Here is a 55,248-nt window from a genome sequence, read left to right as displayed (position 1 = left end):
CGCCCTTGACGTGATACACACGATCGGGGACGCGCTCACGGACGAAGTGGGCCAGCTTCTCGTTCAGGTAGGCATCCTGCAGCAGCACAGGGCCGGCGGGACCGGCCGTGAGTGAGTACTCATCGCTGGGCGCGGGGATACCGGCGTCCGTGGTCGTGTTTGGCGGTTGGTCACTCAATTCCCTTTTCCCCCTACTCTTCTCCCACGACATGGTTGCAACCGCTCCGGCACCCAGGAGCAATCGCCAATACCGGCAGATGAAGATCTTTTATGTGACTGTGCATGAGTCGGGGTCGACGTAGAGCTCGCCGAGAATCGGACGGATATGGCTTGAGAGGCCAGTGGCGACGTCGCGCGGTGGGGGTCTGCTTCGGCGGTGACGCGCGCCGAGGTCTTCGCTCCCAGGCGTGCGTAGTGCCCGAGGCTGGCCAGGTGCTGACGCCGGACCAGGTCTACGACGGCCTCCCAGGAGGCGGGCAGCGCCGGCAGCCGATCCTGGAACACGCTGAAGATGGGCTCCAGCGTGACGTCGCGGTCGACGGTCCGATCCTCAGCTTCCTGAGCGATCGGTTCGAGCGTCCCGGTGATCGCGTCGCGGAGCAGGGTCGCCGCTTCGGTAGCCGGTTCCCAATGGCCCTCCTGGCGGAACTGGGTGATGACGGCCACGCTGGCCGGGTCGTCGGCGCGCGGCGGCCGAGTTCCTGGAATCGTCTAAGCGTCTCGCCGGATGACCCGGGCTCCGCTGAGTCGGTCGTACGGCGTGCGGCCGGACGGCAGGAACAGGGAGCCGGCCCAGCCGAACATGAGGGCGTAGGTGAGGACGGTCAGGACCACCAGATATCCCGGAGGCTGCTCCCCGGCGCCGGTGGCGAAGTGGAACGCGACGGTGTGCCCCAGCTCCCAGGGGATTGCGATCTTGACGGTGTTGCGCAGCAGCGCGCGGCCGAAGCCGACCGGCTGCCCGGAGCGCGCGTCGACGACCATCAACCCCCTGACCCGCTTTCCCGGGGTGGCCTGGAAGCGGCCGGACTCACGCCAGGCGGCCCACAGGGTCACCGGCATGACCAGGATGAGGAACGAGACGAGGTTCCACCCCCACGTGGGCAGCCGGAACCCCGTCGCGTAGAGGGTCACGCCGATGGGCACCAGGAGCACCGGAAGGATGAGGATCCACAGCCAGTCGATCAGCCAGGCGGTGATGCGGCGCCAGGCGAGCGTCCGAGCACCGGTGCCTCTCGATGAGGGGGATGGCATAGCCGTCCTTTCATGTACGGGAACGCTGTGCGAGGGTGCTCGGCACCGCAGCGGTCACGGAGTGGAGGCGACGGCGGCACGGGACCGTGCCGGAGGGGCTGGAGCTCTCTGGGGGTCGGTTGCCGGGGGCCTTCCGGAGGTCAGCTGTCGGGGTACTTGCCGAGCCACGCCTCGGTGACCTCGTGGCCCTCGGCCGACTTCGCCGCGAAGTCGTCGGCCAGCTCGATGGTGACCTCGCGGCCCTCCAGGCGGGCGAGCCACTCGGCGGGGAGCGCCGTCTCGCCGTGGATGGCTCCCAGCAGGTTGCCGCAGATGGCGCCGGTGGAGTCGCTGTCGCCGGAGTGGTTGACCGCGAGCAGCAACGCCTGCGGGAGGTCGCGTGCCTCGGGATACACCAGGGCGCAGTAGACCGCGATGGCCAGGGCCTCCTCCGCGATCCAGGCCTCGCCGAGCGACTCGACCTTCTCCGGGCCGGGATCGCCCTCCAGCGCCAGGGAGACGGCGGCGCGCAGCGCCCGGGTGGTCTCCTCATGGCGGGGGTAGGCCGCCAGCAGATCCGTTGTCCTCCGTACGGCCTCCGCGAGCGATCCGCCCTCCATGAGGAAGTGGACGATGGCGGCGAGGGCTCCGCCGGCGAGGTAACCGGTGGGGTGGCCGTGGGTGATCTGGGCGCATTCGGCCGCCAGCTCGAAGGCGTGCCGGGGGCTTGGCGCGCCCAGGCCGAAGGGGGCCGAGCGCATGACGGTCCCGCAGCCCTTGGAGCCGGGGTTGACCGGTCCGGGCGCACCGAGCGGCGCGAGGTCGCCTGCCAGCCCGTTGCGCAGTCCCGACAGGCAGGCGTTGCCGGGGGCCCGCTGGGCGTAGAGCCACTGCTGCTCGCGGAGCCAGCCGGTGCGGACCACGTCGTCGGCGGGGGGAGGGGAGGGGTGCTGCTGGGTGTCAAGCCAGCGCAGGTAGGCCCGCCGCATGGCGGCGACCTCGGGTCTGCGGATCAGGCCCTCCACGGTGAACAGCGTCATCTGCGTGTCATCGGTGATCAGGCCGACCTTGCCGCGCCAGTCGGTGACCAGCCCGGTCACTCCCGCAGGGCCGTACTGCCCGCGGATCCTCCGGATCGATTCGAACTCGATGGGGGCTCCCAGCGCGTCGCCGAGCGCGCCACCCAGCAGGCAGCCTCGCACGCGGCTGCGGTGGTCCGGAAGGTCATCGGTGGAACGGGGCACGGACATGATCCTCTGGCCTCCGCCGGGGGGATATCGGATGGTCTGTGCAAGCATACGATCATGATCATGTGATGCCCATCACGATCAGCGAGTCCGCTGTCCCGCACCTCTGCGCCGGCCGTGGCCAGTGATCCTCGTGAGGTGAAACCCCCGTGAAACCGGCGCTCTCTACCTTGGCCTCAATCAGCATCGACGCTGCCAGGGGGCGGCGTCCAAGTTGCCCGTGAGGTGAAGGTGACCGTCCATGTTCGGTTTCAACGAAATGTCGCCGGGGGCGTCGTGGGCCATGGCTCGCCGCCGCGCTGACCGCGCCCGCTCCGGTCGCTTCCTTCCTCGTCGGCCTCTCGCAGCCCGCGGTGGCCGACCCCGGACCGTCACCAGTGGTACCAGCGCCTGGTCACAGTGACGCGCCATGATCATCGACCGTAGCCGGCCGTCCATCGCGCCCAAAGGCCGCCTTGATGGCTGATCCGGACGATCACAGATTTCGTCGATGATCCGAGGCTTGTCCACGGTTAGAGCTTTTTCATCCCAGTTGCTCTGTGAGCGCTGACAAGGAGAGATATGAAGAAGATCAGATCAGCACTGCTGGCGCTGGTCGTGGTGATGGGGCTGGCAGGGGTGGCCGGTTCTCCGCAGTTCGCGGCCGACCCGATCGCGGCCGGCTCGATCGCGGCCGGCCCGATTACGGCTGACCCGATCGAGGACGACTCGATCGAGCCTCCCTGTAGGCCAACCCCCGAAAAGCCCTGTGACAGCCACTGGATGGGACACAACGACTAACGTTCTGCCGCGGGTGGCCGGGTGGCATGGACCGCCCCCGGCCCTCCGCGGCAGCCGTCGAGGCCCGCGGGGCGAAGGAGCGTGGTGACATCCCCGCACGATCAGCACGGCAGGGGCGGCCGGGTCAGCATGCCGTCCAGGACACGGAGCGCGTCCATCGCGCGGTCGTGCCAGACCGGCAGGCCGATCTCGGTGAACGCCTGGACGGCCTGGCCCAGCAACGACCTGGCCAGCTCGGGGTCGCCGCGCCCGGCGGCGACCTGGCCGGCGGCCAGCCTGGCGCGGGCGGCCAGGAACGGCTCGCCGACCTCGGTGGCGATGCGGAGAGCGGATCGCAGCTGATCGCCGGCGCCGTCGAGATCGCCGGCCAGCAGGCGGGCCTCGCCGATTCCGAGCAGCCCGTACGCCTCACCGATCCGGTCCCCGGCGGCCTGGGCCGCCGCGATCACCTGCCGGTAGGCGGTCTCGGCCTGCTCCGCGCGGCCCTGCCGCAGGTGCAGGGCGCCCATCCGGTTGAGAATCTGGGCGCCTCCCCGCAGGTCGCCCAGATCGTGGTAGACGGCCAGCGCCGTCTCCAGGAGCGGGGTCGCCGCGTCGGCACGGCCGTGCTCGATGTGGATCTGGGCGACGCTGCCGAGCACGTGGGCCTCGGCATGCCGGTCGCCGGCCTCGCGGAGCATCCTCAGCGCCCGCCGGTAACGGCGGAGCGCCGTCCCGGCCCGTCCCTCGACCCGCTCGATCAGTGCCGCGTTGCGCAGGGTCAGCGCCTGGCCGTGCCGGTCGTTCACCGCCTCGAAGAGCGGCAGCGCGGCGTCGAAGTGAGGCCGGGCGGCGGTGTAACGCTGCCGGAACAGCTCGAGCGTGCCCAGCGCGTAGCGCATCGCCGCCTCGCCACGCGGGTCGCCCGTCCGCAGGGCCGTGGCCAGCGCTGTCTCCGAGGTGTGCCGCCAGTCGTCGAAGTGGCCCTGCGCCTCGAACAGCGTGATCGCCGTCATCGCCAGGTCCCAGCAGGTCTCGCTCAGGTCGAGCCGGGCCGCCTGGTCCACGGCCGCCACCAGGCCGAGCCGTTCGCTGCGCAGCCAGCCGGCCGGGTCGGCGAGCAGCCGGCGAGAGGTGGCCGGTCCGCAGTCCCAGCGCGGTCCGCCGCCGTGCAGCACGGTGTAGTCGCCGCCGTACTGCCGCCGGTGTGCCCGCTCGGCGAGCGCGAGGTAGGCCCCGGTCAGCCGGGTCAGCGCCGCGTCGGTGGCACCGGGCGGTTCCTCGGCCGCGCTCCTCTCCCGGGCGTGCAGCCGTACCAGATCATGGACGCAGTAGCGAGGCTCGCCGATACCGTCCAGGCCCGCGTACCCGACGAGCTGCGCCTCCATCAACCCCTCCAGCACGTCCTCGGCGTCGTTCGGGTCGGTGTCGAGGAGCGCGGCGGCGACCCAGCCGGCGAAGTCCGGGGCCTCCAGCAGCCCGAGGCGGCGGAAGAGGGTGCGACAGGGCTCGGTCAGCCCGGAGTAGCCGAGGGCGAGGCTGGCCCTTACCGACAGGGCTCCGTGGGTGAGTTCGTCAAGCCGGTCATGCTCGGCGGCGAGCCGGGAGACCAGCCGGTCGACGGTCCAGTGCGGCCGTGCCGCCAGCCGCGCCCCGGCGATCCGGAGCGCCAGGGGCAGCCGTCCGCAGAGCTCCGCCAAGTGCTCGGCTGTGGCGCTGCCGGCGATCAGCTCGGTCCGACCGGTGATCTTGCTCAGCAGTTCGACGGCGGCGGGACTTTCGAGGACCCCGAGGAGGAGCCGGTGCGTGCCGGGCAGCGCGGTCAGCGCGCCTCGACTCGTGATTATCACCGCGCACCCGTCCCCCGCCGGAATGAGCGGACCGACCTGGGACTCGTCGGCCGCGTCGTCCAGCAGCACCAGGACGCGCCGGCCGGAGAGCCGGGCGCGGAAAACCTCGGCGCGTTCGTCCAGGCCGTCCGGGATGGCGGTGCCCGGCAGGCCGAGCGCGCGCAGGAACCGGCCGAGCGCGTGCGAGGGGTCGACCGGCTCGGCTCCCGCGCCACGCAGGTTCACATACAGCTGGCCGTCGGGGAATTCGTTCCGTGCCTCGTGGGCGGCCCGTATGGCCAGTGCGCTCTTGCCCACCCCCGGCATGCCGGAGACGGCGCAGATCACCGGTGCCGCGGTGGCGCGGTCACGCAGGATCGCGGTGAGCCGGCGTAGCTCGTCGTCGCGTCCGGTGAGATCGCCCGCCGCGGCGGGGAGCAGGAAGGGCGCGGGGTGCGGTGCGGCGGTCGTGGGCCTCCCCGACGCCGGCTCCGTTCCCAGGTGAGGGTCCAGGCCGATCTGAGCGTCCCCGCGCAGGATGGCCTGTTCCAGCGCGCGCAGCTGCGGCCCTGGTTCCAACCCCAGCTCCTCGGCCAAGACGGCGCGGGTCCGCCGATAGGTCCTCAGCGCCTCCGCACGCTGCCCGGCGCGGTGCGCCGCCACCATCAGCCGGGCGGCCACGGACTCCACCAGCGGGTCCTCGGCGACCATCGAGATCAGCTCGGGGATGATCTCGGCGTGCCTGCCCAGCGCCAGGTCGATGTCGATGCGCTCGGTCAGCACTCGCCGGCGGTCCTGCTCCAGCCGCTCCGCCGCCATCGCCAGCGAGGCCACGTCGTCCAGGCCGGCGAAGGCACGGCCGTGCCACAGCGCGAGCGCCTCTCTCAGCAGGGCGGCCGCCGTCTCCGGATCCCGCAGGTCCAGAGCGCGCCTGGCGCGCTCGGCCAGATCGGCGAAGTGCCAGGCGTCCACCTCCGCCGTCCGCGCCGACAGCGCGTAGCCCGAGCGGTCGTGCCGGATCCGCTCGGGGTCGTCCAGCTTTCTGCGTAGCCGATGCACGAGCACCTGCAGATTCTTGCCGGCGCGCGGTCCGAGCTGCTCTCCCCACATCGCGTCGATCAGTGTCTCGGACGCCACCACGCGCCCCCGCGCGCAGATGAGCAGCGCCAGCAACTGCTCCTGCCTCCGAGACGACAGCGGCACCGGACGCCCGTCGATGACGAGCGCGACATCGCCAAGTACCTGGAACCTCACAGAAGCCCCCGAACGGTGCGTAGATCTCCGGGGCCGGTGTGAACCGCACCGCTTCCGGAACCCTGCGGTTGCGCCTGGTCCCGGTGAGAATAGCTCGGATGATCACGTCACGGTAGGGAGCGGATGCCGGATCGGACCGGGCCGGCATCCGGTGAATCGCCTGCGGACCGGCTGGGGGAGCGCACGCCCTAGTCCGGGTGGTGCTGGCGTTGCAGGTAGGCGGCGGTCTCGGGGTTGGCCGGGAAGTAGGCCTCGATGGCCAGTTCGGCGACGGTGATGTCCAGCGGGGTGCCGAAGGTGGTCATCGTGCTGAAGAAGACGAGCTCCCGGTAGCCGCGGCGCAGCCGCAGGGGGATCACGATGTCCGCGGGACCCGGCCGCTCTATCTCGGGCTCCGGCTGGTCGCAGGGGTAGTCGTCCAGCTCGCGCCAGAGCGCGGCCAGGTCGGGGTCGGCGGTGAGGCTGATCTGCCGGTGCAGCCGGTGCAGCAGGTGGGCCCGCCACTCGCCCAGGTTGATGATCCGCTGGGCCATCCCCTTGGGGTGCAGGCTCAGCCGGAGCACGTTGACCGGCGGGACGAGCAGCTCCGGCGCGACGCCGCGCAGCAGTACGCCGGTGGCGGGGTTGCGGTCCATCAGGTTCCAGCGCTGGTCCACGACCACCGCCGGGTACGGCTCGTGCCCGCTCAGCACCTGGCCCAGCGCCTCCCGGACCGAGGTCATCTGCGGTGAGCTGAGCGGTGTCTCCCGGTAGAGCGGTGCGAACCCGCCCGCGAGCAGCAGGTGGTTGCGCTCGCGGAGCGGAAGGTCCAGCTCCTCGGCGAGATGCAGGATCATGTCCCGGCTCGGCCTGGACCGGCCGGTCTCCACGAAGCTCAGGTGCCGGGTGGAGATGTCGGCCTGGATGGCGAGGTCCATCTGGCTCATCCGCCGGCGCTCCCGCCACTGGCGCAGAAGTTCACCGACTGGCCGGGACGCGCTGGGGGGAGTCACAGATCACACGATAACCGGGCACCGTGTGGCGAAACCATTACCGGCCACATAATGAACACCGTGATGCCACCGGCTCTGGCCTGTCATGGCAGATACAAGCCAATAGCTCATTTTGCCCTCGCATTAATCGATGCATATCGCTGTTGATGGTGGAAAAAGCGAGGTATAGGGTGAGGGGCTGTGACGACGTTCCGGATCAGTGAGGCAGCGGCACTCCTCGGAGTCAGTGCCGACACCGTGCGCCGCTGGGTCGACGCCGGCCGGTTGCCCGCGTGGCGGGACGAGTACGGTCACCGCCTGGTCTCCGGCACCGAGCTGGCCGCGTTCGCGCGGTCCCAGTCGGGGCGCGACGACCACGCCGCCGGTGTGTCCTCGGCGCGCAACCGCTTCAGGGGGATCGTGACCGAGGTGATCAAGGACACCGTGATGGCCCAGGTGGAGATCGCCGCCGGGCCATTCCGGGTGGTGTCCCTGATGAGCCGGGAGTCGGCCGACGAGCTCGGGCTGGAACCGGGCGTCGTCGCGGTCGCGGTCGTGAAGTCGACCACCGTCGTCGTCGAGGTGCCGCAGGTCCCCTGACCGCCGGAGAGGACACCCGAGACTCCCCGGCCGCCGGAGAACACCGCCGAGCCTCGGCCGCCGGAGAAGTGCCCAGACCCCCCGATCGCTGGAGATTCAATTGAGACTGACCCGTATGGCGCCGGTACTGGTGGCCGTCCTGCTCACGCTGACCTCCTGCGGCTCCGGAAGCGAGGCCGGAGCCGGAGCCGGGAACGTGACGGTGTTCGCCGCCGCCTCCCTGACCGAGTCCTTCACCCGGCTCGGCAAGGACTTCGAGGCCGCCCACCCCGGTGTGGCCGTCACGTTCAACTTCGGCTCCAGCGCCACGCTGGCGCAGCAGATCACCCAGGGCGCGCCCGCCGACGTGTTCGCCGCGGCCAGCCCCGCCACCATGAAGACCGTCACCGACGCCTCCCTGGCGGGCGACCCCGTCGTCTTCGTCCGTAACAGGCTCCAGATCGCGGTCCCCAAGGGCAACCCGGCGGGGGTCCACACGCTGAAGGACCTGGCCGACCCGGGGATCAAGGTCGCCCTGTGCGCCGTCCAGGTCCCCTGCGGGGCCGCAGCCGCCAAGGCGCTGGACGCAGCGGGCCTGAAGGTCACCCCGGTCACCCTGGAACAGGACGTGAAGGCCACCCTGACCAAGGTCGAGCTCGGCGAGGTCGACGCCGCCCTGGTCTACCGGACCGACGTCCTGGCGGCCTCCGGGAAGGTCGAGGGCATCGCCTTCCCGGAGGCCGACCAGGCGGTCAACGACTACCCGATCGCGGTGCTGTCCAAGGCGCCCGCCGGAGACACGGCCAAGGACTTCGTCGATCTGGTCCTCTCCTCGCAGGGCCGAGAGGTGCTGGTCGCGGCCGGCTTCGAGGCCCCTTGACCAGAGGGGTGGCGGGGCGGATGCCGTGGGTGCTGGTGGCCCCCGCGGTCGTCGGGCTGGCGTTCCTGGTGCTGCCGCTGGCCGGTCTGCTGGTGCGGGCCCCGTGGCCCACGATGGGGGAGCGGCTGGCCGAGCCGCAGGTGCTCCAAGCCCTGCGGCTCTCCCTGGTCACCGCGACCCTCGCCACCCTGATCTGCCTGCTGCTCGGCGTGCCGCTGGCCTGGGTGCTGGCCCGGGGGAACATCCCGGGACGGCGGCTGGTCCGGGCGCTGGTGACGGTGCCGCTGGTACTGCCGCCGGTCGTCGGAGGCGTGGCGCTGCTGCTGGTCCTGGGCCGTAACGGGCTGGCCGGGCGGTGGATGCACGAGACGTTCGGCATCTCGCTCCCCTTCACCACCGCCGGGGTCGTGGTGGCCGAGGCGTTCGTGGCCATGCCGTTCCTGGTGATCAGCGTGGAGGGCGCGTTGAAGGCCGCCGACCTGCGGTTCGAGGAGGCCGCGGCGACCCTGGGCGCCTCCCGTTGGCGGGTGTTCACCCGGGTCACCCTGCCCCTGGTCGCGCCGGGCGTCTCGGCCGGAGCCGTCCTGTGCTGGGCGAGGGCGCTGGGCGAGTTCGGGGCCACCATCACCTTCGCCGGAAACTTCCCCGGCCGGACCCAGACCATGCCACTCGCGGTCTACCTGGCGCTGGAGACCGACCCGGAGGCCGCGATCGTGCTGAGCCTGGTGCTGCTCGCGGTCTCGGTGGCCGTGCTGGTCAGTCTCCGGGACCGGTGGGTCGGCACATCGTGATCAGCAGCAGACTGGTCGTCGAGCGGCCGAGGTTCCGCCTCGACGTCGAGCTGGACGTCGCGGGGGGAGAGACGGTCGCCCTGCTCGGCCCGAACGGCGCCGGTAAGACCACCGCGCTGCGCGTCCTCGCCGGGCTGCTGCCGCTCACCGGCGGCCACATCGACCTCGACGGCGAGCCGATCCACCGGCTGCCCGCCGAGCGCCGCCCGATCGGCATGGTGTTCCAGGACTACCTGCTGTTCCCGCACCTGTCCGCGCTGGACAACGTGGCCTTCGGGCCGCGCTGCCAGGGCATGCCGAAAAGGCAGGCCCGGCGCGTCGCCCGGGAGTGGCTGGAGCGGGTGGGCCTCGGCGAGCACGCCGCCGCGCGGCCCCGCGAGCTCTCCGGCGGCCAGGCCCAGCGCGTCGCCCTCGCCCGGGCGCTGGCCGTACGGCCCCGCCTCCTGCTGCTCGACGAGCCGCTGGCCGCCCTCGACGCCCACACCCGCCTGGACATCCGCGCCCGGCTCCGCCGCCACCTCGGCGACTTCGAGGGCGCCGCCGTCCTGGTCACCCACGACCCGCTGGACGCGATGGTCCTGGCCGACCGCCTCGTCGTGGTCGAGAACGGCCGGGTCGTCCAGCAGGGACCGCCCTCGGCCGTGGCCCGCCACCCCCGCACCGAATACGTCGCCCGCCTGGTCGGGCTGAACCTCTACCGGGGGGTCGCCGACGGGCACGCCGTACGGCTGGATGGCCTCACCCTCAACGCGGACGAGTCCAACGCGGGCGCGGTGTTCCTCGCCTTCCCCCCGTCCGCCGTGGCGCTCTACCGCAGCCGCCCCGACGGCTCCCCCCGCAACCTGTGGGAGGCGACGATCGCCGGGGTCGAACGGCACGGCGACCACGTGCGGGTGCTCCTCACCGGCCCGGTCGAGGCCGCCGCCGACGTCACCGCCGCCGCGGTCGCCGAGCTGGACCTCCGCCCGGGCGGCCAGGTCTGGGCGGCACTGAAGGCCACCGAGACCCACGCCTACCCCGCCTGAAGCCGGCGGCCGCTCCAGCCGGCATCGGTCTCCCTCACCACCGATCCGCCCCGTATGGCGTGGTCAGCGGCGGCGGCGGACCTTGGTGGTGAGGCGGTTGAGGATGCGCTCCCACTCGGTGCCGAAGGGGTTGTCCTGGACGAGGTAGGTCCAGGTGGCGGTGGGGCGTCTGAGGTCCGCGCCGTCGAGGTCGAGGCCGTCGGGGGTGATGGAGGCGGTCTCGAAGGTGGCGACCGAGCGGGACTCGATCTCGGCCAGCATGCGCTCGTAGGTGAGCTTGGCCTCCTTGTTGAACTCCTCGATCGGGCTGAGACGGCCGAGGGCACGTAGGTGGATGCCCTCACGCAGCTCGCCCAGGAAGGCCAGGTGGTCGGCCCAGCAGCGGTCGAGATGGAACAGGACGATCTGCCGGGCGGCCTCCTGGAGCACCTCCTCACCGACGGCCTCCGTCAGCTCGGCCCACCGCTCGGGAAGAGCCCCGGCGAGCGCGTCACCGGCCGAGTGGCCGCGCAGGACCTTCTCCCGCAGGCCGAGGACCATGCTCCGGTGGTCTTCCAGAAGGCGGGTGTAGCGCCAGGTGTTGCGGTGGATCTCCATGTTGACGCCCTCGGCGACGCGCTGGGCGTGACCCACGAGGGCGCGGTCGGGCACGCCCTTGGCGTACTCGTCGGCGACGTAGTGGGTGATCAGCTCGTCCTCGCCGCTCACGAAGAAGACCGACCCGCCGGGGTCGCCCTGACGGCCCGCGCGGCCGCGGAGCTGGCCGTCCAGGCGGCTGCTGGTGTGCCGGCCGGAGCCGATGACATACAGCCCGCCGAGCTCGTCCACCCCGTCGCCGAGCCGGATGTCGGTGCCGCGCCCGGCCATCTGGGTGGAGACGGTGATTGCGCCGCGCTCGCCGGCCCTGGCGATGATCGACGCCTCCTCGGCGTCGTTCTTGGCGTTGAGGACCACGCACTCCAGGCCGCGCCCGGCCAGCGTCAGGGAGAGCCGCTCGGACTCGGCCACGTTCATGGTGCCGATCAGGATCGGCCGCCCGGTCGCGTGCACCTCGACGATCTCGTCGACGAGCGCGTGGTCCCTGCCCATCGCGTACTCGAACAGCCGGTCGGGCTCGTCGGTCCGCACACACGGCCGGTTGGACGGGACCACGGCCACCTTGAGGTCGTAGAACTCGCGGAGCTGGTCGCCGACCGCGACCGCCGTGCCCGTCATGCCGCACTTCTCGGGATAGCGGGTGATCAGGCCCTGGACGGTGATCGAGTCGAGGATCTCCCCGGTCTCCGAGGGGGGCAGCGTCTCCTTGGCCTCGACGGCGGCCTGCAGGCCGTCCGGCCAGCGCTGCAGCAGCGCCACCCGGCCCCGGGAGGGGTTGATCAGGTGGACCTTGCCGTCGCGCACGATGTAGTCGACGTCCTTGGTCAGCAGGGCGTGCGCGTGCAGGGCGAGGTTGACCTCGGTCAGCGTGGCCGCGTCGTGATAGAGCTCCAAGCCCAGCGCCTGCTCGACGGTGTCGATGCCCTTGGCGGTCAGGTGGACGTTGCGGGCCTGGTCGTCGAGCTCGTAGTGGTAGCCCTTGACCAGCTGGCGGACCAGCGCGGCCATCTCCGGCACGGTGTCGCCCGGGTCGGTGGCCCCGGCCAGCACCAGCGGTACCCGGGCCTCGTCCACCAGCACCGAGTCGGCCTCGTCGACCAGCGCCACGTCCGGCTCCGGCACGACCAGGTCGGCCAGGTCGGTGCGGGTCCGGTCGCGGAGCACGTCGAAGCCGATCTCGCTGACCGACCCGTACGTGACGTCCTTGGCGTAGGCGGCCCGGCGCTCGTCCGGCGTGGAGGACTCCGCGATCCAGCCGACCGAGACGCCCAGCGAGTCGTACAGCGGGCCCATCCACTCGGCGTCCCGCTGGGCCAGGTAGTCGTTGACCGAGATCACGTGCACCCGCTTGCCCTGCAGGGCGTATCCGGCGGCGGCCATCGCCCCGGACAGGGTCTTGCCCTCACCGGTGGCCATCTCCGCGACGTTCCCGGACAGCATGGCGAGCATGCCCACGAGCTGCACGTCGTACGGCCGCAGCCCCAGCGTGCGCCGTGCCGCCTCCCGCATGATCGCGCAGAACTCGGCCAGGTCCTCCACCGAGGGCCGGGGCAGCTCGGCCAGCTCCTTGAGCTGCTCCTCCCGGGCCGCAGCGGCTGCCACGGTCCGCTCGAACGGTGCCAGGTTGATGGAGCCGGGACGCTCCAGGAAACGCCTGAAAAGCTGAGATATCGAGGCCACGTTTCCTCCAACGCCCGTTCCCGGGCACACGTTCCCGCTGTCGCATCACGGCACCGACCGGACGGATCATCCGTCCCGGAGGGGCCGCCGGGTAACCGTACACAGTCCGGTCCGTTCCGATCCACCGCCGACGCGGAAGGAAGGCGGCGCCGGGCGGACCGGACGCGGTCTGCGTCCGGTCCTTTCCGAGAGCGACAGGGGCTCCGTGCGGAGAGGGAGGATCAACCTGAATTTTGGCAGAAGCGGGAGTAGCCATCGTCGTAGCCGTCCAGCCAGCCCCTGTCGTAATCACTCATCTGAAGCGCTTTGCCCAATGCCTGGGGGGTGTTCATCGCATGTATGCTGCAATCCTGTCCGGCGGCCCGGTAGCCATCCCTGTAGCCATTCCAGTATCCCTTTGGCTCCCTGATCGGCGCGGTCGTGTCCGATGCCGCTCCGCTCTGCGGAGTGGTTGCCGCCGCCGCCGCCGGTTCGGGGCTCGACGTGGTCGAGGCGTACGAGATCGAGGCCGGCCCAAGGGCGAGGGTCGCAAGAAGCGCCGGACCGAGCACCATCAACTTTCGTCTGCCATACATGGGTTTCTCCTCTGGTCGCGCCGCGAGCGGGGATCGCCCGGCGGCCGTGGATGGCAGGAATGGTATTAGGGGAGTTGTTCGGAGCGGAGGACTTAATTACTCGTTTTCCTATTCTTGGAATAGGTTCAAGCGAATAAAGCTTTGCCTTTCAGTCTGTTTGTTCTGGCAATTTTTAGGGAACTCGCCGGTTTTTCGGGAAGGCGCGGAAGGACACGGCTCCGTGGTGGCGCGGCGATCGGAAAGGCCGCTTCCGGCGGCGGAGCGGCCTCCGCGCGCGGCGGCTCACCTCGACAGCGAGGAGTCTCTCCTCTCGCCGAGGGTGAGCAGGCCGACGGCGGCCAGCAGCAGGGCCGCGCCCGCGACGGCCTGTGAGGTGAACCGCTCGCCCAGAAGGAGCATCCCGATGATCGCCGCACCGACCGGTTCCACGAGGGAGATCACCGCTGCCGTCGTGGCCCGCACCGCGGCGAGACCGGCGAAGAAGAGTCCGTAGGCCAGGGCCGTCGGGATCGCGCCCAGGTAGGCGATGGCCGACCAGGACCCGAGCGGGTCGCCCTGCGGCAGCAGGCCCTGGGCCAGCGCGACGGGGAGCAGGCAGAGTCCGCCGACGACGAACCCGCCCAGTGCGGTGGCGTACGGCTCGCCGGCGGAGGACCGGTTGAGCAGGGTCACGCCCGCGTAGCCGGCCGCCGAGAGCAGCGCCCAGCCGATACCGGCCACCGAGAAGGTGGCCGAGCCGCCGTCGAGGGTCAGCATGGCCAGGCCGGTGAGGGCGATCGCGACCGCGCCCAGCCCGGCCGCGCCCAGTCGCTCGCCCAGCAGCAGGCGCGCGCCCCCGGCCACGAGGACCGGTGTGGCGCCTATCGTGACCACGGTCGCCACGGCCAGGCCGGATTCGGCTATCGCCGCGAAGTAGGCCGTCTGGTAGACGGCCATGGCCACGCCCGTGACCGTGATCCGCCCGAGGCCGGTGACACGTCCGAGGCCGGTGTTCCGTTTGAGGCCGATGGAGCGCTCGAGGTCGGAGTTCTGTTCGAGGCCGGTGGTCTGCTTGAGGTCGGTGGCGCGTCCGAGGCCGAAGAGGCGCGATGCCAGCAGGAGCATCACCGCGCCGGCGGCGAAGCGCCAGAACGAGACCGGGACGGGGCCGAGGCCGCCCGCCCGGTGGAGCAGTGCCCCGGCGGCGCCGCCGGTACCCCAGGCGGTCGCCGCGATGGAGACGTACAGCAGGCCCCGCCGTACGGAGACATGCGTCATGGAGATCTCTCCAGATGAGGTGGTTGTCGTCAGTCCGCACGTATGCGGGCGGCAGCCACCCACCGGATCGCCCGGATCCGGCTGTCAGGAGAGAGGAGCGCCCGCTAGCGGGCGGTCGGGGGGGAGATGATCAGCGTCGTCACGGGCCCACCGTAACGGGGCGGCCGGCGCGTCGGCCAGCGATTATCCGGTTCGGGTGAGGTCCTGTGGCGGGCGTGTCGGCCGGTGGTCGTCCGGTTCGGGTGAAGTCCGGTGGCCGGTGGTTGTCCGGCTCGTGTGAGGTCCGGTGGCAATCCTGACGTCACCTGACAGGTATGGACGCGACGATGGGACGCATGACGACGACCGCACAACTTATCGCCGTGACCATCGACTGCGCCGAGCCCAAGAGGCTCGCCGACTTCTATGCCGCCGTCCTCGGCTACGAGGTCCAGTACGCGGAGGACACCTACGCCGGCATCGGCGACGGCACCATGAGCATCTACTTCCAGCTGAACACCGACCGCAAGCCGGCCCCCTGGCCGGGCGCCGACAAGCAGTTCCACCTGGACGTCCGCGTCCCCGATATGGACAGGGCGGTCCAGGACTATCTGGAGCTCGGGGCCACCAAGCCCGACTTCCAGCCCGGCGAGGGAAACTGGACCGTACTCGCCGACCCCGAGGGACACCTCTTCTGCGTCTGCCCGCCCAAGGGGTAGACCCAGGGGCCGGCGGGACACCCCCTATGGGGGAGCGAGGGGTGGTTTTACGCCCAGAAGACCATTTGATCTGACTTGGGCATCCCATTACCCACTCGCCGGGCACCCTAAGCTTGAAAGATGACCCAACTGTCGTTCCTTTACCTGTGTTCACTCCCCCCTGGTGGGTGGCGATGACGTGGGTCGGGATGTCGATCGCTCTGGTCGGCGCGCTGGGCTACGCGCTGGGTGCGGCGCTCCAGCAGTTCGAGGCGGTCTCCGAGGGCGCCTCGCTCAAGTTGATGAAGCGGCCCCGCTGGTGGCTGGGCGGCGTGATCGGATTCACCGGGGCGTGCCTGCACGCGGTCGCGCTGAGCCTCGCGCCGCTGGTCGCGGTGCAGCCGATCAGCGTGGCGACGCTGGTGTTCGCGGTGCCGCTGGCGGCGATGCTGCACGGCAGGCGGCCGCACCGGGCGGAGATCTTCGGGTCGATCGCGGTGGCCATTGGCCTGCTCTGGCTGATGCTGCTGGTCCCCGCGCAGGCCGTGAAGCCGCACATGACGGACCAGGAGGCGTTCGGCTTCCTCGGCTGCGTCGGACTGGTCGTGCTGGTGGCGCACCTGGCGGCGCGGAAGGCGAAGGGCCCGGTCAAGGCGCTGGTGCTGTCGGTCGGGGCGGGGGCGGTGACGGCCAGCGTGTCCACTTTCGTCCGGGTGGTGGGCGGCGGGCTCCAGGGTGACCTGAGCAGGCTGCTGAGCTGGTTCACGGCGGCCGTCCCCGTGCTGCTGATCTGCGCGGTGGTGCTGCTGCAGAAGTCCTACGAGGTGGGCTATTTCGGGATCGCCTACGCGGCGATCCAGGTGGTCGACCCCGCGACCTCGATCCTCGCCGGGGTGCTGCTCCTTGACGAGGTGGTGCCGACCGGCCTGTCCAGCGTGATCCCGGCGCTCTCCGCCGCCGCGCTGATGATCGGGGGAACCATCACGCTGGGGCGGCTCGCCCCGGACCGCGGGGCCGGCCGGACCACAGCCCCCGGGACCGTCCCGGTCACGTCGCAGGTGTCGTAGGAGCCACGGGCGGGGTCCAGCCGAGGACCTCGTCCATCACGCCGGTCACGCGTCCCGGGGCCAGCCGCCAGGCGAGCGCCATCGCCGTGTCGCGCAGCCGTACGGCCAGCGGGTTGCGGAGCCGGGTGGCCCGGCAGATCGACGCGGACCGGGCCACGATCGTCGAGGTCCGCTCCAGCCGCGCGGTGGTGTAGCCCGCCAGCCCGGCGCCCTCCCCGGCGACGTGGGCCAGCACCACGGCGTCCTCGATCGCCTGGCAGGCGCCCTGCCCCATGTTGGGGGTCATGGCGTGGGCCGCGTCGCCCAGCAGGGCGACCCTGCCCCGGTGCATGGCCGGCAGCGGGGTCGGGAGGTGGAAGACGTCGTTCCTGAGCACGTTCTCCGGCGAGGCCGCGGCGAGCAGTTCCGGGATCGGGGCGTGCCATCTCCCGAACAGGCGGAGCAGTTCAGCACGCTGGTCCCCGCCGCCCCCGCCCGCCGGGACGGTGTCGGTGGCGTAGCAGTAGGCCACGCCGTCCGCCAGCGGCATGACCCCGAAGACCTTGCCGTCGCCCCAGCTCTCGAAGTTGCGGCCGGGGACGCCTCCGCCGGGGATGAACAGCCGCCAGGCCGTGACCCCGGAGTAGCGCGGGCCGGGGTGGCCGGGGAACAGCGCGGCCCTGGTGGGGGAGTGGATGCCGTCGGCGGCCACCACCAGGTCGGCCGCCACCTCGATCGGCGCGCCTCCGGCCTCGATGGTCACCCGGCCGCTGTCCGGGTCCACCCTCTTCACCGTGGTGCCCAGCCGGACCGTTCCGGGGGCGAGGCGCGCCTGGAGCGCGTCGATCAGCTCCGCGCGGCGCAACACGACCACGGAGTCGCCGTACTCGGCCGAAGCGGCCTCCTCGGTGGTCTTCACCAGCCACCGGCCGTCCGCACGCCGCACGCCGGCCTCGCCCTGAATCGCCGACAGTCTGCGGATCCCGTCGCCGACGCCGATCGTGTCCAGCGCCTTGAGGGCGTTGGCGGCGATGGCCAGCCCGGAGCCGACCGGCTCCAGGGACGGCGCCCGCTCGAACACCGTCACGTCCCAGCCTCGCCGCCGCAGCGCCACCGCCGCCGCCAGCCCGCCGATTCCCGCCCCGACCACCACTGCGTGCGCCATGAGCCTCTCCTCACTACGGATGTAGTGGACGCTACTACGCCTGTAGTTTAACTACAAGTGTAGTGTCGGGGGGATGAAGTCCCAACGTGCCGAGCTTGTCGCGGAGGCCGCCATCACGCTGCTGGCTGAGCGGGGCATGCGCGGGCTGACCCACCGGGCGGTGGACGAGGAGGCCGGGCTGCCGCCGGGCTCGACGTCCAACCTCGCCCGCACCCGTCTGAAGCTGCTGGAGCTGGCCCTTGAGCGGCTCACCGAGCTGGAGGGCGCCGCGTTCGAGTCCGCCCTCGGTGTCCCGGGGCCGATCACCCAGGACAGCCTGGCCGAGATGACCACTCGGGCGCTGTGGGCGCAGCTCACCACCGACCGCCGCCGTACGGTAGCCCGCTACGAGCTGGCCCTGGAAGCCACCCGCCGCCCCGAGCTGCGCAGGGTCTACGACGAGGCGGGGGCCCGCTTCCGCGACCCCGCGGTCCAGATCCTCGCCGCGGTGGGGTCGCCGGATCCGGTACGGCACGGCCGCCAGATGGTCGCCTTCGGCGAGGGCGTGATGTTCGACGCCATTGCCGGGGCCGGAACGGAGCCGACCCTGGACGACCTGCGCCTCGGCGTCAGGGAACTGCTGAGGGGGATGCTCCGGTAGCGGTGCTTACCGCTCCAGCAGGCGGGCGCGGTGGGCGGGCCACTCGTCGTCGAGGATGCTGAAGTAGGTGGTGTCGCGCCAGGTGCCGTCCGGGCGGCGGCGCTGGCGGCGCAGGACACCCTCGTGGACGCCGCCGATGCGCCGGATCGCGGCCTGCGAGCGGGTGTTGAGGATGTCGGTCTTGAGCTGGACGCGGTTCACGCCCAGCTTGTCGAAGGCGTGGTCGATCAGCAGGATCTTGCAGGTGGTGTTCACGGCCGAGCGCCACACCGCCCTGCCGTACCAGGTCCAGCCGATCTCGATGCTGTCGGCGTATCCAGGCGTGTCGATGTAGGTGGTCCAGCCGACCGCGCGGCCGGTCTCCCTGAGGATCACCGCCAGCGGGACGTGCCCGGAGTCGCCGATCAGCCGCTCCGCCGTCTTCCCCAGCTCGTCCTCGCTGTGCGGCATGGGGGCCGGCATCCAGCGCCACACCTCCTCGTCACCGCCGCCGGCCAGGAACAGGTCGGGGACGTGGCCGAGGGTCAACGGCTCAAGCCGTACGGCATCGCCTTCAAGGGTCACGGGGGCGGGCATACGCGCGGTCACGAGGTGACCCTATAACTCTCCAGTCAGGCAAGAAGGTCCTTCGGGGCCACGGAAGCGCGGGTTTCATGGGTATCAGTTCGGAAGGTATGCCGACACCCATACCGTCTGGTCGGTACGCTCCGGGGAGACCGTGAGGAGAACCCATGGATTTCGCGTTCGACACCACAACCGAGAACCTGCGGAGACGGCTGCTCGACTTCATGGACGAGTGCGTCTACCCGGCGGAGGAGGCCTTCGAGGCCCAGGCGGCCACCAGCGGGTGGGCCTGCCCCCCGTTGATCAACGAATACTCGCGGGTCGCGTAGCTGAATCCGATTTTTCGAGCCCCACAGCCTCGCCCGGGCCCTGTCCTGACCGTTGCGGCTTACCCGATCAACACCTAATATTTAGGAAGCTTTCTTAAGCATTTGGCCTCGGGGGACGAGCCGCCGGGAGGCGTCCATGTCTCTGTTCCGCCCACTGGCCGCCGCCTGCATCGTCGCCGCAAGCCTCCTGCCGTCCATCGCCCCCGCGAGCGCGGCCGTCGCCTACGAGCGGGTCGCCTACTTCGCCCAGTGGGGCATCTACCAGCGGAACTTCCTCGTCAAGAACGTCGAGACCAGCGGTGCGGCGGCCAAGCTCACCACGATCAACTACGCGTTCGGAAACGTCAGCGAGCAGGGTCTGTGCTTCGAGGCCAACGAGGCCGGAGTGGGCGACGCGTGGGCCGACTACCAGAAACGGTTCAAGGCGGGTGAGTCGGTCGACGGAGTCGGAGACGTCGTCACCCAGCCGCTGGCCGGCAACTTCAACCAGCTCAGAAAGCTCAAGGCCAAGCACCCCGGCCTGAAGGCGCTGATCTCCCTGGGCGGCTGGACCTGGTCGAAGTACTTCTCCAACGCCGCTCTGACCTCCGCCTCCCGCCAGGCGTTCGCCGCGTCCTGCATCGACCTGTACCTCAAGGGTAACCTCCCCAAGATCGGCACCTCCCCGCACGGCGGGCCCGGCTCCGGCGCGGGCGTCTTCGACGGCATCGACATCGACTGGGAGTGGCCCGGCTCCGAGGGCAACGTCGGCAACGTCGTCCGCCCCGAGGACAAGCAGAACTTCACCCTGCTGCTGGCCGAGCTCCGCCGCCAGCTCGACGAGTACGGCGCGCAGACCGGCAGGCACTACTACCTGACGGCGTTCCTCCCCGCCGACCCCGCCAAGATCAACGCCGGGGTAGCGGTGCCGGGGGTCTTCTCCTCGCTCGACTTCGCCACCGTGCAGGGCTACGACTTCAACGGGCCGTGGAACAGCAGGACCGGCCACCAGTCCAACCTCTACTCTGACCCGAACGACCCCTCAGCGGAGAAGTTCAGCGTGGACGCCGCCGTCGGCGCCTACCTGACCCGTGGCGCCCCCGCAGGCAAGATCGTCGTTGGCGTCCCCACCTACGGCAAGGGCTGGAAGGGCGTCCCCAAAACGAACAACGGCCTCTACCAGACCTCCACCGGGCCCGCCCGCGGTACGTACGAGAACGGCACCGAGGACTACAAGAAGATCGTCGCCAACCGCGGCACCCGCTACCGCGACACCGCGATCGGCGCCCTCTGGCTCTACGACGGCAGCAACTGGTGGAGCTACGACGACCCCACGCTGCTCACCCAGAAGGCTCAGTACATCAAGGCCCGTGGCCTCGGCGGCTCCATGATGTGGTCCCTCGACGGCGACGACGCCCAGGCCTCCCTCGCCACCGCACTCTGGAACGAGCTGAAGTAGGTTCGATCCGATCACGCCGGTCCGACGACAAGGGGCCGGCGTGTTCGTCAACCTGTTGGTTGAGCTTTAGCGGGCTGGTCCGGCTTGGCGAGGGGGGCTGTTACGGCCGCAGCGAGGTGAGCAGCAGGTCGGCGAAGTGCTCTCCGACCTCGGCGCCCGACAGCGGGCCGTCCGCGCTGTACCAGGTGCCCAGGTGGTGGACCGAGCCGAAGAAGAAGTCGACGACGATCTCGGCGGGGGTGTCGTCCCTGAAGGTGCCCTCGCGCTGACCCTCGGCGACGAGGTCGCGGAAGCGCTCGTGGTAGCGGCGGCGCTCGGCGCGGACACTCCTGTAGGTGTCGGGGGCGAGCAGGTGCATGGAGCGGAAGAAAATCTTGGAGTCGTCCAGGTTCTCCACCGTGGTCCGCACGACGTCGGCGGCAGCGGCGTGCAGGCGTCCGGCCACCGGCCCCGGCCCCTCGGCGAACCGGGTGAGCCGCTCCATCTGCATGCGCAGCAAGCGTCCATAGATCTCGTGGAGCAGGTCATCCTTGGAGTCGAAATAGTGGTACATGGCGCCCTTGGTGACGCCGGCCGCTGTGACGATCTCCTGCACCGAGGTGCTCTCGAAGCCCCGCTCGGCGAACAGGCGGGTGGCCTCGCCGAGCAGGCGCTGCCGTACCGGCTCCTGTTGCTGAGTCATCCGTTCCCCCATGTGTGTGGTGCGGTAAGCATACCGACTGGTCGGTTACACCACCGGTGGGTATCGGAGTCGTGTTAGTTGCATCACTTTTGGGTGCCTGGAGCCCCCACTCGGGTATCTCATGATTGGGGATCTTCGGCATCGCGGATCCACCTCTCTCGCCACCGACCTCGGAGGGTTCGCTGTGCCCGGCGGATCAATCTACGTGACGCCCGATGACCAGGTTCACGGGCTGTCACCCCAGGTAATGTACGAGCAGTTCTGGATCCAGGATGCCGAGCACCGCCGGAAGATGCGCGGGGTCAAGGCCGCGGCCGGCCTGGTGGTGGGCCTGCTGCTCGCCTACCGTTTCGATCTGCCCAGCCCCCCGCTGGTCGCGGTCGTGGCCGGCCTGCTGACCGGCGCCGCCGACCTGTTCTGGGCTTGGCGCTCCTACGACGCCACCGCGGTCTGGCGGGGTAAGCGACGGGGCGAGGTCGTCACCGGCAAACTGCTCCGCCGTAGGCTCCGCAAGCACGGCTACCACGTCCTCGACGGCCGCGCCGTGCCCGGACAGGCGTCGATCGACCATCTCGTCATCGGCCCCGGCGGCATCTGGGTCGTCGACAACGAGGCCTGGCACCCCGAGACCGAGATCGCCCGGTACGGCGAGCGGCTGTTCTTCGGCGAGAAGTACGGCACCAAGGTGGCCAAGGCGCTCGTCGACGTCTCCGAATCACTGGCCGGGGTGCTCTCCAAGGAGTCCGGCATCCCCGTCACGATCGAGCCGCTGCTCGCCGTGCACGGCGGGGAACTGCGGCGGACGGTCACCGCCGAGGGGATCACGCTGCTCAAACCACGTCTGGTGGCACGCTGGATTCTGCGCGGGCCGCGCGCGGAGTTCGACGAGGAGCAGGTGGAACTGCTCACCCGGACCGCCGCCCGGGTGCTACGCCGGATGAGCTGACCGACCGGCTCCGCCGTGCCGTACAGGGCCGGGGTATGCCAGGAGCCTCCATCCGCCAGCAGGTGGCAGATCTCCGTGACCGTGAGTGAGGGCACGACCAATCTGGTCCAGTGTTGTACGAGGAATCGCACGCAGCGGACGTGGTCGTTGTCGGTGTGCCGCGCCTGGTGGCACGATCGTCAGGCGAGTTCCTCGCCAGTGCTGTGACCGGGAACCTTCACCGGGTTGGTTACGCCGAGGGACTGCGGTCGGCAGGGACTTCAAAGATGAGTTCGAGACCGTCCTCTTCGTCCCACTGCTCTCCGACCTCGACGAAGCCGAAGCCGGCGATCGTGGCCAGAGACGCCACATTGTCGGGACTGATCGTCGCCCGCACGGTCTTGACCGCCGGTTCGGCCGCGGCCCGGCGCAGCAACTCGATCAGCATGGCCCGGGCATACCCCTGGCGACGGAAGTCAGGAGCAACTGAGTAACCGATCTCGACCATGCCCGCCTCATCGGGCGGTCCGTGAAACCCGGCATGACCGATGACGACACCTTCCGGCCCGGTTGCCACCTGCCGCACCATCCACCGTGCGTTGCCGGGGTCAGCGGCCATCTGATCGATCCGAAACCGCCACAGCCACCGTGCTCCGTCGGTCACGAAGTACTCGGTCAGAGCGACCCCAGCCGTCTTACTGGCTGCGGGCAGGTCCCCGTCAAGCAGAGCGGACATCGCGGTGCCGGACAGTTCGACAAAGCGCACATGCTTCGGACTGGTGGGGAACGGTGTCTGGCGATCGGCTTCATCTGTCACCGTGCGGATGTTCGCAGAGTGCCCGACAGACGTCCAACGGATTTCGGAGTGATTGGTCAACCGAACCTGCTCACGACATCATCCACGATCATGAGTACCAACCCGGTGAACGTTCCCGGTCACAGCACCAGGCGCCGCTGTGAAAGTCAGCTTTCCGGGTGAGGAGGACGAGTACGGCCTGGCAATCCTGGAAAGTAAGCCGATTGTGAACGGTGACGCACCGGTGACGGGCTGCGAGAGGGCGTGGTGATCATTATGGGGGATGGAGACGGGCGGTCTTCCATTCATGCCGTGGCCCTGGGAAGCCGGCTCCGGACCGGGGTCCGGACAGAGTTCCGGGTCGGTCTCCGAGGCAGCCGGGTAGGCATCGAGAACGGTCTTCCGGCAGTGACCCGGCTCGGCCCCCGGGTACGTGAAAAATCATGAATCTCGCCGGGGCCCGCGTGCTGATCACCGGTGCCTCCTCGGGAGTCGGCGCGGCCACGGCACGGGTCATGGCCGGGGCCGGTGCCCGGCTGGTCCTGACGGGGCGTGATCGGCGACGACTGGAGGCCGTCGCCGCCGAGACCCGAGGGCGGGCGTTCGTCTGCGACATCGCGACGGAGGCCGACAGCCTGGCCGAGGACGCCGGATCCGTCGACGTCCTGGTCAACAACGCCGGGGTGGGCTGGGCCGGCCCCTTCGCGCAGATGCCGCAGGACGCGCTCGAACGACTGGTGGAGGTCAACCTGACGGCCCCCATCCGGCTGACCCGGCTGCTCCTGCCCGGAATGATCGAGAACGGCCAGGGACACATCCTCTTCGTCGCCTCAATCGCAGGCGCGATCGGGGTGGGGCAGGAGGCGGTCTACTCGGCCACCAAGGCGGGACTGCTCACCTTCGCCGAAGCGCTCCGCCACGAGCTCCACAGGTCCCCCGGAAGCGGGACCCGCAGGGACGGATCGCACGAGAACGGATCGCGTGGAAACGGGTCCCGCGGGATCGGCGTGTCCGTGCTGCTGCCCGGTGTGGTGGATACGCCCTTCTTCGACCGGCGCGGTGCCCCGTACGCTCGTCGCCGACCCGCTCCGATCCCGCCGGAACGTGTCGCGCGTGCGATCGTGGCGGCGATCCGACACGATCGGCCGGAATCGTACGTGCCGGGCTGGCTCCGGTTGCCCGCCCGATTGAGGGGCGCCGCTCCCGGCCCGTTCCGCGCGCTCGCGCGACGGTTCGGATGAACGCACCGAAAAAGGTCACCCGTCCCGCATGGCCCTCAGCGACTCTCTGAGGGAACCCAGTGTGGCGAAGACCGCGGTCGGCTCATAGCCGCAATGGGCCATGCAGTTGGCGCAGCGCGGATCGCGCCCACGGCCGTAGGAGTTCCAGTCGGTCTCCTCGACCAGCTCTCGGTAGGTCGAGGCGTACCCGTCGGCCATCAGATAGCACGGCCGCTGCCAGCCGTACACCGAGTACGACGGGATCGCCCAGGCCGTGCACGGGAAGTCGACCTTCCCTTCGAGGAAGTCGAGGAAGAGCGGCGAGTGGTTGAACCGCCACCGGTCGCGGTTCCCGCCGGAGAAAGCCTCGCGGAACAGCTCGCGTATCTCCCGCACGCCGAGGAAGTGGTCCTGGTCCGGGGCCTTCTCGTAGGCGTACGCCGGAGAGATCATCATCTGGTCCACGGCCAGGTCGTCGTTGAGGTAGTCGAGCACCTCGACGACCGTCCGGGGGCTGTCGGTCGTGAAGAACGTGGTGTTCGTGGTGACCCGGAAACCGCGGCGCCGGCACTCGCGGACGGCGGCGACGGCCTCGTCGAAGACGCCCTCCTTGCACACCGAGGCGTCATGGCGTTCGCGCAGCCCGTCGATGTGCACGGTCCAGGCGAAGTACGGCGAGGGCCGGAACTGGTCGATCTTCTTGGGGATCAGCAGCGCGTTCGTGCAGAGGAACACGTATTTCTTCCGTTTGACGAGCTGCCGGACCATCTCCCCGATCTGCGGGTGCATGAGCGGTTCCCCGCCCGCGATCGACACCATGGGGGCGCCGCACTCCTCGACGGCGGCCACGGCCTGCTCCACGGGCATGCGCTGTTTCAGGACACCGGCGGGATGCTGGATCTTGCCGCAGCCGGCGCACTTGAGGTTGCAGGCGAACAGCGGCTCCAACTCGACCAGCAGCGGGAACTTCGCGCGCCGCCGCAGCTTCTGGCGGAGGACGTATCCGCCGATGCGCAGACTCTGACGGATCGGGACCGTCATGACAGGACCTCTTTCGGAAGCGAGAACCGGATGGTCTCCTCGATGGCCGCCGCCCAGCGGGCCAGGACCGGGCCGACGCGCTGCAGGTTACGGCGGGCCAGGGTGCCGCCGCGTACGGTGGCCGGGCTCAGCAGCGGGGCTCCGGGGGTGTCGACGATGACGCGCACCGCGGCCAGCGGCCGACCGGCCGCGGCGCGGGCCAGCGGGCCGGTCTCCATGTCGACGCCGCGGACCCCCTCGGCGGCGAGCCGGCGGCGCTCCGCCCCCGTCACCACGTGGTCGCAGGTCGCCAGCGGCCCGATGCGGGCGGGCAGACCGGCGCGTGTCAGTTCCCCGGCGAGCAGCCGTGCCGACGGGCAGGGGAACGCCTGGTCTCCGAAGCGGACCTCACTCGCCACCAGGACGTCCCCCGGCCGCAGGCCGTCGTCGACGGCACCCCCGAAGCCGACCACGGCCAGCGCGCCGCCGTACTCGGGTAGGACGGCCGCCGCGCGCGCGGCGCGGCCCGGTCCCGGCCCGGTCCTGACCACCTTCACCCGGTCCGAGAGCGTCGCGAGGCCGCGCCGTACGGCTCGCGCCTCGATTCCCAGCGCGGCGCAGATCAGCAGGTCGGCCACAACGTCCCCCTTGGTGTCCCCGCGTCGTCGGCGCGCAGGCGCAGGTAACGTCCCAGGGCGCTGATCGGGAAGACGAGACGGTACAGGTGGTAGTTGATGTAGAAGTCGCCGGGGAAACCGGTCCCGGTGAACTGGGGTTCGTCCCACGTTCCGTCGGGACGCTGGTGCTCGACGAGCCATCGCACGCCCGCCTCCACCGCCGGTGAGCGTCCGTCCGCGGCGAGAAGTGCCATCAGCGCCCAGGCCGTCTGGGAGGCCGTCGACCGGCCGCGTCCGATCCAGCGGGGGTCGTCGTAGGAGCGGAGGTCCTCGCCCCAGCCGCCGTCGTCGTTCTGGTGGCCCTCCAGCCAGGCGACGGCCCGCCGTACGCAGGGCCGGTCCGGGCGCACGCCGGCCGCGACGAGGGCCGGGAGTACGGCGCCCGTGCCGTAGACGTGGTTGGCTCCCCAGCGGCCGAACCACGACCCGTCCGCCTCCTGGGCCTTCAGCAGCCAGCCGACGGCCCGCCGCAGGGTCCGCGAGCCGACGGGCCGCTCGTGCGCCAGCGCCTCGACCACGTGGGCGGTGACGTCGGCCGACGGCGGGTCGATCACCGCGCCGAAGTCGCAGAACGGCAGCTTGGTGCAGAGTGTGCGGGTGTTGTCGGCGTCAAAGGCCGCGAAACCGCCGTCGCGGGAGGCCATGCCGGTCATCCAGCGCACCGCCCGATCGATCGCCGGACGCGCCCCCGGGTGGTCGATCCGGCGCAGGCCGAGGATCACCTCGGCGGTGTCGTCGATGTCGGGATAGCCGTCGTTGTCGAACTCGAACGCCCAGCCGCCCGGCGCAAGCCCGGGCCGTCGGACGGCCCAGTCACCCGGCCCCCTGATCTCCTCGGCGATCAGCCAGTCGGCGGCCTCGGTGAGGACGGGGTGGTCGCCGGGGAGGCCGGCGTCCAACAGGGCGTTGACGGCCAGTGCGGTGTCCCACAGCGGTGACTGGCACGCCTCCATCCGGCGCCCCCCGCCGTCGCGGATCGTGAACCGGTCGAGCCCGCGGATCCCTTTGCGCATGACGGGGTGGTCGACGTGGTAGCCGGAGAGGTCGAGCGCGATCAGCGAGTACACCCACGGGGGCTGGATGCCGCCCCAGGACCCGTCGAGCTCCTGCCTCGCCACGACCCACTCGGCCGCGCGTCTGAGCGCCGCCCGCCGTACCTCCGCGATCGGCCGCCGCTGGTAGCGGTGCAGAGCCCGGTCCAGGACGCCGAACGCCCCCTCCCAGCCCAGGCGGAGGCATCGCCGTACCGGACGGCCGGTGCGCAGTTCGGCCAGATCGAACGGGAGCGGGCGCACCGGCCGGTGAGCGCTCACGACGGTTAGCGGCACGATCGTCTGACGGGCCCAGCAGGCCCAGTCGTAGATGTTGAGCGGGAACCACGACGGCAGGAACATCAGCTCGGGCGGCATGACCGGCAGGTCCTCCCACGGCCACTGCCCGAACATGGCCAGCCAGATACGGGTGAACACGCGGGTCGCCTCGATCCCGCCGCCCTGCCGGACGAAGGCGGCGGCGGCGCGCATGTGCGGGGCCTCGGCCGGGTCACCGGCGAGCCGCAGCGCCGCGTACGCCTCGACGGTGGTGGACAGGTCGCCCGGGCCGCCGTGGAAGTTGGCCCACGTCCCGTCGGCCCGCTGCTCGGAACGGATCCAGCGAGCCGCCTCGGAGGTGTCCTCCTCGGTCCGGATGCCGAGGAACTCGCGCAGCAGCAGGTCCTCGGCGTCCATCGTCACGTTGGTCTGCAGCTCTCCCTTCCACCACCCCTCGGGGGACCGCAGGCCGATGAGGTGGTCACACGCCGCGCCGAGGGCGAGCTCGACTCCGTCCGCGGACGGAGCGGACGGAAGGGCGTCGACCGTGGTCATGTCAGTGGTCCCGGGAGGTGATGAACAGGGCGATGTCCAGGAACTCCGCGCGGACCTCCGCGGGCATCTCCGCGTCGCTCAGATGGCGTTCGGCGACGTCGAGACGGTGCTTGGCCTCCGTCTCCGCCCAGGCCCGCCCTCCCGCCTCGTCGATCAGCCGCGCCGCGTCGCGCAGGTCGGCCTCCGACAGCGGCTCCGACCGGGCCAGCAGGCGGGCGAGGCGATCGCCCGCCGGGGTCCGGCTGGTGAGCGCGGCGACGACCGGCAGCGTCTTCTTGCGCGCCCGCAGGTCGGACAGCACCGGTTTCCCTGTCGCCTCGGGGCTGCCCCAGACGCCGAGCAGGTCGTCCGCCAACTGGAAGGCCAGGCCCGTCTCGGCTCCGAATCCCGCCAGCCCGGACACCAGCGGGGCCGGGGCGCCGACGGCCAGGGCGCCGATCGAGCAGGCGCACGCGAGCAGGGATCCCGTCTTCTGCGTCGACATCCGCAGGCACTCGTCCAGGCTCACATCGTCGCGCCGCTCGAACTCCAGGTCGAGGCCCTGGCCTGCGATCAGGCTGCGGGTGGCGAGGCTCAGCGAGCGCGCCGCCTCCACAAGGCCGGAGGGCTCGGGCTCCAGGAGGATCTCACCGGCCAGCGTGAGCAGGGCGTCGCCGGCGAGGATCGTCTCCGAACGGCCGAAGACCGTCCAGGCCGCAGGACGGTGCCGGCGCATCCGGTCGCCGTCCATGATGTCGTCGTGGAGCAGCGAGAACGCGTGGACGAGTTCCACCGCCGCCGCGGCCGGCAGACAGCGCTCGACGTTCCCCCCTGCCGCCCTGGCCGAGAGTACGGCCAGGGCGGGCCGCAAGGCCTTGCCTCCGGCGGGCAGAGGCCGGCCGGCAGGGTCGGCCCAGCCGAGGTGATAGCGGGCGACACGCGCCGTGATCGGGTCCAGTCGGGCGACGGCCCGCCGAAGGACCGGTTCGATGAGCGTGCGAGCGGCCGCCACGGCCGGCGGGACGGTCGGCGGGACGGTCGGCGTCATGACGCGGCTCCCTGACGCACCCGACGCAGGTGATGCCTGACCAGGCGGCTCGCGATGAGTCCGCTGCGCACGGCCCCCTCCATCGTGTCGGGCCAGCCCGTGTCGGTCCAGGCGCCGGCGAGGTACAGGCCGGGCCACCTGGTGGCGGCCACGGGGCGGAGCGCGCCGCTGCCAGGACCCTGGCGGAAGGTGGCATGCCGTTCTCTGGTGACGAAGAAGTCGGTCAGCCGTGCCCGGCACGCAGCGGGGAAGATCCGCCGCAGTTCGGGGACGAACTCGGCCCGGATCTTCGCCACGGGCATGTCGATCCACCGGTCCGCGGCCGACACCGAGACGGCGAGGTACTGGCCGCTGCCAAGGCCCCCGACGCGGGTCTTGTCGAAGACCCACTGCACGGGCGAGTCCACCACGGCGGCGAACGGCATGTCGGTGACCGGCCGGTCGTAGACGGCGTGGACGTTGACGATCGGGCTGGTTTCGAGGCCGCCCCATCGGTCCCGGTCGGGCGCCGCCTCGGGCGGGACCAGCTTCGCGGCCTGCCCGTGGGGCGTCGCGACGATGACCGCGGACGCCGCGATCCGGGTGCCGCGTACGACGATCGCCGGACCGGACTCGATGGCCGTGACCTTCGCCGACAGGCGCACCCTGCCACCGCGCTCCTGGATGGCCGCCTGGGCCGCGCCGCCGTGCAACTCGCCGAGCGGCACGGCCGGAACGCCGATGTCGGCGGCGTCCGCCCGGCCGAGCAGGGCGGTCCGGAACACCTTCACCGCCGCTCCCAGGGCCGCGTCGTCGATGCCGACGTTCAGGGCCGCCACCGTGAACAGCTCCCACAGGGCACGGCGTGCGGCATCCCGCTGTCCGTGGGCGGTCAGCCAGCTCCCGAGATCGATCCCGTCCAGTGCCGGATCGGCCGGGTCGAGCCTGGCCAGAGCGAGCGAGCCGCGCACGGCCCGCGCACGGTCGGCCGGCGGCAGCAGGGAGTAGCCAGCGAGCGCGGGAAGCAGATGGAAGGGGCCGGGCAGCGCGGCTCGGCGCAGGCGCCCTGACCTTCCCCCCGGGGTGAGCACCCGGACGTCGAACCGGTCCTGTAGGCGCACCCCGCCGGTGCCGCCGATCCTGTCGAGCAGGCCCCGGTAGGCGGTGCAGCAGCGGAGGAACACGTGCTGGCCGTTGTCCACGGTCAGCCCGTCCCTGTCGAAGGAGTGCGTGGCGCCGCCCAGCCTGGGACGGGCCTCGTACAGCGTCGCCGCGTAACCCGCCTCCCCCAGGGCGACGGCGGCGGCGATGCCCGCCAAGCCGCCCCCCACGATCGCGACCGGCGTGCCCGGCTCGGCCGGATCCGCCGGGGCACCCGTCACCGGCCGGCTCCCGCGAGCGCGCGTGCCGCCACCATGCTCTTCTCCCACGACGTGAGCGACGGCCGGGTGGTCAGGGTCTCAGCGGGATGCGCGGCGATGCGGTCGAGAAGGCGCCGGTAGATGCCGGCCATCGCCGCGGTGCACGCCGCGCTGCGGCGGTCCAGCAAGGGCAGCAGGCGCATGCCCTGGCGGTACCAGTCGCGTGCCCGGTCGGCTTCGAACCGCACGAGCCGGGTGAGCCGCTGCGGCGGGTCGGTGAACCTGCCGGAGGAGTCGACGTCCAGCGTGCATCCGAACCGCTCCAGGTCCTCGGACGGCAGGTAGATCCGCCCGGCGAGCCGGTCCTCGTGCACGTCGCGGAGGATGTTCGTGATCTGCAGCGCCACCCCGAGGGCGTCCGCCAGCGGCGTCGCCGCGTCCTCGTCCTCGGCGCCGAAGACGCCGAGTGACAGGCGCCCGACCGATCCGGCGACGCACCGGCAGTAGGACAGCAGGTCGTCGAAGCTTCCGTAGGTCGTGCCGCGCACGTCCGCCACGCACCCGTCGATCAGCTCCTCGAACGCCGCGAGCGGGATGGGGTAGCGGCGGGCCGCGTCGATCAGGGCGACCAGGACGAGGTCCTCCGGATCGGGACACGGGCGCTCCAGCGCGGTGCGCGCCTCGGACAGGCGGTCCAGCCGGCGCCCGGCCGGTCCGTTCTCGTCTCCGATGTCGTCGATCCGGCGGGCGAAGGCGTACACGGCGCTGAGGGCGCGACGCTTGGGTCCTGGCAGCAACCGGATGCCGTAGGAGAAGTTCCGCGCCTGGGCGCGGACGATCTGCTCACAGCCCCGGTACGCGTCGGCCACCGTCATCGATTCATCACCTTGCCGTGAGGATGCGCAGCCAGGCGGTCAGCAACCGGGTGCGGTGGGGGCGGATGGTACGTCCGAGAACGTCATGGTCGGAACGGCGGAGCGCGCTGACGGTGGCGTGGCCTCCGGCGATGTAGCCCGCCACCGCGGCGCGGGCGAAGCCGGTCAGCGAGGCGACGAGCGGAGCACCGTCCTTCAGCAGCCCCGCCGCCCGCACGACCTGCACGGCCACCACGTGACGCAGCCGCGCGGGGGTGATGCCGCCGGCCAGGTCGTCCTCGCTGCAACCGAATCGGCGCAGGTCCTCCCCGGGCAGGTAGACACGGCCCCGCCGATAGTCGTCACCGACGTCCTGGCAGTGTTCGACGATCTGCAGGGCGGAGCACACCCGGTCCGACAGGGCGAGCCGCGGTGGGGTCGCCATGCCGAACAGATGCAGCACGATGTGCCCGATCGGGTTGGCCGACAGTTCGCAGTAGCCGAGCAGGTCGTCGAAGGTGTCGTAACGGGTGACCGTCTGGTCGCGCCGGTTGGCCTCGACCAGACGGTGGAACGGCTCGGCCGGGATCGAGTGGATCTCGATGGTCCTGGCGAGCGCCTGGGTGGGCCACAGGCGGGGAGCCCCTCCGCCGTACAGGCGGAACAGGTCGGATTCGACGGCGTCGAGCAGTCGGAGGCGCTCCGCGGGCGCGGCGTCGTCGCCGATGTCGTCCACGAAGCGCGCGAAGCCGTACACCGCCAGAAGATGGTCACGGTAAACGCGCGGCAACAACCGCGAGGCGACTGGAAAATTCTCCCGGCTCGCCTTCGATATGACGTTCTCTTCCGATGACACGGAGTACGGAATTTCCACCGGAGGGGCGTTATAAACGGCGGTCCGTCGCATATTGGCAGCTCATTGCGCCACTCCGGCGAGGACTTTACGTCCTGGCGGTCTTTCCATCGCGGCGTCGGGCGGATGACGATGTGTTTGGTCACCCTCATTTGCCGGGCAAGGTAACGGTTAAATCACCGTTCCGAGTCTCGGAAAGAAGGATCAGGGAAGAAGGTGATTTCAAAATGGCGTCGAGGACGGCGGGCTCGGCCGGCCCGTTCCGGCATTCCCGGGTCACGCGGACTCCCGGTCACCGCCCGGCCGACGTCGTGGTCGCGCAGCGGTCCCACCCGGAGCCCCATGGAACGGCAACGGTCCACCAGTTCGGGCAGGGCGCCGAGGGCCGAGCGCCAGGATCCGGGAGCCGAGGTGCGATCGGTGTCGTGGAGCAGGAGGGTCGCACCGCCGCGCAGGCCGGGCGCCATGGTCGCCAGCACCGAGGCCGGACTCGCCGACCCCGTCCAGTCCCTGCCCCACGCCGTCCACAGCACGGGACGCAGTCCCCGCAGGCGGGCGGCGACCAGCGCCTCGGCGCTGAGGACACCGTAGGGGGGCCGGTACCAGGCCGGGCGCACGCCGGTGACGGCGCCCACCAGTTCGACCGTCCTGCCGATCTCGCGGGTGACCCGGCCCGGACGGCTCACCAGGGCGTTGCCGTGTCCCCAGCCGTGTACGGCCATCTCGTGGCCCTCGGCGACGATGCGGTGCCCCAGCTGCGGATGGCGTTCGAGCATCTCGCCGAGGACGAAGAACGTGGCGTGGCACCCGAGCCGCCGGAGCGCGCTCAGAAACAGCGGGGTGGAATGCGCGTCGGGGCCGTCGTCGAAGGTCAGCGCCACGTGGCCCGGGTCTCCCACCCCGGCGAGCCCCGGCAGCACCCGGCGTACGGCGGGCAGCCAGGTGGCGGCGGGGCCGGCGTGGACCAGCGCCAGGCCGGTCAGTACGGCGGGATGCACGCGGGGACGCACCGTCTCACCTCCGGAAGGGACAGACGGCGATGGCCGCCAAGCGGCGCGTGCTGATCCTCAGCGCGAGCATGGGCGCGGGCCATGACCAGGTGGCCGCGGAGCTGGCCCGGCGGCTGGCGTCGGAAGGCGCCGAGGTTGAGATCATCGATGTCCTCCAACTGCTCCCGTTCCGGCTGGGACCGATGCTGCGCGGGTGGTACCACTGGATGATCCGGCGCGCGCCCTGGCTCTACGAGCTCATCTACCGGGTTTTCTTCGTCTCCAAACGAGCACCGTCGACATCGCCCCTGACGCTCCTGGCCGTGGCGGGCCTGCGTGCACGCGTCGGCGACCGGCCGCCGGACGAGGTCGTCTCCACGTTCCACCTGGCAGCCCAGGTCGCCGGGCGGCTCAGGGAGCGCGGCGAGCTGGCGGCTCCGAGCACGGTGCTGGTGACCGACTTCGCGGTGCACCGGCTCTGGCTGCATCCGGGCAACGATCGCTACCTCTGCCTGAGCCCGGCCGCGATCCGGCGCGTCGCCGCCGCGACCGGCCGTCCCGTCTCCTGCCACGCCCCGGTCGTGCGGCCGGAGTTCCGGCGCCCCGGCGCCGATCCCGCGCGGGTGCGCGCCCGGCTGGGCGCCCGGCCCGGCGATCGGCTGGTGCTCGTTTCGGCGGGATCGTGGGGGGTCGGGGACGTCGTGGAGACCGCCCGCGTCCTGGCGCTCTCGGGACGGTACACGCCCGTCGTCCTCTGCGGGGGCAATACCGGGCTCCGCCGCCGTCTGCGCGGCGCCGGGATCGGATCGGCCCTCGGCTGGCGGGACGACCTGCCGGAGCTCATGGCGGCGGCATACGCGCTGGTGGACAACGCCGCCGGTCTGACGTGCGCGGAGGCGTTCGCCGCGGGACTTCCGGTCGTCTCCTACCGGCCCATCCCCGGCCACGGCCGTGACGGCGCCCTCGCGATGGCGCGGGCCGGGGTAAGTGTCCACGCCTCGGACGCCGGTGCGCTCCTCGACGCGCTCGACCGGTTTCAGGACGCGCGGCGGCGCGACCTGCAGGTCGGCCGCGCGGCGGCCCTGTTCGCGTGGGCACCGGCCGAGGCGGCCCTCATCCCCGGGTTCCGCTACGGCGGCGCTTTCCCCTGCTCGCGGATGGGGGCCGACTGGGAGAGCAGGATGCTGCCGTAGACGATCAGGCCGATGCCCGCCACCTCGCCGACGATCCACGGGCCCGTCCGGACCTCCTCTCCGAACAGCATGACGCCGTACACGACGCTCGCCACCGGATCGCTGATGGTCACCGCCGGTTGCGCGGCCACCAGGGTCCCGCTCTGGAAGGCGTTCTCCAGGAGGAACAAGCTGCACAGGCCCGCAGCCACCATCGCGTACAGCTCCCAGGAGACCGCCAGCTCGGCCAGGCTCCTCTTGAGGATGGACGTGCTCTCCTTCATGAACGTGGCGGTGAAGGAGAAACCGAGGCCGGCGGCCCCCCCGAGCACCGCCGCCCGGCCGGGGCCGGTGAGGAACCGTGCCCCCGCCACCAGGGCCATGATGAGACCGACCGTCGCGGCGATGGCGATCGTCCATCCCATCGCGTCGGGGACCTGGTCGCCCGGCTCCGGTGCGGCGGTGAGGAGGAACAGCACGAGCCCGCCCATCTGTGCCCCGACCGCCAGCCACGAGCGCCGGTCGAGGTGGACGCCGAACGCCCACGCGATCAGGATCATCGTGATCGGCAGCTCGGTGACGAGGATGGGCTGCACCAGGGCCAGCCCGCCCACGGACAGGGCGGACGCCTGGAAGGCGAACCCCGCGATGAGGGCCGCGAGACCGCCGAGCCACACCGGCTGGCGGATCAACGCCCAGATGAGGGAGAGCCGGAACGCCCTCTCCTTGGGCACCAAACGCGCGGCCCGCCGTTGCAGGACCGACGCGACGGCGTTGCCGGCCGCGGCGCACACCGCCAGGATCGCCGCGATCACCGGGGCTTCGAACCCGGACGCGGGGGCGCGGCCTGCTCCGACTTGGCCAGGAACGGCGACTGGCCGAGGATGAAGATGCCCGCCACCATCGCGATCAGGCCGACGACCTCCCCCGCCAGCGCCTCCGGGGTGACCCGCAGCCGCTCAGCGAAGATCGCGATGCCCAGCACTATTCCGACGATCGGTTCGGCGGCGGTGGTGGCGGGCAGCGAGATCCGGAGCGGCGCGGCGTCGAAGGCACTCTGGCCGAGGAGCAGCCCGATCAGGGCGACGAGCGGAACGACGTACGGTTGCCAGCTTCCGGCGAGGACGTGGAGTCCCTCCCTCAGCGTGAGCAGCGAGCCGCGGGTCAGCGCGTCCTGGAGTCCGTACAGCATTCCCGCGGCGCCCGCCAGCAGGATCGCCTTCGTCTGCAGGGAGCAACGGAGACTCGCCAGGACGAGCCCGGCCGCGACCACGATCACGAAGGCCGCCGCGAGCCAGCGCGCGGAGCCCGATCCGGGCGAACTGCCTCCGTGCGGTTGCCCGAAGACCAGGAAGAGCGCCACCCCTCCGCTGACCAGCAACGCGCCCAGCCATTCCACCCAGCTCAGGTGCTCCTGGTAGATCACATGGGCTGCGGTCAGGGCGAACAGGAGGTTGGTCGCCAGGAGCGGTCCCACCTTGGCCACCTCGGCCTCGTACAGCGCCAGCCCGCTGAAGATCTGACCGGTGAGCATCAGGCCGATCCCGGCCAGCCAGAGGCGTGAGCGGATGAGGTGCAGCAGCAGGCTCGGGTGCAGTATCTCGCCCAGCGGCTCGCGGTACGCCGCGTGCTGCTGGGCGACGAACCCGAGGCCGAGAAAGCACGCCGAGACAAGAGAGATCACGAAAATCAAAGCGGGTCCTACCGATGATCAGCCCGTCACCGTTCGGCACGTTCGGGACCGGACGGCCACCGGCGATTGAGCGCTTCTGGGTTTCCCGGACTTTGGGTCCTGCCGGAGGCAGTGCTTTCACGTCCGCGGGAGGCATGCCGTCCGATGGCGGCCGTACGGCTCCCGCCGTCGGCCTCCCCGTCAGCCGACCTCCCGCCCCCTACCTACCCGGAGCGCCGAATACCTACCTGACCAGGCCAGTGATCAAGCCGGACAGAAAGAAACAACGCCGGGGCCGTGTCCCACCTGGGGGTTTCAGGCAGGCCTGAAAAGCGTTGACGGCAAAACCAGATCATAATTAAGGTTCTTTTACCAAATAGCTGTAAGGGCCAACCGATTTGTGCGGCGAAGGAAATTCGGAGCCGGGTCCGTGTCGAGGAGCGGGTCGGGCGGCGGCAGCTGACATAAAAGAAGAAGGAGCCCAATGAAGGCTGGAGTAAGAAAAGCGCTCAAGGCGGCCGTGATCGGTGGGCTGATGGCCGGAGCGGTGATCGTGCCGGCGACGACCGCGCATGCGTTGCCTTCCCACTGCAGTGACAAATACGTGCTTCACGAGTACTGGGTGAACTGCACAAGCGGAACGGGTTACTACCGCGCAAAGGTGCGATGCTACAAAATCGGCTCTTCGCAGTACACGCCCCGGTCCGGAGTGTGGAGGAAGGTGGGCGAAGGGCTCTCGATCGCCAGCTGCCTGAGCAGCGAAGAGCCCGCGTCCGGCACGTGGGAGCTGAGCAATACCAAGCCCTGACCAGGGGATTCGGAGCAGAACGTCCGCGCCGGGTCCTCACGCGCCCCAAGTGGGCCTGACCAGACATACTGAGGGGCCTGGTCAGGCCTACTTGGGGTGCGCGGGCGGCTGTCTCACTTCGCTTTCCGGGCCGCGGTGCAGGAGGGCCTCCCCGAGGGGGGTCAGGGCGTGCAGGACGGCGACGCCCGTCCGGGTGGTCGAGATGAGCCCGGCGTTGCGCAGTACCGTGGTGTGCTGGCTGGCCGAGGCGAGGGAGACGCCGACCCGTTCGGCCACGGACGTGGTGGTGGCCGGGTCGCGCAGGGTGGCCAGCACGGCTGCGCGGGTACGGCCGAGCAGGGGTCCGAGCACGTCGGCCGGGCCGGTGGACCGCTCTGTGGTGCAGATCGGATAGACCAGCACGGTGGCCGCGTGGTCCCGGTACATCACCATCGGGCGGGGCGCGAAGTAGGACGGGATCAGCAGCAGCCCGCGTCCGCACAGTCGGATGTCGTGGTCGCCGGCGATCGGGATATGCAGGGTCGGTGGCCGCCAGTGGCAGTCGGCGTGGAGCGTGGCCAGCAGGGCGTCGACCCCGCCGCGCAGCAAGGTCTCGGCGCGTAGGGCGCGGTCGGCGGCGGCCTCGGCCTGGATCTGCGGCCACAGCGGCTCCACCGATGAGGTGAAGTAGCCGTGCAGGTCACTGGCGAGGGTCTGGCGCGCCCAGGGGGCGCCGTCGGCCAGCTCCTCCGCCCACCGCCCGGCCCGCTGGGCGGGTGACAACCAGCTCAGCTCGACCGCCAACTGCGAGCTGGGCGTCTGGCGGGCCAGCTCGACACCGGTGGCGAAGTCACCGGCGTCCGGCTGGAGCAGAAACCCGGGCATGACACTCTTCGGGGGAACCAGGGGCACGAGCACCCCGGCCCGTTCCGCCAGGCTTCCCTTCACCTGCCGGTGCAGCCAGCGGACTCCGGGCCGCGACCAGTTCCTGCCGGTCGGCGCGCCACGCAGCAGGCGCACGCTCAGCGCTGTCTCCCACAGGGCGTTCGGAGCCGGGGCGAACGTGATCCGGCGAAGGTCGGCGTCGGAGAAGTGCATACGCATCATGTCAATGAATCTTCATGCCGCCGACCCTGTTCAGCCAAGGCAGGCCGGACCGTCCCCTGTCGGGATCGTCCGTGGGGTGGCCGTGGGGAGGCGTGATCCGCACGGAGTACGCCGGGTCACCCTGGCACCTGGAACCAGACGGATCGTCCCGCCTCGTCGTCGTGGCGGGACGATCCCCACGCGGTGGCGAGCAGGTCGACCAGCCACAGCCCCCGCCCGCCGTCGCTGTCGGCGTCCGGGACGTGCACGGCCGGGGTGCTGGTGGCCGATCCGTCGTCGGTGACCTCCACGTGAACCGCTCCGGGGTCGTGGGTCAGATGGACGGTCACCCGGCCGCCTGCCGTACGGCCGGAGTCGGAGTGGGTGACCGCGTTGGTGATCACCTCGCTGAGCAGCAGCAGGACGTCGTCGAGCGCCGGGGGTGCGAGCCGTACGGCCAGCAACCCGTGCGCCCAGGCGCGGGCCGCCGGTACGGAGGACACTTCGCCGGGGAATTCTCTCCGCCACGTGCCCGGCCGCGCGTCCGTGCCGGGCGGCCCCGGCACCGGGCCATCGTCGTTATGGGGCCGGGTCCGTCCCTCCGATCTCATACGTGCACCTCGGCCATCACGATGTCGGCCGCGTTCTCGGCCTCCGCCAGCACCCATTCGCTCCGCCGCCACAGGCGCGCCCACCACGGCCGCCAGGTGAACACCCAGCCGCAGTAACGCCGGATGACCGTGATCCGGGCCAGGGTCCCGGCCGCCGAGTGGATCTCCAGGACCGGCTGCCCGGTCACTGGCAGGACCAGTGAGGTGCGCACCCCGAGGGTGCGCAGATCCCAGCCGAGCCGTACCAGGTGGATGAACCGCTCCTGCTGCTCCGCGGCCGTGGGGCTCGGGGGCCTCCGGTGACCATGAACGGAACGGGAAAGGCCGTTTTCCTGATCGCGCATTGCTCGTATCGCTCCTGTCCGAAGGGTTATTGGACCGCTTTCTTTTCCTTCCTGTCAGAAAGGGAAAGCGTGTGCTTAGATTGCCCTTGCGGCAGGTGAAACAATGGCCGGACCGATGGACTGAGGGATGGCAGGTAATGTCAGGCATCGGTCTGTCCAAACCGGCCTCTGGTATTGCCGCCGGGGTAGAAAGTCCGTTTTTCTCTTTTGGGGAGGAATGTGATGAGCGTCGAGCCTTTTTCCGGTCCGGATTCCCCTCGGGTGCGGTTCGGTTCCGAGATGCGCCGCCTGCGGGAGGAGGCCCAGCTCTCCCAGTCGGCGGTGGCCGCCCGGCTGGGGTGCACGCAGACACAGGTGAGCCGCCTGGAGGCCGCCACCCGGACCCCGTCGAAGTCCGACGCCGAACGGCTGGACCGGCTCTTCGGCGCCGGCGGGCGGGCGGTGTTCACGTCCAGGGAGATGGTGTGCGGGTGATCAAGCCTTGGCGCTGGCACGGGTGAGATCCATGTGACAAGAGAAGGTCGACTCCGAGAATGAGGCAAATAGTGCTAAAGTGACTATTGAGGCGATTGCTTCCTAATAGTCACTGGATTACGAGTGACCTTCTCAAACACCATCTCCCCGGACGTGGCCGAACGATCGGACCGCGTTTTGGTGGGCTCCGGCATGCGCGAGACCTGCGGTCTCCTCGATGCCCGTGTCCGCCGGTCGCGATCCTGCCATCCTCCGCTGGCTGTTTCCGGTTCCTGTGAGGAGAGTCCCACGCTTCAAACTGCCGGGAGAGGCCGATTTGGCCTATGCGTCAGCACGTTAGGACTGAGTGTCATATCTCCTGATCACCGCTATGAGATGAGGGTCTGGCGGTGTTTCCAGGCGAGTTCGAGGACGGCCGCGCCGGCCGCCTGCATCGGCTCGTGGTGGACGTACCGGCTCACCGAGTCGTCGTCGAACGGGATGCCCTTCGCGCCGACGACATGTCCCTCTTCGTTCGACGCAGTGACATCGCCGAAGACCGCGTCGAAGGTACTCGCCTCGATTACGGTAACCGCGAGAATGTCCGTCGCGAAGGTGAGGGGATCCACTCCCATCCCGAGCACCAGGGACCGTAGACGGCCGCTTTCCCGAGCGTCTGCCAACTCCCGGTAGAACGGCCAGGTCTCGTAGTCGAAGGCGCCGCCGTACACTTCTGACCGCCCGAGGAACTCCTCGGCGTACTCGCGAACCACGCACTTCCACAGGTCGAAGTCGACCATCTCGGCATGGGGTGTCTCCTCGGAGGGTTGGAACACCCCCACAGGCATGACCTGGTACAGCCCGCCGCCATGCGCAACCCGGGCGGGGTCACGCCAGTGGAGCACGAACGTCATCGCGCCGGTGTGGCTGTCGTGCCGCAACGTGAGCATGGAGATCGCAGGGAGCGCAACCCGGGAAAGCAGGTCGGTGGGGTCGGCGACGAGCCGACGGAAGGGCAGTCCTGTCTCTTCGAGGAACTTGGACGCCGCGAACTCATGGGCGGCGGTCTCACCGACATTGACCCCGTCGAAGTAGTGGCCGCGAGTGAAGCTCATCTCCGGCCAGGCAGCGTCGAGTAGCCGGTAGCACGTACGATTCTCGAACAGCCGGGGCTTGTCGAGGGCCTCCATCGCCTGGGCGTATGTCGGGATGCCCGGCGGGAGCACTGACCTGGCCTCCACCTCGCGACCGGTCACCACCGGATCGGGCGGCTGACTGACCCATCGCAGGGTGACCCGGTTGAGCTCTACGGGGTGGGCAAGCGTCCACGCCTCCCTGGTGAGCAAGTGCGTCGATCCGACTTTGAGCAGGTCCGGATAGAACCTGTCGGCGCCTTGCGCGAGCTGATGACGGTGCTCGTTGAGATAGCGGCGTACCTCACGCCACGAATGAGATCCGTACGGCTGCGCGCTCGCGCTCATCGGCGCCCCCGAAGGCAGGAGTGAAGATTCCTACCCTGCACCCTACGACGCCAGCAGGAGAGCTCGGTATCTCCATGCCAGGGCGAGGCAACCGGCGCCAGGTGAGGCCATCGGCTCTGAGGTCAGCAGGTGGTTCACGTTCTGGCTGGTGAACGCGATGCCGTGCTCGCCGGGCTGTCCGAAGACGGTGATGCCTTCTGCGTTCGACGTGACCAGGTCGGACAGCAGATCGTCGAACACGTCGTCGTCGATGACGAGCGCGGTCATGATGGTGGTGGCCAGCGTCAGCGCGTCCAGGGCGACACCGAGGCAGTGGATCGACACCTGCCTTGCGTCACGGGCTCTGTTCAGGGCGCGGTAGAGCGGCCATGCGTCGTAGTCGATCGGCACACTTCGGCTGCCGTCGTGTTCAGGAGTCCCGAGCAGCTCCTCGCTGAGCTCGCGGACGATGTTGCGCCACAGGTCGAAGTCGTTCAGCAGATCCCAGGGGGCCATGCTGGACGGCTGGAACTCGCCGGCCGGGATCACGTCGTACAGTCCCGAAGCTGTAGCCACCTTGGCGGGATCACGCCAATGAAGCAGGAACGTGGCCGTGCCGTGCGTACGCCGACGGCGGAGCATGAGCGTCGTGATGGCCGGGATGATCGCCCGGCAGTGGAAGCCGAACGGGTCGCCGATGAGCGTCCGGAAGGGAAGGTCTTCCCACGACAGGCTTGTCCGACCCTGCATCATTGCGGCGGCCGTCTCGTGACCGACGGCCTCAGAGATGTCGAGCTTGTCAAAGTAGTTGGCCAGGCCGAACATCATCTCTCCGCGGCCGTTCGACCAGTCCAGGTCGAGTAGGCGGTAGCTCGGCCGGTTTTCGAACAGGGCGGGTGGATCCAGGTAGCGGACGGCCGAGGTATACCGGTCATAAGCGGATCCGGGAGCGCGGAGCGGCCGGGCTGTGAAGGCCTCCGGCTCGGAGCCGTCCAGCGCTACCCGCTGGGGGCCGTTGACCCACTTGAGGGTGATGTCCGCCAGCGGTACGGGCTCATCGGGAACCCAGCCATCCCCGACAATGAGTGACACATTGCCTACCCGAAGGGTCTCGGGGTACATGGCGACCGCCGCGGCGGCCAGAGCGGCGCGGTTCCGATTGAGGTAGCGGCGGACCGCCAACCATCGGCGTTGGCTGGCTGCCACCGGATCGGGAGACCTTCCCGCAGGGGCGGGGTGGCCGTTGGCGGAATACAGCTCGCTGAGCGGAACACCCAAGAGCTCGGCAACGCGTGCGAGGAAATCCACGTCCCTGACGACTCGGACACCGCGTTCAATCTTGGATACGTACGTCTGGTCAATCAAGAGACGTGCGGCAAGATCTGCCTGGGTGAGCTTATTCGCGACCCGGTACGACTTCAGCATCTCCCCAAGTGGCGGCGGCATGCGCCCTGCCTCCGCGGATGACTGATGCGCGAGCCAGTCGGGGTGCGAGTCAGCCATGCTCGCATCATCACCCAAGAGCAGCAGAAAGCGCAGCATAAGCCATCTTTCTTGCTCATATTTATTTGGACCCGCGGCCTAAAAAACATTATTACTCAGCCCTATATCGCCCAGCTCAGAGGAAGAAGGAGAACCCAACCTGATGCGTATCCCATACCGCCTCAAGATCGACGCATAGGCGTCCTGGTGATCGCCGGGCAACCCTCAGGGCCCCGGCGGAAGGTCCGTTCGCTGGGGATGAGGTAGCGGCCGGTGAGCGGATCACGGTAGGCGCCCAGCCGCTTCAGCACCCAGGAACGCCGGGGCCCTGGGGGGCCTCCGGTGACCGTGAACGGAACGGGAAAGGCCGTTTTCCTGATCGCGCATTGCTCGTATCACTCCTGTCCGAAGGATGCTTGGACCGCTTTCTTTTCCTTCCTATCGGAAAGGGAAAGCGTGTGCTTAGATTGCCCTTGTGGCAGGTGAAACAATGGCCGGACCGGTGGGCTGAGGGATGGCAGGTAATGTCAGGCATCGGTCTGTCGAAACCAGCCTCTGGTATTGCCGCCGGGGTAGAAAGTCCGTTTTTCTCTTTTGGGGAGGAATGTGATGAGCGTCGAGCCTTTTTTCGGTCCCGATTCCCCTCGGGTGCGGTTCGGTTCCGAGATGCGCCGCCTGCGGGAGGAGGCCCAGCTCTCCCAGTCGGCGGTGGCCGCCCGGCTGGGGTGCACGCAGACACAGGTGAGCCGCCTGGAGGCTGCCACCCGGACCCCGTCGAAGTCCGACGCCGAACGGCTGGACCGGCTCTTCGGCGCCGGCGGCGGCACGCTCTTCGCCGGGCTGCACCGGCGCATCCTCGCCCGTCCGGGCAGCCCGGACTGGTTCACGAGCTGGGCCGAGGAGATCGAACCCACCGCCCTGGTCCTGCGGTCCTGGGACCCGCTGCTCGTCCCCGGTCTCCTACAGACCGAGTCCTACGCACGTCACCTCTTCAGCCATGGACCCCGGGCCACTGCCGATGAGGTGGAGGAGCGTGTCCAGGCACGTATGCAGCGCCGACAGATCCTCGACCGGGACGATCCGCCCCTGGTCTTGGTCCTCATTGACGAGGGTGTGCTACGCCGTAGGGTTAACGGCCCCGAGGTGATGCGAGAGCAGCTCGGCTACCTGCTGGAGACCGCTCGGCGGTCCGCTGCCTCCATCCAGATTGTCGATCCGGAATGCATGGCTGGTCTGGCAGGACCTTTCATGATTGCTGAGCTACCGAATGGGCAACCGGACATCGTCCACGCGGACTCTCCTGTAGAAGGACATGTTACGGCTGACCCCATTCATGTGACCTCGGTGTGGAACCGCTATGAAGCGATCCGCCGATGGGCTTACCCTGAACATGTGTCCCTAAAAATGATCGAGGAAGTGAGACGGGAATGGACTTGAGCGCCGCTGTGTGGCGGAAGTCATCGCGCTCTTCGGACAACGGCGGGCAGTGCGTCGAGGTCGCTTCGAACCTGCCGGGTGTGGTCGCGGTCCGTGACAGTAAGGATCCCGATGGCGCCAAGCTGCTCTTCACCTCCGCCGAGTGGCGGTCCTTCGTCGGCGGGGTCAAGGCGGGCGGCTTCGACCGCCTGACCTGATTGTCGCGATTAACCCGGTTTCGGTCTGTCATTAATCGGGTTACCGTTCCGTCCGTTTTATCGTAAGCCCCCGATCGGTCAGCCGATCGGGGGCTTTCTGCGTCCCGTAACGATGCCGACCAGGCCCCGGATAGAAATCAGATAATTCTCTGTTCGCAGCCGTGGAACTTGGTTTCAGGTGCGAGAACTGGGATCCGGGATCTGGCCCCCTCTTTCCAGGAGATCCGGCCGTCGTCGTTGACGCCGAGCAGATCCCAGTACCGCTGGCCGAACGTCACCAGTTCCGGCTGCGCACCGGCACGCGGGGTGATCGTAATGTCGTGGGGCATCGGCCGCAGCTCGGACGTCGGCGGATCTATCGGGGGAGTATCCGTAGACATGCCGCATAGTCTGACCCACACCACGAACCGGCTGTGGCCGAATCACTTCGTCTCGTGATCAGTTGGCGTAGACCGGGACCTCTGCCTCTCCAGAGTCCCGGCACCATGAGTTGTTCGGCCGACGCCGCGAGTTCCAGACCGTGGCCGAGTCGCTTGTGCTGGGGTCCCGGTAGTCCTGAAGAAACTTTGGACTGATCGCATATCTTGCTCCGTCCGATGCAGGTCAGACAACGCAGAACGGCGGCCGCTCACCTGAGCGACCGCCGTCTTCAGGGCCGTACTACCTACGGCTTACCGAGATCACAGGCCTGTCCCGAGGGGAAGGTGGATCTCTGCACCAAGCGCAGCCAGGACGAGGATCACGATGGTGATGACGACGGTCCGCACATGCCGACCCCACTCACCGGGAATCCGAACGGACAGGGTGAAGCTGCTCATGAACGCCTCCAAGGCGGATCGACGGAATTACAACCGCCGGACCCGTCCGACGAAAAACGTCAGAGCCCCTCGCTAACCTGAGCGTGCGAGAACAGGTGATAGCTGGAGCCACAGGCCCGGCCAGACACCAAGCGGCCCGGTCCCTTTGCCGAGGGGCCGGGCTCCTCGATGCCCGCGGCAAGACTACGGCTGACGTCCGACAAAAGCCGGAACTTAGTGCGCGTCCGGGCGCAGGATGCTCTCCTTGAGGTTCATCTGACGGTCGAGCTCCTTGACCGTGGCGGGCTCAGCGGTCAGGTCGATGACGGCGTAGATGTCCTCGGGCTTCTTGGCGATGTCGTAGGACAGCCGGCGACGGCCTCACACGTCGACCTTCTCCACGGTGCCGCCGTCATTACGGACCACCGTGAGGAACTGGTCGAGGGAAGCGAGTCCAGCCGAGATGGCCCTCCATTACAGGACCAAAGCAAAGAGTGTCCTTGTAGACGAAGTAGGAGATCAGCTCGCTGAACGCAGGGTTTGTAAGCAGCGTCACCTCTGGGGCCGACTACTGCCGGTCGTCGCCTTCCAGGGCTCGGTACAGCGTGGACCGGCCGACTCCGAGGTGTTTGGCGATCGCGGTGATGGATTCGCCGCGATCACGGCGGGCGCGGGCGATGGCCAGGGTGTCGTCGTCCAGCGCCGGAGGCCGGCCGCCCTTGCGGCCCTGGGCGGCGGCCGCGGCCAGGCCGTCCAGGGTGCGCTCGCGGATCATCTCGCGTAAGGAATAACCCTGGAGTTCCTGCGGGTCTCTGCAGCCCGTTCGGCCCCAGGACCAGGGCGTTTTCCACGTAGAGCGTGTCGGCCTGGCGGTTGATGGAATTTCGGGATCGGTGAGGCTTCTTCCTCTTCGCTGAGATTGTTGTAACGGTGGTGAAGCCGACGGGTCGCGTGCCGGCTCGACGGAGGACGGCTCGGCCGGGTGCCGAGCGTCGCCCTGGCTCCAAAACGCCTGCTCACACGCGAGTTCGGCTCCGTACACCGGCTCAGGTGCTCGACCGTCTGCCGGACCGGGCCAGCGACCGTCGTTGCGTCCTGGGCGCTGTCCGGCGCCGCGGCCGACTCGCTGGCCGTATGCGGGCCTCGAGTTCCCGCGAACCCAAGGGTGCATAACCTCCCAGACCACCCCAACAGCCCAACGTCGACCCTTGGGTTCGCGGGAACTCTGGGCTTTCTTCGCCCTCCGCTCCCGAAGCTACGGCGAAGTGACAAGTAGCTGAGCGTGACGCTCAGGCCGTGGCCGCCTGCTCGTCGTGCTCGCGCAGCATGCGCAGGACGGTCGCGGGTGAGGGATGCTGGCCCTTCTTCTTGCCCTTGCTGATGACGAGCCGGGCGGCGATGTCGCGCAGGCTCAGCTCCTGCTCGCGCAGGTGCAGGGCGACGGCGAGCATGGCATCGTCGGTGACGGCGGCGCCGCCGATGGTCTTGCCGCGTGTGCGGGCGGACTCATGGCCTTCCAGCGTGCGGTCGCGGATGTACTCGCGTTCCATCCCCGACAGGGCGGCCAGCACGGTGAACACGATCCCGGACGGGTCGTGCGACCCCTGGAGCTCACCGGTGAGGAACTCCAGGCCGATATCGGCGGCCTTGAGCTGTTCGGCCAGCGCCGCGAGTTCGATGCCGCGGCCGAGCCGCTTGTGCTCGTGGACCACGAGGGTGACCGCCACGCCGGAGGCCCGCAGCTCGCGGGCGAGGGCGACGGCCCGCTCGAGTTCGGGACGGCTCATGGCGCGGGTGGAGATCTTCTCGGAGAAGATCCGGGTGACGCCAGCGGCCTTGAGGGAGTCGAGCTGGGTGTCCAGGGACTGGCGGACGGTGGAGGCGCGGGCGTACCCGATCCGTACGTGCCCAGCCGGTTCGGCGTCGGCCGCCGCTGGGCGGGGCAATTCGACCCAGATCGAGCCCGGCTTGCGGAGGGCAGGGGTCGGGACGTTGAGAGTCTTGGCCAGGTGGGGCACGAGCCGGAACCGGGCGGTGTGGTATTGGACGGCCACCTTGCCCTTGCCGGTCCGGCACGGCGAGCCCGCTGGTGCGGCGCAGGAGGACATGGGGCAGTCGTGCGCTTCCACGCGTGCGTAGTCGTCGTCACTCACCCCGACATCGTTTCATGTGTGTGTTTCACAGGTCGAGCCATTTGCAACGACTCATGAAACAAACTTCGCCTTGGACGCCCCACGCCGGGCGGCCTGTTTCATAGGCGGACACCTATGAAACACCGCCCCGGTCGTTCCCACACCTCGCAATCTGATGGTCACCTGGCGGTCAGATGCTCAGGCCCCGCCCCAGCCGCGAAAGGGGGTGGGTGCCTGTTGCTTCCCAGCGGGCTGCGGCAGAGCGCGCGCCACTGGCCGAGATGGAGGGCGAAACCGGTGCCGATCACGTCTCCGCCTGGTTCACGACTGGGGCGGGACGTTGCATATCCGGTAACGGTCCGGCCACATGATGACCTCTAACGGGTGGAGATTTGACCCCATCTTTGCCTGTAGCAAGCGTTGTCTGATCGGTGCGACTCAGCCCGACAGCCGCGATTCCACCGACGGGGGCGAGCGATTCGGTGAGCGGCACGCCTTCGTCGATCTTCACAGCGAACTCTAAGCCATCACTCAGCGGACTTTAAGGTTCCTTTACCCTCAAATAGAACACTCCGGACATTCAGTCCACTCAGGTATAGGTTCTACATTGAGGACATCATCGGCCGAGGGACGTTCCCTCACCCCATCGAACCGCCGCAGGCGCCGTCTCGGCGCCCTGGCCATGGCGACACTGCTGGTACCAGGCCTGACGACCTCGACCATGTGGCTCACGACCACGCCGGCAACCGCGGAACCCGCCACCTCCGCTGCTGCCGACGATCTTTCGCGGGCGGCTCAGCAGGCAGCCCATACCGGCAAGCCTGTCTCTCTTCCCGGCGAGACCACCGAGACCTCCACCTCGGAGGTGACCCCCGAGGGCAAGCTGGTCACGACGATCGCGGCCGGGCCCGTCCGGGTCAAGGGTGCCGACGGCACCTGGCGCGACATCGACACCGCCCTGGTCAAGGACGGTGACGTGCTCCGCCCGAAGGTCGCCAAGGCCGACGTGCGGTTCTCCACCGGCGGAGCACACTCCTTCGCCCAGCTCACCCAGGACGCCGGCGAGACCCTGTCCCTGGGCTGGAACAGCGCCCTGCCCGAGCCGGTAATCGAGGGCAACAAGGCCATCTACCGCGGAGTCGTCGGATCTACCGGCGACCTGGTCGCCACCGCACTGCCCACCGGCCTGCGCTTCGACGTCGTACTACGCGAACGGCCGGCCGGACCGGTCGAGGTCAAGATTCCCTTCACCGGCAAGGGCCTGACCGTCGGCGAGCAGGGCGGGCGGCTGCAGATCATCAACCCCGCCGGCAAGGTTGTCGCAGGCTCCTCCACCCCGGCAATGTGGGACGCGGGATCCCTACTACACCGCGGCGCCGACGGCACCCCCAACCGGCCGCGCCAGCACGGCGCGGGTCGCGCCGGAGCCATCACGTCGTCAATCGAGGACACCGCAGGTGGCAAGACGCTGATGCTCAAGCCGTCCACCTCGTTCCTCAACGACCCTGCCACGGCCTACCCCGTGACGGTGGACCCGTCGGTGATCTTGCCGCTGAACGGCGACACCGACGTCAACAGCGTCTTCGACTGGAACAACGTCAGCGGCGAGTACCTCAAGGCCGGCACCGAGACCAACGGTGAGAAAGCCCGCGTCTACCTGAAGTTCGACACCCGTGGCCTGCAGGCCACGGCCTCGGCAGAACTCAAACTCACCAACATCGACGCCCCCAAATGCGGTGCGACCGTCGGCGCGGGCATCCAGGTCCGCCGCGTCACCAGCTGGCTGGATATGACCACGCAGACCTGGGCACCGCAGCCGACCAACACCACCGAAGACGCGGTGCTCAGCACCGAGGGCTCCCAGCTGGGAGTCTGCGGCAGCGGCAAGATGACCTGGAACATCACCGGCATCGTGGCCAAGTGGGCAGCCGGCACCCCGAACCACGGCCTGGTCCTGCAGTCGCCCACCGAGACTAAGACGGCCAACTACCGGGTGTTCCCCTCCGCGGAGAACATCGAGGAGTTCGCCGATCCTCCCACCCTCACTGTCACTTCCGACATCCCCTTCACCCCCGGCGAAGGCGACGACCCTGCAGACCCCGGCCCCGCCGACTTCAAGCCCGGGCAGGTAGAGCCCGAGACCGGTGTCTGGGTCACCAGCGCAATCGATCTCGACACCGATGGGCTCCTCACCACACGTAGCCACAGCGCCGGCCAGCGCATCGATCTCACTCTGCCGAATGAAAGCGTGCTCGGACCCAACTGGCGTCTGGAGCCGCTGGATGGCCTCCTCGGCAAGCGGCTCAAGGACTTTAGCGCTAACGGATACATCCGGATCAACCACACCACTGGCACTGAGTCGGATCGCTACGCGGCAGATCCAGCCAACCCAGGCAGCTTCGTAGCGCCCGAGACCAGCACTGTGACCAAGAATGCCGACGGCACCTTCACCCAGACTGGTGTGGACAACAGCTCGACCTACACGTGGACCAAGATCGGCACGGACTACCTGATCACGAAACTGGGTTCAGCCGACACCGGCATGAGCGTCATCTCCTACGACACCCTGTACAGAATCAGCCGCCTGACCCAGCCCACCACCCCGCAGGACGACTGCACCGTCGCCAATGCCGCGGGGTGCGCCACCGCGACCTACGAGTACGCGACAACCACCACGGCCACTTCGACCACGTTCGCAGACATCGCCGGGCAGCTTAAGGCGATCTCCTATGATGCCGCCGGTGACACGGCACCAGTGACCGCCGTCACCTACGCCTACGACAATCTCAAGCGTTTGCGCAAGGTAGAAGACAGCCGTCAGCTCGATGATGACCCGGTCAAAACCTGGACCTACGCCTACGACAGCTCGGGCAACATCACCAAGCTCACCACGCCCACGGACGGCACCTGGGAGCTGACCTACTCCGCACCGGGCAAGTTGACGACGGCCACCGAAGTGACCACCTACGCGGTGAGCGCTACCAGCTGCCCTCGGCCCTATGCCTCCGACTACATGCTGTACGGCCGGTGTAGTACGCAGGTTGACGTCCAGCCAGGTTCGAAAATTGTATGGCGAAGTCCTTTCTGGAAGGGCAACCCCACCGGTGGTTCGGTATACGGAATCTCCAATGATGGATGCTCGGCTCCCCTTATCGGTGACAGACCGCCAACGGTGCCGGGGCTCAGCTTCAAGCCTGCCTGCGACTCTCATGACTACGGGTATGGCCTTATCCGCAACAAGATGAACGGCATGAGCAACGGCCTATCCACGTCCCAGCGCACCCATGTAGACGCGGTCTTCAAGACAATCATGAAGACCCGAATCTGCGCTGCCCAAAATGTATCGGTCTATAGGGAGCGTTGCAATGATTGGGCAAACATCTACTACAACGCCGTAAGGGCAAAGGGAAACGGTGCGCTGTAGGTAAAACCGTCTGATAAGCCAAATGATGACTCCGGGCGGCGAGGGAGTATCTCGCCCGCCTGGAGTCATCGCGACCGTCAACGACATCTCGGCAGGAGTGCCCACGCCGGAGTGGTACATGAAATGAGGGAGCGATGACCAGCTACGCGGGCCTGCGCTCAGGGGTCGGAAAGGCTATGACTGTGACCGCCTATGTAGCGGCTGTCGCTTTCCTTACCTGGACAACGATCAATAACCACCTCGGTGATCAGCTTTATGGACGACTTTTGATGATCATCTTGAGCTTCCCCATATCAATCATCGACTGGTTCACCGGGGACAATCTGTTCGCGGCCCTTCGGAGGGAGCGCTACGACGTCGACACAACAGGCTGGGACTACATGGCTCTCTCCTGGCCGGGGGGCATGACGGCAATCGTCGTGGCAATCTTGATGACGTTGTCTCGCACTCAGCGTGTTGGCCGGATGATGGGATGGCTCCTCACTGCTGAAGCGGTCATCGCGGGTGTGGTGATTGTGATCGATCAATGGGGGCCTCGGCGATCGTGGGGGTGGCCTCTCATCGCATGTGGCATCGCCATGGCGGCGGGACTTCTGCTCTCCCGACGTAAAAGACCGTGAAGCATCGGTTGGTCCGTTGTTATACGTTTATAAACAAGCCGTTTCAAATGGGGGCGGTGTTTCAGCTGGTAACCGACGTTCTACCTGAGCAAAGTTAATATGTCTTTCCCAGCCTCGTCCCAGACGATTTGGGATCGCCGTAGTAATCGCCGCGAAGCCGACCTGCCTAAACTCGCCGCAAGCCTGAACAATATGTCGATCCGGCTGGCGGATTTGGGCGGCGAGAGGAAGCGCGACGCCGTCATCGAAGCCGTCGCCATTCGTCGGCGCCTGGCCGGGACTCGCCTGGCCTGCATACCAGCAAGAACTGGAGCGGTCGTTGGCCATCTTGGAGTGGCTCAGGCGCAAAGTGTGTGGTGCGGTCACGGATCGTGGCAGAGGGGTGTGTCCGGGACTGATCGCGATCAAGTAACGGTACACGCATGAGAACGGCCGCTCGGTGATGATCGGGGTCGACCAAGAACTTGATCGTCAACAAGCGGCCGCGGAGTTCATTGTGCAGCATGACAAAGGGTCATTGATGTTTAAACGCCCTAAGGGTTTGTCGGCCGGCAAGTCGGTGGCTAACGTGATAGCTGGAATTTATTTTGCTATTGTGATAGGTGTAAGTATCTACGTCTTAATTGCACTTGCGGGCGGCAAGGAAAGTATGGTTATATCGCTTCAAATGTTGATCAGCTTCCCGCTAAGTATTGTGGGATACTTCATTATAATAGGCCCTTTATCTGCCTTGAACGACATGGACAGTTGGGGTGTAGTCCCGTTTCTTGGATGGTCCTTGCTTTTGCTGATTGGGCTTATTCAAGTATGGGCGCTGCGATCTTTTGTGTCACGAGTTGAGCGATTCTTTAGATCCAATAATGGTCAATAAGAGCGTCTAGCCTCGCCCTTTCGTGCGCCCAGCAGAACAGGGAGGTGAAGCTGCGTGAGTAGCTGATCTTTCTGTTCGTAAGCTCGTCGTCGCCTGCCGGTGTGAGTCCGGCCCGGGTAGCTGCCAGGAGGCCCGGTGGCAGGCTGGCGGCTTCGTCTGGAAACGGGCGGGGTCGAAGCCCAGCGTCAAAAGCCCTGTAAGGGGGAGCGACAGTGCGGTCCGTAGCATGACGCGAAGCCTGCGGCGTCGTTAGAGGTCCCGCCCGCGAGGGCGGGAGCAGGGAGTGCCAAGCCCCCGAAATTCCGCGATGGTCCGCCAGCACCGGTTGGCCCGCCATCTGCCGGTAATCGGAGTCAGGAAGAGAACCGTCAGGCCGACTCTTCGGTAACTTCGACGCGGGCAGCCTGCTCGGGATCGACGTTGCCGGACACGGCGCGACTCCGATCGGGCTGACCTTGTAACGGATCGATTAGTCTCATTTGCGCCGGTGGGAATCTTTCCAGGCGTGCTCGATGTCGGCGATCAGGTCGGTGACGGCAGCCTGACGAGTAGCGGGGCGTTTGCCCTTGCCCAGGTGCCAGGCGGGCCCACCGCCACGTCGGTGAGCCTCTCAGCCGGAACGGGTGCCCCGGGCCGACAGGTGCGGCCGGACGGTGCTCAGCCGCTCGCTGGCGACGATGACCCAGTAGGAGCCGTCGATGGAATCACTGGGCACGAGTTGGGCGGCGGCGAGCTCGTCGTCGGTGTACCAGCGGCGGCGGACGGGGTCGGCGTCAGGTTGTCCAGGGCACGTCATCGGCGGGCTTGCTCGCTGGTCTGAGGCGCGCGGTACAACGCGGCCTGGCGGGCCCGGCCGCTGCCTGCTGCTCGGAGGCCGAGGTGGGCGCCTCGTTCGGGTCCGTGCCCGCCTCCGCGACGGGGGCCGGATCAAACATCGAGGGGGGGCCTGCGGTTCTGGCCCACATTTTGTGATGGATGCGGGGCTACCGCGATTGGTCGCGCCTGTAACTTGCCGTGCTATGGGGTGTTGAGTGCCTCGTTGATCTTCAGGTGCTCGTCCAGAGCTGCAATGAGCGGGACGGTCAGCTGGGGAGTGGTGTGGGAGGTCCACTGCTGGGCGAGTTTGAGGAATCCGCTGAGCTGCTGTTGCGCTGAGGTGAGCAGGCCGGGGATCTCGTTGACATTGATCTCGATGGTCAAGGATGGAGAATCATCCCGATCGTCTGGCGAGAGCCGGATGAACTGGCCATCGTGTTCAAGACGTGGCGCTGGGCTGTGTCCGAGCCAGAGCTCCTGACCGCGCATCACGTCCAGCCAGTCGCGCCAGTTCTCCAGGCCGAAGCAGCAACCGGGCGCGACCTGGGCGTTCGTGGTGGTGTCACGGAAGCGCAGTCCGCCTGGGGCTATCAAGGCTTCGGCTTCGGCGAGGTGCTGTTCCAATTGAGCGCCGGTCAGGTCAGTGACTGGTTCGACCGAGAGTCGGTTGTAGCTGAGGATGACGGCCATCGCAGTCCCAACTGCAGCCGGGGGCATCTGGCCAGAGAGCGCGAGGAACCGATCGCTGGACGGCTCGGCGATCGGCCAGGCAGTGAAACCGACCGCCTCGTCGGTCTCCAGAACGACTTCGACGATGACCATGTCCACCAGTATCGGGCTGCCGATCCGTTTCTTGGTCAACGGTCGGCTGCGGTGAGCAGCACTCGCTTGCGGAGCAGGGGCAGGCCAGCACGGCCGAACATCTGACGCTTGATCATCTTGATGTGGTTGACGCGGCCCTCGACGGGCCCGGAGTTCCAGCGCATGGTCAGGCCGTTGGTGACGGCGTCCAGGTCGGTCTGGAGGCCGTTGGCGAAGGAGGCGAGGCCGGGCAGGTCGTCGGTGCGGACGGCGGCGATCCAGGTCTGGAGATTGAGGCCGCGCAGTTCGGTGAGCATCTCGCCGAAGAGTCGGATGTGGCCGACGGCGGCTCGCAGCTCGGGGCAGTGTTCCAGGATCGGTTTGAGCCCCACTTTGTCATCCTCGGTCAGGTTATCGGGGTGCCGGGTCAGCCAGCTGGTGACCTGCCGGACGGTGGGCGCAGGTGCGGCGATCAGGACAGGTTCGACACGGGCATGATGCCCGTCGAGGTAGTCACGCACGGTGGAGTAACTGCCATGGAAGCCGAGCGCGGTGATCTCGCGGTGCAGCTGTTTGGCGTTGGTGCAGCCGGCGTCCCATCGCTGGTGGAGGTGGGGTTTGAACGGGTCGAGCTTGCTGAGACGAACGCTTTTCCATTTTCCGTCGACCAACTCCTGCCAGGTCACGGCCCGGGCATACCGCTGGACAGTGTGACGGCCCCACCCGAGCTGGCGAGCGATGCCACGCATGCCGTGGCCTTGTTCGATCAGGTCGTGGACCAGAGCGTGATGGCGGCGGGCCCGTTCAGCGAACTTCCCGGTGAGCTCTGCCTCCGGCGGATCCCAAGGCGGAGAGATCGAAGTCTGCTCCGGGGGCTCAGGTTCGGGGGTGCGCAGGCAGTCTCGGTGCCGGGCCACGCAACGTTCGACGGCTTTGCCGAGGTTCTGCCAAAGGTGGAATCTGTCGGCGACCTGCGCCGCGTCCGGCGCTCCGGTGCGGGCACCATCGGCATAAGAGCCGGATCGGTCCCGGCAAATGATCTCGACCCCGGGATGTTCAGCCAGCCAGTCGGCGAGGGGCTGGGCGTCCCGGCCCGCCAGCAGATCCAGCGGTGCCCCAGTCTCGCAGTCGATCAACACGGTTCCGTAGATGTGGCCGCGCCGCAACGCGAAATCGTCGACTCCGAGCACCCGCGGGGTCGTCGCGGCAGGGTCGGGCAACGCCATGACCAGTCGCAGCAGCGTCGACCGACTCACGACCGCCCGCAACCCGCAAGCGAGCCGGGCACCGGCCCGTCCCGCGAGCGCAACCGCGATCTTCTCCAGCATCGACCGCAGCAGCGGTGTCCGCCGCCCGTACCGGACTGTGAGACCCGCAACCTGCTCCGCGAACGTCCGACGGGGGCAGGCCGCGTCGCCACAGATCAAACGCCGCACCGACAGCACGATCTCCATCCTGCGATCGCCCAGGGCCTTGTCAGCCAGACAACGCTGGTAACGGCTATGCACCTTCTCCGATAGGAACCCGCAGTCCGGACACGGCATCGCCCCTGTCCTGGTTCGGGCCAGGATCCGGACAAGGGCGGCGGACTCAATGACCCGCTCGAGCTCCACTCCGGCGAGGTGAGGGAGCAGGACACCCAGACAATGATCTCTGCACCCGGAGCAGCTTCATACACTCGAACCGGGTTACGGATCAGTATTCATCACGAAATGTGGGCCAGATCCCAGAACTCGCGGCGAACAACCCGCGTCGGGGATTGACCAGTGGGACCAAACCTGGCCCCTTGGGTTCTAAAGGTGGTCGCAACACCTGACCTTGAGGGGTGTTGCCATGACCGAGGCGCGTCGGACACGTAAGAAGCGCGGAGACGGCCGAGAACCAGGGCGAGTTGTTGGCGCAATCGCTGGTTGTCCTGGATCACTGAGCGTCGCATCCCCGACTCGGCCTCCTTCCACCCGAGTCGGGGATCTCCGCTCCTGTCAGCCGCCGAAGGCGTCGACGTGGTCGGTGACCCACGTGGCGAAGGTGGATGCCGGCCGGTCGAGGATCCTCTCCACTTCTGTGGTGACGAGCGCCGAATGACCGACGGTCCTCGCACACATGGACAGCAGGATGTCGACGATCGGCTCGGGGAGACCGTGCGCGGTCATGCCCTGCTTGGCGGCCTCCGGGGAGATTGAGGTGCTCCAGAGATTCCGGACAGGCCACTCGCTAGGGTGGTAACAGTTCGAAGGAGATGGAAACGTGCCGAAAGGTTCCAGGCGTAGGTTCAGCCAGGAGTTCAAGGACGAGGCTGTGC

Annotated in this window: 56 protein-coding genes and 1 pseudogene (1 of these 57 only partly in view); 20 read left to right on the top strand and 37 right to left on the bottom strand. The window is 68.8% G+C overall.

Annotated features, from left to right (window positions below):
• The 4 genes from ACIN94_RS26875 to ACIN94_RS26860 form a co-directional block, all read right to left on the bottom strand.
• Positions 1–211, bottom strand: partial view of a catalase gene (locus ACIN94_RS26875; RefSeq protein ID WP_400711532.1) — the start only. It extends 1,295 nt beyond the left edge of the window; the window shows 211 of its 1,506 coding nt (coding positions 1–211); its start codon is at positions 209–211; its stop codon lies beyond the left edge, outside the window.
• Positions 175–666 carry a hypothetical protein gene (locus tag ACIN94_RS26870; RefSeq protein WP_400711529.1) on the bottom strand — a complete coding sequence of 164 codons (492 nt, stop codon included), beginning with the start codon at positions 664–666 and terminating at the stop codon, positions 175–177. The genes ACIN94_RS26875 and ACIN94_RS26870 overlap by 37 nt, the downstream gene beginning before the upstream one ends.
• A gap of 45 nt (positions 667–711) precedes the next feature.
• Complete coding sequence (locus tag ACIN94_RS26865) at positions 712–1,254, bottom strand: RDD family protein (protein WP_400711526.1); 543 nt, start codon at positions 1,252–1,254, stop codon at positions 712–714.
• A 140-nt stretch (positions 1,255–1,394) separates the two neighbouring features.
• A complete protein-coding gene (locus ACIN94_RS26860; RefSeq protein ID WP_400711523.1) occupies positions 1,395–2,483 on the bottom strand; it encodes an ADP-ribosylglycohydrolase family protein in 1,089 nt (362 codons plus the stop codon).
• A 558-nt stretch (positions 2,484–3,041) separates the two neighbouring features.
• Between ACIN94_RS26860 and ACIN94_RS26855 the strand changes: the two genes are divergently transcribed.
• Entirely contained in the window at positions 3,042–3,260 is a 219-nt protein-coding gene (locus ACIN94_RS26855; protein ID WP_400711520.1) for a hypothetical protein, read from the top strand.
• A 101-nt stretch (positions 3,261–3,361) separates the two neighbouring features.
• Here the strand turns inward: ACIN94_RS26855 and ACIN94_RS26850 are convergent, their stop codons facing one another.
• Positions 3,362–6,322 (bottom strand): AfsR/SARP family transcriptional regulator, encoded by a 2,961-nt coding sequence (locus ACIN94_RS26850; RefSeq protein ID WP_400711517.1) that lies wholly within the window; start codon positions 6,320–6,322, stop codon positions 3,362–3,364.
• Between the two features lie 188 nt (positions 6,323–6,510).
• Positions 6,511–7,314 carry a helix-turn-helix domain-containing protein gene (locus tag ACIN94_RS26845; RefSeq protein WP_400711514.1) on the bottom strand — a complete coding sequence of 268 codons (804 nt, stop codon included), beginning with the start codon at positions 7,312–7,314 and terminating at the stop codon, positions 6,511–6,513.
• Positions 7,315–7,494: 180 nt separating this feature from the next.
• On the opposite strand from ACIN94_RS26845, the gene ACIN94_RS26840 reads away from it, so the two are divergent.
• The 4 genes from ACIN94_RS26840 to ACIN94_RS26825 all read left to right on the top strand — a co-directional run bounded on the left by ACIN94_RS26840 (position 7,495) and on the right by ACIN94_RS26825 (position 10,568).
• Positions 7,495–7,893: a molybdopterin-binding protein gene (locus ACIN94_RS26840; protein WP_400711511.1), complete on the top strand. Its 399-nt coding sequence runs from the start codon at positions 7,495–7,497 to the stop codon at positions 7,891–7,893.
• 115 nt (positions 7,894–8,008) lie between these two features.
• Positions 8,009–8,752 (top strand): molybdate ABC transporter substrate-binding protein, encoded by a 744-nt coding sequence (gene modA, locus ACIN94_RS26835; RefSeq protein WP_400711508.1) that lies wholly within the window; start codon positions 8,009–8,011, stop codon positions 8,750–8,752.
• A 20-nt stretch (positions 8,753–8,772) separates the two neighbouring features.
• On the top strand, positions 8,773–9,543 hold the full coding sequence (gene modB / locus ACIN94_RS26830; RefSeq protein WP_400711505.1) for a molybdate ABC transporter permease subunit: 771 nt from the start codon (positions 8,773–8,775) through the stop codon (positions 9,541–9,543).
• A complete protein-coding gene (locus tag ACIN94_RS26825) occupies positions 9,540–10,568 on the top strand; it encodes an ABC transporter ATP-binding protein (protein ID WP_400711502.1) in 1,029 nt (342 codons plus the stop codon). The genes modB and ACIN94_RS26825 overlap by 4 nt, the downstream gene beginning before the upstream one ends.
• Before the next feature lie 63 nt (positions 10,569–10,631).
• Here ACIN94_RS26825 and secA2 read toward each other — a convergent pair whose 3' ends face one another.
• The 3 genes from secA2 to ACIN94_RS26810 form a co-directional block, all read right to left on the bottom strand.
• Positions 10,632–12,845 carry an accessory Sec system translocase SecA2 gene (secA2, locus tag ACIN94_RS26820; protein ID WP_400711499.1) on the bottom strand — a complete coding sequence of 738 codons (2,214 nt, stop codon included), beginning with the start codon at positions 12,843–12,845 and terminating at the stop codon, positions 10,632–10,634.
• Positions 12,846–13,066: 221 nt separating this feature from the next.
• Positions 13,067–13,420, bottom strand: coding sequence for a hypothetical protein (locus ACIN94_RS26815; protein WP_400711496.1), 354 nt, complete (start codon positions 13,418–13,420; stop codon positions 13,067–13,069).
• Between the two features lie 282 nt (positions 13,421–13,702).
• A complete protein-coding gene (locus ACIN94_RS26810) occupies positions 13,703–14,677 on the bottom strand; it encodes a DMT family transporter (RefSeq protein WP_400711493.1) in 975 nt (324 codons plus the stop codon).
• A gap of 335 nt (positions 14,678–15,012) precedes the next feature.
• Here ACIN94_RS26810 and ACIN94_RS26805 point away from each other — a divergent pair, with 335 nt between their 5' ends.
• Positions 15,013–15,375: a VOC family protein gene (locus ACIN94_RS26805; RefSeq protein ID WP_400711490.1), complete on the top strand. Its 363-nt coding sequence runs from the start codon at positions 15,013–15,015 to the stop codon at positions 15,373–15,375.
• 173 nt (positions 15,376–15,548) lie between these two features.
• On the top strand, positions 15,549–16,421 hold the full coding sequence (locus ACIN94_RS26800; RefSeq protein ID WP_400711487.1) for a DMT family transporter: 873 nt from the start codon (positions 15,549–15,551) through the stop codon (positions 16,419–16,421).
• On the opposite strand, the gene ACIN94_RS26795 is transcribed toward ACIN94_RS26800, so the two are convergent.
• The gene (locus ACIN94_RS26795; protein WP_400711484.1) at positions 16,402–17,565 is read right to left on the bottom strand and encodes an FAD-dependent oxidoreductase; all 1,164 of its coding nucleotides are present in this window, start codon (positions 17,563–17,565) and stop codon (positions 16,402–16,404) included. The genes ACIN94_RS26800 and ACIN94_RS26795 overlap by 20 nt on opposite strands.
• A gap of 73 nt (positions 17,566–17,638) precedes the next feature.
• Between ACIN94_RS26795 and ACIN94_RS26790 the strand changes: the two genes are divergently transcribed.
• Positions 17,639–18,205 carry a TetR/AcrR family transcriptional regulator gene (locus ACIN94_RS26790; protein ID WP_400711481.1) on the top strand — a complete coding sequence of 189 codons (567 nt, stop codon included), beginning with the start codon at positions 17,639–17,641 and terminating at the stop codon, positions 18,203–18,205.
• A 6-nt stretch (positions 18,206–18,211) separates the two neighbouring features.
• On the opposite strand, the gene ACIN94_RS26785 is transcribed toward ACIN94_RS26790, so the two are convergent.
• Complete coding sequence (locus tag ACIN94_RS26785) at positions 18,212–18,793, bottom strand: GNAT family N-acetyltransferase (RefSeq protein ID WP_400711478.1); 582 nt, start codon at positions 18,791–18,793, stop codon at positions 18,212–18,214.
• Between the two features lie 143 nt (positions 18,794–18,936).
• On the opposite strand from ACIN94_RS26785, the gene ACIN94_RS26780 reads away from it, so the two are divergent.
• Positions 18,937–19,098: a hypothetical protein gene (locus tag ACIN94_RS26780; protein WP_400711475.1), complete on the top strand. Its 162-nt coding sequence runs from the start codon at positions 18,937–18,939 to the stop codon at positions 19,096–19,098.
• Between the two features lie 136 nt (positions 19,099–19,234).
• Positions 19,235–20,536, top strand: coding sequence for a glycoside hydrolase family 18 protein (locus tag ACIN94_RS26775; RefSeq protein WP_400711472.1), 1,302 nt, complete (start codon positions 19,235–19,237; stop codon positions 20,534–20,536).
• A gap of 100 nt (positions 20,537–20,636) precedes the next feature.
• On the opposite strand, the gene ACIN94_RS26770 is transcribed toward ACIN94_RS26775, so the two are convergent.
• Complete coding sequence (locus ACIN94_RS26770; protein WP_400711469.1) at positions 20,637–21,218, bottom strand: TetR/AcrR family transcriptional regulator; 582 nt, start codon at positions 21,216–21,218, stop codon at positions 20,637–20,639.
• A 184-nt stretch (positions 21,219–21,402) separates the two neighbouring features.
• On the opposite strand from ACIN94_RS26770, the gene ACIN94_RS26765 reads away from it, so the two are divergent.
• Positions 21,403–22,164 carry a nuclease-related domain-containing protein gene (locus ACIN94_RS26765; protein ID WP_400711466.1) on the top strand — a complete coding sequence of 254 codons (762 nt, stop codon included), beginning with the start codon at positions 21,403–21,405 and terminating at the stop codon, positions 22,162–22,164.
• Between the two features lie 229 nt (positions 22,165–22,393).
• On the opposite strand, the gene ACIN94_RS26760 is transcribed toward ACIN94_RS26765, so the two are convergent.
• Entirely contained in the window at positions 22,394–23,020 is a 627-nt protein-coding gene (locus tag ACIN94_RS26760) for a GNAT family N-acetyltransferase (protein ID WP_400711463.1), read from the bottom strand.
• Positions 23,021–23,382: 362 nt separating this feature from the next.
• Between ACIN94_RS26760 and ACIN94_RS26755 the strand changes: the two genes are divergently transcribed.
• On the top strand, positions 23,383–24,180 hold the full coding sequence (locus ACIN94_RS26755) for an SDR family NAD(P)-dependent oxidoreductase (RefSeq protein ID WP_400711460.1): 798 nt from the start codon (positions 23,383–23,385) through the stop codon (positions 24,178–24,180).
• A gap of 15 nt (positions 24,181–24,195) precedes the next feature.
• On the opposite strand, the gene hpnH is transcribed toward ACIN94_RS26755, so the two are convergent.
• From hpnH to ACIN94_RS26715, 8 genes are all read right to left on the bottom strand, one after another.
• Positions 24,196–25,200 carry an adenosyl-hopene transferase HpnH gene (gene hpnH, locus ACIN94_RS26750; RefSeq protein WP_400711457.1) on the bottom strand — a complete coding sequence of 335 codons (1,005 nt, stop codon included), beginning with the start codon at positions 25,198–25,200 and terminating at the stop codon, positions 24,196–24,198.
• Positions 25,197–25,817: a hypothetical protein gene (locus ACIN94_RS26745; RefSeq protein ID WP_400711454.1), complete on the bottom strand. Its 621-nt coding sequence runs from the start codon at positions 25,815–25,817 to the stop codon at positions 25,197–25,199. The genes hpnH and ACIN94_RS26745 overlap by 4 nt, the downstream gene beginning before the upstream one ends.
• A complete protein-coding gene (gene shc, locus ACIN94_RS26740) occupies positions 25,802–27,721 on the bottom strand; it encodes a squalene--hopene cyclase (protein ID WP_400711451.1) in 1,920 nt (639 codons plus the stop codon). Before shc ends, ACIN94_RS26745 begins: the two co-directional genes overlap by 16 nt.
• A 1-nt stretch (position 27,722) precedes the next feature.
• Positions 27,723–28,748 carry a polyprenyl synthetase family protein gene (locus tag ACIN94_RS26735; RefSeq protein WP_400711448.1) on the bottom strand — a complete coding sequence of 342 codons (1,026 nt, stop codon included), beginning with the start codon at positions 28,746–28,748 and terminating at the stop codon, positions 27,723–27,725.
• Positions 28,745–30,109, bottom strand: coding sequence for a hydroxysqualene dehydroxylase HpnE (gene hpnE, locus ACIN94_RS26730; RefSeq protein ID WP_400711445.1), 1,365 nt, complete (start codon positions 30,107–30,109; stop codon positions 28,745–28,747). Before hpnE ends, ACIN94_RS26735 begins: the two co-directional genes overlap by 4 nt.
• On the bottom strand, positions 30,106–30,963 hold the full coding sequence (gene hpnD / locus ACIN94_RS26725; protein ID WP_400711442.1) for a presqualene diphosphate synthase HpnD: 858 nt from the start codon (positions 30,961–30,963) through the stop codon (positions 30,106–30,108). Before hpnD ends, hpnE begins: the two co-directional genes overlap by 4 nt.
• A 7-nt stretch (positions 30,964–30,970) precedes the next feature.
• Positions 30,971–31,849, bottom strand: coding sequence for a squalene synthase HpnC (hpnC, locus tag ACIN94_RS26720; protein ID WP_400711439.1), 879 nt, complete (start codon positions 31,847–31,849; stop codon positions 30,971–30,973).
• Between the two features lie 122 nt (positions 31,850–31,971).
• Positions 31,972–32,805 carry a polysaccharide deacetylase family protein gene (locus ACIN94_RS26715; RefSeq protein ID WP_400711436.1) on the bottom strand — a complete coding sequence of 278 codons (834 nt, stop codon included), beginning with the start codon at positions 32,803–32,805 and terminating at the stop codon, positions 31,972–31,974.
• A gap of 29 nt (positions 32,806–32,834) precedes the next feature.
• Here ACIN94_RS26715 and ACIN94_RS26710 point away from each other — a divergent pair, with 29 nt between their 5' ends.
• On the top strand, positions 32,835–33,977 hold the full coding sequence (locus ACIN94_RS26710) for a hypothetical protein (protein WP_400711433.1): 1,143 nt from the start codon (positions 32,835–32,837) through the stop codon (positions 33,975–33,977).
• On the opposite strand, the gene ACIN94_RS26705 is transcribed toward ACIN94_RS26710, so the two are convergent.
• Entirely contained in the window at positions 33,914–34,771 is an 858-nt protein-coding gene (locus ACIN94_RS26705; protein ID WP_400711430.1) for a DMT family transporter, read from the bottom strand. The genes ACIN94_RS26710 and ACIN94_RS26705 overlap by 64 nt on opposite strands.
• Complete coding sequence (locus tag ACIN94_RS26700; protein WP_400711428.1) at positions 34,768–35,640, bottom strand: DMT family transporter; 873 nt, start codon at positions 35,638–35,640, stop codon at positions 34,768–34,770. The genes ACIN94_RS26705 and ACIN94_RS26700 overlap by 4 nt, the downstream gene beginning before the upstream one ends.
• A gap of 472 nt (positions 35,641–36,112) precedes the next feature.
• Here ACIN94_RS26700 and ACIN94_RS26695 point away from each other — a divergent pair, with 472 nt between their 5' ends.
• Positions 36,113–36,436 carry a hypothetical protein gene (locus tag ACIN94_RS26695; protein ID WP_400711425.1) on the top strand — a complete coding sequence of 108 codons (324 nt, stop codon included), beginning with the start codon at positions 36,113–36,115 and terminating at the stop codon, positions 36,434–36,436.
• Positions 36,437–36,523: 87 nt separating this feature from the next.
• Here ACIN94_RS26695 and ACIN94_RS26690 read toward each other — a convergent pair whose 3' ends face one another.
• The 3 genes from ACIN94_RS26690 to ACIN94_RS26680 form a co-directional block, all read right to left on the bottom strand.
• The gene (locus ACIN94_RS26690) at positions 36,524–37,522 is read right to left on the bottom strand and encodes an ArsR/SmtB family transcription factor (protein WP_400711423.1); all 999 of its coding nucleotides are present in this window, start codon (positions 37,520–37,522) and stop codon (positions 36,524–36,526) included.
• Positions 37,523–37,638: 116 nt separating this feature from the next.
• Entirely contained in the window at positions 37,639–38,004 is a 366-nt protein-coding gene (locus tag ACIN94_RS26685; protein WP_400711421.1) for an ATP-binding protein, read from the bottom strand.
• Between the two features lie 104 nt (positions 38,005–38,108).
• A complete protein-coding gene (locus ACIN94_RS26680) occupies positions 38,109–38,456 on the bottom strand; it encodes a hypothetical protein (RefSeq protein WP_400711419.1) in 348 nt (115 codons plus the stop codon).
• A gap of 222 nt (positions 38,457–38,678) precedes the next feature.
• Between ACIN94_RS26680 and ACIN94_RS26675 the strand changes: the two genes are divergently transcribed.
• Positions 38,679–38,930: a helix-turn-helix domain-containing protein gene (locus ACIN94_RS26675; RefSeq protein ID WP_400711417.1), complete on the top strand. Its 252-nt coding sequence runs from the start codon at positions 38,679–38,681 to the stop codon at positions 38,928–38,930.
• Positions 38,931–39,298: 368 nt separating this feature from the next.
• Here ACIN94_RS26675 and ACIN94_RS26670 read toward each other — a convergent pair whose 3' ends face one another.
• Positions 39,299–40,390, bottom strand: a complete 1,092-nt coding sequence (locus ACIN94_RS26670) for a hypothetical protein (RefSeq protein WP_400711415.1) — start codon at positions 40,388–40,390, stop codon at positions 39,299–39,301.
• A 42-nt stretch (positions 40,391–40,432) separates the two neighbouring features.
• The gene (locus tag ACIN94_RS26665; protein WP_400711413.1) at positions 40,433–41,911 is read right to left on the bottom strand and encodes a helix-turn-helix domain-containing protein; all 1,479 of its coding nucleotides are present in this window, start codon (positions 41,909–41,911) and stop codon (positions 40,433–40,435) included.
• A 549-nt stretch (positions 41,912–42,460) separates the two neighbouring features.
• On the opposite strand from ACIN94_RS26665, the gene ACIN94_RS26660 reads away from it, so the two are divergent.
• Both ACIN94_RS26660 and ACIN94_RS26655 read left to right on the top strand, forming a co-directional pair.
• Positions 42,461–43,288, top strand: coding sequence for a helix-turn-helix domain-containing protein (locus ACIN94_RS26660; RefSeq protein WP_400711411.1), 828 nt, complete (start codon positions 42,461–42,463; stop codon positions 43,286–43,288).
• Positions 43,279–43,485, top strand: a complete 207-nt coding sequence (locus ACIN94_RS26655; protein ID WP_400711409.1) for a DUF397 domain-containing protein — start codon at positions 43,279–43,281, stop codon at positions 43,483–43,485. Before ACIN94_RS26660 ends, ACIN94_RS26655 begins: the two co-directional genes overlap by 10 nt.
• A gap of 137 nt (positions 43,486–43,622) precedes the next feature.
• Here ACIN94_RS26655 and ACIN94_RS26650 read toward each other — a convergent pair whose 3' ends face one another.
• The 5 genes and pseudogenes from ACIN94_RS26650 to ACIN94_RS26630 form a co-directional block, all read right to left on the bottom strand.
• Positions 43,623–43,814 carry a hypothetical protein gene (locus ACIN94_RS26650; protein WP_400711406.1) on the bottom strand — a complete coding sequence of 64 codons (192 nt, stop codon included), beginning with the start codon at positions 43,812–43,814 and terminating at the stop codon, positions 43,623–43,625.
• 351 nt (positions 43,815–44,165) lie between these two features.
• Complete coding sequence (locus ACIN94_RS26645) at positions 44,166–44,303, bottom strand: hypothetical protein (protein ID WP_400711403.1); 138 nt, start codon at positions 44,301–44,303, stop codon at positions 44,166–44,168.
• Between the two features lie 213 nt (positions 44,304–44,516).
• A pseudogene (locus tag ACIN94_RS26640) lies at positions 44,517–44,729 on the bottom strand (30S ribosomal protein S6); the annotation flags it as partial.
• A 121-nt stretch (positions 44,730–44,850) separates the two neighbouring features.
• On the bottom strand, positions 44,851–45,057 hold the full coding sequence (locus ACIN94_RS26635; RefSeq protein ID WP_400711400.1) for a helix-turn-helix domain-containing protein: 207 nt from the start codon (positions 45,055–45,057) through the stop codon (positions 44,851–44,853).
• Between the two features lie 514 nt (positions 45,058–45,571).
• Entirely contained in the window at positions 45,572–46,435 is an 864-nt protein-coding gene (locus tag ACIN94_RS26630) for a recombinase family protein (protein ID WP_400711397.1), read from the bottom strand.
• A 586-nt stretch (positions 46,436–47,021) separates the two neighbouring features.
• On the opposite strand from ACIN94_RS26630, the gene ACIN94_RS26625 reads away from it, so the two are divergent.
• The 3 genes from ACIN94_RS26625 (at position 47,022) to ACIN94_RS26615 (ending at position 51,329) form a co-directional block, all read left to right on the top strand.
• On the top strand, positions 47,022–49,838 hold the full coding sequence (locus ACIN94_RS26625) for a phospholipase A2 (RefSeq protein ID WP_400711394.1): 2,817 nt from the start codon (positions 47,022–47,024) through the stop codon (positions 49,836–49,838).
• Positions 49,839–49,972: 134 nt separating this feature from the next.
• The gene (locus tag ACIN94_RS26620) at positions 49,973–50,458 is read left to right on the top strand and encodes a hypothetical protein (protein WP_400711391.1); all 486 of its coding nucleotides are present in this window, start codon (positions 49,973–49,975) and stop codon (positions 50,456–50,458) included.
• A gap of 442 nt (positions 50,459–50,900) precedes the next feature.
• Complete coding sequence (locus tag ACIN94_RS26615; protein ID WP_400711388.1) at positions 50,901–51,329, top strand: hypothetical protein; 429 nt, start codon at positions 50,901–50,903, stop codon at positions 51,327–51,329.
• Positions 51,330–51,939: 610 nt separating this feature from the next.
• On the opposite strand, the gene ACIN94_RS26610 is transcribed toward ACIN94_RS26615, so the two are convergent.
• The 4 genes from ACIN94_RS26610 to ACIN94_RS26595 all read right to left on the bottom strand — a co-directional run bounded on the left by ACIN94_RS26610 (position 51,940) and on the right by ACIN94_RS26595 (position 55,099).
• Positions 51,940–52,125, bottom strand: a complete 186-nt coding sequence (locus ACIN94_RS26610) for a hypothetical protein (protein WP_400711385.1) — start codon at positions 52,123–52,125, stop codon at positions 51,940–51,942.
• Between the two features lie 221 nt (positions 52,126–52,346).
• Positions 52,347–52,967 (bottom strand): hypothetical protein, encoded by a 621-nt coding sequence (locus ACIN94_RS26605; protein WP_400711383.1) that lies wholly within the window; start codon positions 52,965–52,967, stop codon positions 52,347–52,349.
• A 35-nt stretch (positions 52,968–53,002) separates the two neighbouring features.
• Positions 53,003–54,559 (bottom strand): ISL3 family transposase, encoded by a 1,557-nt coding sequence (locus tag ACIN94_RS26600; protein WP_400711380.1) that lies wholly within the window; start codon positions 54,557–54,559, stop codon positions 53,003–53,005.
• Between the two features lie 369 nt (positions 54,560–54,928).
• Positions 54,929–55,099 carry a hypothetical protein gene (locus ACIN94_RS26595; RefSeq protein ID WP_400711377.1) on the bottom strand — a complete coding sequence of 57 codons (171 nt, stop codon included), beginning with the start codon at positions 55,097–55,099 and terminating at the stop codon, positions 54,929–54,931.
• Between the last annotated feature and the right edge of the window lie 149 nt (positions 55,100–55,248).

The organism is Streptosporangium sp. NPDC087985 (genome assembly GCF_044741965.1).
Taxonomy (GTDB): Bacteria; Actinomycetota; Actinomycetes; order Streptosporangiales; family Streptosporangiaceae; genus Streptosporangium.
This window is presented reverse-complemented; position numbering and strand designations above follow the sequence as displayed.

What these genes read in the sequence shown, in the direction of transcription:
- ACIN94_RS26615 (WP_400711388.1), top strand. Translation starts at nt 50,901, where the DNA reads ATGATCGGGGTCGACCAAGAACTTGATCGTCAACAAGCGGCCGCGGAG.
- ACIN94_RS26815 (WP_400711496.1), bottom strand. Translation starts at nt 13,420, where the DNA reads ATGTATGGCAGACGAAAGTTGATGGTGCTCGGTCCGGCGCTTCTTGCG.
- ACIN94_RS26690 (WP_400711423.1), bottom strand. Translation starts at nt 37,522, where the DNA reads ATGATGCGTATGCACTTCTCCGACGCCGACCTTCGCCGGATCACGTTC.
- ACIN94_RS26770 (WP_400711469.1), bottom strand. Translation starts at nt 21,218, where the DNA reads ATGACTCAGCAACAGGAGCCGGTACGGCAGCGCCTGCTCGGCGAGGCC.
- ACIN94_RS26675 (WP_400711417.1), top strand. Translation starts at nt 38,679, where the DNA reads ATGAGCGTCGAGCCTTTTTCCGGTCCGGATTCCCCTCGGGTGCGGTTC.
- ACIN94_RS26595 (WP_400711377.1), bottom strand. Translation starts at nt 55,099, where the DNA reads ATGACCGCGCACGGTCTCCCCGAGCCGATCGTCGACATCCTGCTGTCC.
- ACIN94_RS26865 (WP_400711526.1), bottom strand. Translation starts at nt 1,254, where the DNA reads ATGCCATCCCCCTCATCGAGAGGCACCGGTGCTCGGACGCTCGCCTGG.
- modA (WP_400711508.1), top strand. Translation starts at nt 8,009, where the DNA reads ATGGCGCCGGTACTGGTGGCCGTCCTGCTCACGCTGACCTCCTGCGGC.
- ACIN94_RS26605 (WP_400711383.1), bottom strand. Translation starts at nt 52,967, where the DNA reads ATGGTCATCGTCGAAGTCGTTCTGGAGACCGACGAGGCGGTCGGTTTC.
- hpnD (WP_400711442.1), bottom strand. Translation starts at nt 30,963, where the DNA reads ATGACGGTGGCCGACGCGTACCGGGGCTGTGAGCAGATCGTCCGCGCC.
- ACIN94_RS26805 (WP_400711490.1), top strand. Translation starts at nt 15,013, where the DNA reads ATGACGACGACCGCACAACTTATCGCCGTGACCATCGACTGCGCCGAG.
- hpnH (WP_400711457.1), bottom strand. Translation starts at nt 25,200, where the DNA reads ATGACGGTCCCGATCCGTCAGAGTCTGCGCATCGGCGGATACGTCCTC.
- ACIN94_RS26855 (WP_400711520.1), top strand. Translation starts at nt 3,042, where the DNA reads ATGAAGAAGATCAGATCAGCACTGCTGGCGCTGGTCGTGGTGATGGGG.
- ACIN94_RS26655 (WP_400711409.1), top strand. Translation starts at nt 43,279, where the DNA reads ATGGACTTGAGCGCCGCTGTGTGGCGGAAGTCATCGCGCTCTTCGGAC.
- ACIN94_RS26800 (WP_400711487.1), top strand. Translation starts at nt 15,549, where the DNA reads ATGACGTGGGTCGGGATGTCGATCGCTCTGGTCGGCGCGCTGGGCTAC.
- ACIN94_RS26860 (WP_400711523.1), bottom strand. Translation starts at nt 2,483, where the DNA reads ATGTCCGTGCCCCGTTCCACCGATGACCTTCCGGACCACCGCAGCCGC.
- ACIN94_RS26650 (WP_400711406.1), bottom strand. Translation starts at nt 43,814, where the DNA reads ATGCCCCACGACATTACGATCACCCCGCGTGCCGGTGCGCAGCCGGAA.
- ACIN94_RS26810 (WP_400711493.1), bottom strand. Translation starts at nt 14,677, where the DNA reads ATGACGCATGTCTCCGTACGGCGGGGCCTGCTGTACGTCTCCATCGCG.
- ACIN94_RS26670 (WP_400711415.1), bottom strand. Translation starts at nt 40,390, where the DNA reads ATGAGCGCGAGCGCGCAGCCGTACGGATCTCATTCGTGGCGTGAGGTA.
- shc (WP_400711451.1), bottom strand. Translation starts at nt 27,721, where the DNA reads ATGACCACGGTCGACGCCCTTCCGTCCGCTCCGTCCGCGGACGGAGTC.
- ACIN94_RS26795 (WP_400711484.1), bottom strand. Translation starts at nt 17,565, where the DNA reads ATGGCGCACGCAGTGGTGGTCGGGGCGGGAATCGGCGGGCTGGCGGCG.
- ACIN94_RS26665 (WP_400711413.1), bottom strand. Translation starts at nt 41,911, where the DNA reads ATGCTGCGCTTTCTGCTGCTCTTGGGTGATGATGCGAGCATGGCTGAC.
- ACIN94_RS26775 (WP_400711472.1), top strand. Translation starts at nt 19,235, where the DNA reads ATGTCTCTGTTCCGCCCACTGGCCGCCGCCTGCATCGTCGCCGCAAGC.
- ACIN94_RS26710 (WP_400711433.1), top strand. Translation starts at nt 32,835, where the DNA reads ATGGCCGCCAAGCGGCGCGTGCTGATCCTCAGCGCGAGCATGGGCGCG.
- ACIN94_RS26645 (WP_400711403.1), bottom strand. Translation starts at nt 44,303, where the DNA reads ATGAGCAGCTTCACCCTGTCCGTTCGGATTCCCGGTGAGTGGGGTCGG.
- ACIN94_RS26755 (WP_400711460.1), top strand. Translation starts at nt 23,383, where the DNA reads ATGAATCTCGCCGGGGCCCGCGTGCTGATCACCGGTGCCTCCTCGGGA.
- hpnC (WP_400711439.1), bottom strand. Translation starts at nt 31,849, where the DNA reads ATGCGACGGACCGCCGTTTATAACGCCCCTCCGGTGGAAATTCCGTAC.
- ACIN94_RS26735 (WP_400711448.1), bottom strand. Translation starts at nt 28,748, where the DNA reads ATGACGCCGACCGTCCCGCCGACCGTCCCGCCGGCCGTGGCGGCCGCT.
- ACIN94_RS26620 (WP_400711391.1), top strand. Translation starts at nt 49,973, where the DNA reads ATGACCAGCTACGCGGGCCTGCGCTCAGGGGTCGGAAAGGCTATGACT.
- ACIN94_RS26790 (WP_400711481.1), top strand. Translation starts at nt 17,639, where the DNA reads ATGAAGTCCCAACGTGCCGAGCTTGTCGCGGAGGCCGCCATCACGCTG.
- ACIN94_RS26660 (WP_400711411.1), top strand. Translation starts at nt 42,461, where the DNA reads ATGAGCGTCGAGCCTTTTTTCGGTCCCGATTCCCCTCGGGTGCGGTTC.
- ACIN94_RS26695 (WP_400711425.1), top strand. Translation starts at nt 36,113, where the DNA reads ATGAAGGCTGGAGTAAGAAAAGCGCTCAAGGCGGCCGTGATCGGTGGG.
- ACIN94_RS26680 (WP_400711419.1), bottom strand. Translation starts at nt 38,456, where the DNA reads ATGCGCGATCAGGAAAACGGCCTTTCCCGTTCCGTTCATGGTCACCGG.
- ACIN94_RS26635 (WP_400711400.1), bottom strand. Translation starts at nt 45,057, where the DNA reads ATGATCCGCGAGCGCACCCTGGACGGCCTGGCCGCGGCCGCCGCCCAG.
- ACIN94_RS26610 (WP_400711385.1), bottom strand. Translation starts at nt 52,125, where the DNA reads ATGACGTGCCCTGGACAACCTGACGCCGACCCCGTCCGCCGCCGCTGG.
- modB (WP_400711505.1), top strand. Translation starts at nt 8,773, where the DNA reads ATGCCGTGGGTGCTGGTGGCCCCCGCGGTCGTCGGGCTGGCGTTCCTG.
- ACIN94_RS26780 (WP_400711475.1), top strand. Translation starts at nt 18,937, where the DNA reads ATGGATTTCGCGTTCGACACCACAACCGAGAACCTGCGGAGACGGCTG.